We start from the raw sequence: 57,671 nt of genomic DNA on the forward strand, positions 1-57,671 counted from the left end.
GGAGACAGCGAGATTGTCGCTAATAATAATATCAATTTCAAAATAGATAAAGGGGAGCTCGTTATTATTTTAGGAGCATCAGGAGCTGGTAAATCAACTGTTTTAAATATTTTAGGTGGCATGGACAGTAATGATGAAGGAAAGGTCATTATCGATGGAAATGATATTTCTGATTATAGTGCGAAAGAATTGACGAATTATCGAAGAAAGGATGTCGGCTTTGTTTTTCAGTTTTACAATCTAGTTCCTAATTTAACAGCTAAGGAAAACGTTGAACTTGCTTCAGAGATTGTTGAAGATTCTATGGATGCTGAAGAAGCTTTGAGGAGTGTGGGGTTAGAAAAAAGAATGAATAATTTTCCAGCTCAGTTATCAGGAGGAGAGCAACAAAGGGTTTCAATAGCTAGAGCAGTTGCAAAAAATCCTAAATTATTGTTATGTGATGAGCCGACAGGAGCATTAGATTACAAGACAGGTAAGCAAGTGCTAAAAATTTTACAGGATATGTCTCGATATAAGAATTCAACCGTGATCATTGTCACTCATAATTCTGCACTTACTCCTATTGCGGATAAAGTAATTTACATGCATGATGCAAAAATTAGTTCAGTAGAAATTAATGACAATCCTAAGGATATTGAATCAATAGAATATTAAGGAGTATGAAAAGTGAAAAAAACGACATTTTGGAAAGATATAAGGAAATCTTTTGCCTTATCCAAGGGACGATTCATTTCGATTATGTTGTTAATGTTTCTTGGTTCATTTGCATTAACCGGTTTAAAAGCTACACCGCCAGATATGGAAAGAACGGCTAGAGCATATTTGGATAAACAAAAAACGATGGATTTAGCAGTCATATCAAATGCTGGTTTAGATAAGAAAGATAAAGCTGAATTGGACAGTATAAAGGATGTAATTATTGAATACGGGTATATGGTTGATACTTCCATAAAAGATAGTAACAAGTCAATGAGAGTTTTTTCAGATAGTAAGGATATCTCTTTATATGACTTAGTTTCTGGGAAATTCCCTCAAAATAGTAAGGAAATTGCTTTATCATCGAATTTAAAAGTTCGTTATAAAGTGGGAGACAAAATTGAATTTAAAGAGGAAAAAAATTCAATTTTAAAGGGGGATGAATATGAAATTGTCGGTTTTGTTAATTCTGCAGAAATCTGGTCAACAACTAACTTAGGGAACACAACTGCTGGTGATGGGACTTTATCGGCTTATGGAGTTGTCAGTTCAGATTCATTTTCAAGTGATGTATATACAATTGCACGATTAAAGTATGATGAAACTGATAGAGTAAATCCTTATTCAGACAAATATTCAGAAATCATTCAGAAAAAACAGGAACAACTAGATGACTTGCTTTCTGATAATGGAGAGCAGAGATTAGTTGATATAAAAAAGACTCAGCAATCGTCAATCAATTCAAAAAAAGCTCAACTTGAAGAAGCAAAATCGAATTTAGCTAAAAAAAGAGAAGCAGTTGCGAATTTGCCAGAAACCCAGTTAAACGGGATTAATAAGGAATTTTCTGAGGCACAGGATAAAATTAATAAAGCTGAAGAAGATATAAAGAATGGTCAAAATAAAATTGATTCTTTAGAGGCACCTAGTTATAACACATATACGCGTACAACTTTTCCAGGGGGAGAAGGCTATAGAACTTATGAGTCAATAAAAAACAATATTGGTAATATAGGTAACCTTTTTCCTGTAGTTTTATACCTTGTTGCTGCACTAGTCACTTTTACTACGATGACTCGCTTCGTCAACGAAGAGCGGATCAATTCAGGGATATTGAAGGCACTCGGTTATTCAGATTTTGATGTTTTGAAAAAGTTTATTTGTTATGGAACAGTAGCTGGTTTTACCGGAACACTATTAGGAATCGCTTTAGGTCAGTATGTTTTACCTAGCATCGTGACCCGAACTGTTTCAAATACGATGATTATAGGTGGTCCAAAGCTTTATTTCTATTGCTCCTTTTCACTCTTGTCATTGATTTTTACTCTAATAAGCGCTGTTATGCCTACTTTTCTGGTGGCTAGAAAAGAGTTGAATGAAAATACTGCTCAATTATTGTTGCCCAAGCCTCCAGTGAGTGGTTCAAAGATTCTTTTGGAGAGGATTGGCTTTATTTGGAATGGTTTGAATTTTACTCAAAAGGTAACAGCTAGAAATATTTTTAGATATAAGCAAAGAATGATGATGACGGTGCTGGGTGTTACTGGTTCTGTTGCCTTACTTTTTGCAGGATTAGGGATTCAGTCTTCTATTGGTAAGGTTGTAAATAATCAATTCAAAGAAATAACTCGTTTTGATATATTAGCTGTTAAAAAAAATAATATTAGTCAAGATGAGCAAAAAGAAATTGATAATCTTTTGAAGTCTGAGAGAGTGAATGAATTTAAAGAAATACATTATAAAAGTATTAGCGAGAAAATTTCAGGTCAGATTGATAAGAAGTCAATCTCTGTTATAAGTAGTGATGGAAAGCTAGATTCTTTCATTACATTAAGAAATACTGAATCAGGTAAAGAGTTAAAACTTTCTAATAAGGGAGCTTTGATTTCCCAAAAGCTGGCTGATTATTATAATGTAAAGAAAGGAGAATATTTTAATTTTAAAGATAATGACGGGAAAAATTACAAAATAAAAGTGGCTAATATTGTTGAGATGAATGTTGGGCATTATATTTTTATGAGTAATGATTACTATCATAAAACTTTTGGTGAAATCGCAGAAAACAATGCATACTTGATTAACTTAAAAAATAAGTCTGCTTCAAACATTTCTAGTAGTTCTAAAATTTTCTTGGATAAATCAGGAATATCCGCGCTATCTCAAAACTCTGCTTTAGTTAAAACTGTTAGAACAGCAGTAAATTCTTTGGGGACTTCAATGACGGTCTTGGTAGTTGTTTCTGTATTGTTAGCCATTGTAATATTATATAATCTAACGAATATAAATGTGGCTGAACGAATTAGAGAATTATCTACTATAAAAGTCCTTGGGTTCTTTGATAAGGAAGTAACGATGTATATCTACAGAGAGACAATGATACTTTCTGCCATAGGAATCTTATTGGGAATAGTAGGAGGTTATTACTTACATAATGCGATTATTACGATGATGAGCAAAGATACTGTATATCCCAAAGTAGTTGAGTTAACTGTATACTTTATACCAGTGACGACTATAATCTTGATTTTATCTATTCTAGGTTTTGTGGTAAATTTTCGTTTAAAAAATGTAAACATGTTAGAAGCATTAAAATCTGTAGATTGATTATATTTTGTTTTATATATATTATTTGAGTATAATTATATCCCTTTTTTCTTTATGGAAGAAGGGATTTTTCGAGCCACTGCCGGATTTTGTGGTAGAATGGAATTTATAAAAACTTATAACCTCTTAAACTTTTATTATTGGAAGTTTTTAGAGGGTTAGCTAATCAATAAAGCTGTAGAAGTAAGTTTCGATTGCTTCTATCTTAGGAACAATCTTGCCATGAACTGGAGGGTAAGAAAGCTTTATATCTATAAGTGGAATGGAAGTTGCTCGGAAATGATATGAGTACATCATCAATGAAAGAGGCTTTATAATATAGCTTCTAAAACGAAGGATAGTGTTCCGGCCTTTCTGATCCACTTTGTAAAAAGGAGGGTCATTTCCGTTTTGAATCAAGAACTCATCGATGCTGTTTTGGCATTAGTAGATAGCATTCCCTCTGGGCGCGTGGCGACCTATGGCCAGCTTGCCCGTTTAATTGGTCGGCCAAAAAATGCCCGCTTGGTCGGAAAGATACTCAGTCAGACTGAGCTTTATGGCAGCAAACATCCTTGCCACCGGGTAGTTAATGCAGCAGGGCGCCTCGCACCTGGTTGGGAAGCCCAGAGGCACTTGCTCTGGGCGGAGGGAGTGGACTTGAAGGCCAATGGCTGTGTTGATTTGAAAGTCTATTTGTGGGAGCGGTGATTTCCTTCTTTCCTTGTGAAAGAGGGAATTTTTGTTTCTAAACTCTTTTTTGTGGTAGAATGAAAGGTATGAAATCTTACAATTCTTTGAATGATTATTATCGAAAACTTTTTGGTGAAAAAACTTTTAAGGTGCCCATTGATGCGGGTTTTGACTGTCCCAATCGGGATGGTACCGTGGCGCATGGAGGCTGTACGTTCTGTACCGTTTCGGGTTCAGGTGATGCCATTGTGGCGCCGGATGCGCCCATTCGCGAGCAGTTCTATAAGGAAATTGATTTTATGCACCGCAAGTGGCCGGATGTTCGCAAGTATCTGGTCTATTTCCAGAACTTTACCAATACCCATGAGAAGCTTGAAGTGATTCGCGAGCGTTATGAGCAAGCCATTAACGAGCCAGGTGTCGTTGGACTCAATATCGGAACTCGGCCGGACTGTTTGCCTGATGAGACCATTGCCTACTTGGCTGACCTGTCTGAGCGTATGCATGTGACTGTAGAGCTGGGCCTTCAGACTACCTATGAGGAGACCTCGGACCTCATCAATCGTGCCCATTCTTATGAGCTCTATGTGGAGACGGTCCAGCGAGTTCGTAAGCTGGCTCCCAAGGCGGAGATTGTCTCTCACTTGATCAATGGTCTGCCGGGGGAAACCCATGAGATGATGCTGGAGAATGTCCGTCGCTGTGTGACGGACAATGACATTCAGGGAATTAAACTTCACTTGCTTCACTTGATGACTAATACCCGTATGCAGCGGGATTATCACGAAGGGCGGCTGCAGCTGCTCAGTCAGGAGGAATATGTCTCCATCATATGTGACCAACTAGAGATTATCCCCGAGCATATCGTCATCCACCGAATCACAGGCGATGCTCCGCGAGATATGTTGATTGGCCCTATGTGGAGCCTCAATAAATGGGAAGTTCTCAATGCCATCGAGGCAGAAATGCGTCGTCGTGGCAGCAAGCAAGGCTGTAAAGCAAAGGAGCAGAGATTCGTATGTTAAGACCCTTACAGATGGCCCATGCCTTTTTGGCAGAAGTCGTGACCAAGGAAGATATCGTGGTGGATGCTACTATGGGCAACGGACATGACACCCTCTTTCTGGCTAAGTTGGCCAAGCAGGTCTATGCTTTTGACATTCAGGAGCAGGCTGTGGAAAAGACCCGCCAGCGCTTGGCAGAAGCTGGCTTGGACAATGCTCAGCTAATCTTGGCTGGCCATGAGACTCTGGACCAATACACAGACCATTTCAAGGCAGCTATTTTTAATCTTGGCTACTTGCCTTCGGCGGACAAGTCTGTCATTACCCGACCCGCTACGACGTTGGAAGCTCTGGGAAAAGTCTGTCAAGGCTTAGAAAAAGGCGGCCGTGCAGCGATCATGATTTACTACGGGCATGAAGGTGGCGAAGTTGAAAAAGATGCGGTGCTAGACTTCGTCAGTCAGCTGCCTCAGCAGGACTTTACTGTTGCCCTCTATAAGACTATCAATCAGATTAACAACCCGCCTTTCTTAGTCATGATTGAGAAATTGAGAGAAGGAACTTGAGATACAATAAGGATACAGAGAGAAAAGCCAGACAATAGGAGCTTTCAGTACTGTATCCTTGTTTTTTATCGTGAAAATCGAATAATTAGGTCTAAAAGAAAAGAATTAAGGTGTGTGTAAATTTAAAGTCTTATATTTTCTTACATAGAAGATATAAGACTTTTGACATTTTTCAGTTTATATGATAATCTATGACTGTAAAAATAAAAACGTCACAGAGTTTTTAGGAGGAAGTTATGGCTACTGCTTTTACTAGCGAAGAAAAAGAAGTTATTAGAAAGAAATTACATAAAGTTGCAAAGGAATGCCTTCAAAGATATGGGGTTAAGAAAACCACAGTTGACCAAATGGCAGCAATGGCAGATATCTCCAAAGGTTCTTTTTATAATTTTTATTCCTCAAAAGAAATGTTATTTTTTACAGTCTTAGAAGAATATCAAATAGATGTTATGAATCGCCTGACAGAACAATTAGGTATGGAAACCAAGATAGATACAAATCGTCTGGTACAGTTACTTTATGATTTTTATCAAGATTTTCGCTATTCATTTATGTATACCATATTCAAAAATCATGAAATGGAATTACTCGTAAGAAAATTGCCAAAAGAGGCGATAACAAATCATCATCTGATAGATGATAGGATGGTAAAAAAAATTGTATCCCGAATCAACATTAAAGAAAATGTATCGGTAGAAATCGTCTCTGCTTTATTTAGAACAATTGCTATGACTATTCTACACATCGAGGAAATCGGCGAAAAACAATTTGATACCACATTGAAGTTAGTCATACAAGGAATTGTGGAGCAAATTACTAAGGAGGATAGGTAATGGTGAAAGAAGCAATTAGAACCGCAAACCTTTCTAAAAGATATGGAACAAAAAATGTTGTCAACAACTTGAATCTATCAATAAAAAGTGGTGAAATAGTAGGTTTTTTAGGACTGAATGGTGCAGGGAAAACAACAACGATGAGAATGATGTTAGGATTGATAAAATCTACATCAGGAGCATGTTATATCCAAGGAAAAAAGTTAGATCTGAGTAATTTAGAACTTCGAAATGAAATAGGTTATATTATTGAGACGCCTTATTCTTATCCAGACTTAACTGTGAGAGAAAATTTAGAAATCGTTGGTAAATTAAGAGGGGTTAATAAAGATAATATTGACTGGGTAATTGAGAAATTAAAACTAAAGCAATATGAACATAAACAGGAGAAGCATCTTTCTTTAGGAAATGTTGCGCGTTTAGGAATTGCAAAAGCGATTATTCATAAACCTAAAATCCTAATTCTTGATGAGCCAACAAATGGATTAGACCCTTTTGGAGTTATTGAAGTGAGAGAGCTGTTAAAGGAATTGGCAAATAATCTAGGTACAACTGTTCTTATTTCAAGTCATAATCTGGAAGAAATATCTAAAATTGCTACTAGAATAGTCATTATACATGAGGGCAGACTTATAAGAGAAGTTGAAAGCAATGAATTAGAGCAGTACTTAGAAAAGAAGTTACTAGTAAGTGGCTCTAATAATAAGGCAATGAAAGAAGTATTATCTAACCATGGCTATCAGGTGAACATTCAATCAGACACAGAAAATAATATCGATTTCTTAGAACTAATTGATACAAAACCTGTGGAATATCCGGAAGAAATTGCTACATTGCTAGTTAATGCAGGTTATCCTCCCAAATCGCTGGCTGTTGAAAAAGAAGATTTAGAGCATTATTTCTTAAGAATACTGAATGAGTATAATAGAGGTGTTTCGAATGAAAAAGCTTAGTTCCTGTATTTTAATTGAATGGAGAAAGTTAATAAAATCAAAACTTTCCATCGTAACTGCTTGTTCTATCTGTTTAGTTCCTTTTATTGTTGGCTTGTTTGCAACTATGATGAAATATCCAGAGAATTTCAAAAATCTTGGTTTGATTTCTGCAAAAATGGAAACGATGAGGATAACAGACTGGTCGTCGTACTTAATGACCATATCACAAGTCATTTCTGTTGGGGGATTGCTCATTTTTGGATTTACAGCATCTTGGGTTTTTGGTAGAGAATATTCTGATAAAACGATGATTGACCTATTAGCACTCCCGATAAGAAGAGATACAATCGTATTATCCAAGTTTATCGTTATCGCTCTATGGAGCTATATTCTATCAATTTTTGCTCTTTTATTAGGATTATTAGCTGGCAATCTGATTGGACTTGAGGGTGGGAGCTTAATGGTGATTTTCAAAGGTATACTTACTTTTGTTTTTTGTACTACTCTTACGATCGTACTCTCTACTCCAGTGGCCTTTTTTGCTTGTTTAGGCCGGGGATATTGTCTCCATTGGCATTTATCATTTTTACTATTATTTTTTCTCAGCTTGGTTCTGCTCTTAACTTTGGGAAATACATTCCATGGGCGATTCCTGCACTCGCAAGTGGTATTGCAGGAAAAGCACTATTGAATTTTGGGAGCATTGTCAGTTTATTTGGTGTAAGTATTCTAGGTCTTATCGTAACAATAGCTTGGTGGAGGTATGCTGATTACGATTAAAATGAAGTGATGAAAATGATAATAACACAAAACTAAGTCTTATTCATTTCCATTCAAAACACCCCCTCCTGTTCAGATTGAAAAACAAGAGGGGTTATATTATGGCAATCGAAAGTTTTAGGTGAAAAAATATTATGTAAGTGCCGTTGGTCTAAATGAAAAGGTAGTTTCTAAATATACAGGCGATTGGGAAAAAATGACCTTACCTTTGATAAGTTAAGTGTCAAAGCGTTCTCAGATGGCAGTTTTAGAACAAGGTAAAATCCCGTTTTTACGGGCATTAGTCAAACGAACATAGCATTGCCCGAACGAAGTTCAGTAAACGTCTTTAGACATCGCTAGAGGGGAACGGCTTATAGCCGATGTACATGTCACCCGTTTTCACGGGTGGTTATGATTTTTCAAAATGAGCAAAAAAACAGTAAACCTTTGTGATTTACTGTTTCTCAAATTGTTATATTCAATTATACAAACTGGGATTTTTAGATTTTAACCCTTACGGAAAATAAAACGGGCTATTATCCTTAAGCATGTTCTATAATATTATAGTTTAATGCAGAGTGTAGCTATATAGTCATTTCCATAACGTGATAATCTATGTCTTTTGTCACACGATTCATAAAAATCTATCATAGCGAGACCATTTTTAAGTTGTCCTCTAATCTGAGTTTCTAAGGTATGGCTAAATTCATATCCATATTCTGGATTGATGGTTATCTTGCCTTCCTCTTCAAGCTCTTTTGAATTAAAAGGTATTGAAAACTTTAAAAGTAATTCCTCATCGGGTTTGTCCCATACGGTGTCAGCATCATACATGTATATCCAAGGGTTCATAAATCCGACCATTAATAGTCCACCCTTTTTCAATACTCGAGAAGCTTCTTTATACATGTTTTTTAAATCTTCTATATATACATTTGAAACTGGATTAAAAATAATATCAAAGGTTTCATTTTCAAATGGAAATGATTTTGTCATATCGCCTTGAACTGTGTTGATTTTTAAGCCTTCTCTTTTAGCAACCAACTCATCTCTTTGTAATTGTGATTTAGAAAAATCCATTATGGTGACATCATAACCTTTTATAGCAAAAACTGGCCCCTGCTGTCCACCACCACAAGCTAAACCTAATATCTTTTTTCCGTTTGCTTTTTCAAACCATTCTTTTGGAACTTTTTTCCCAACAGTTAATGCAACAGAAATTGGATGTTTTCTAACTTCTTCTAATTCTTCATGTGTCAATGGCTCAGTATAGTCATTTTTTACATTATTCCATCTATCTTCATTTAATTTTATATAATTGTTCATCTTATAATCTCCTCGTAATTTTATACTATTTCGATTTAAGTTGGATGTGTTGCCATTATATTTTTCTCACCTCTACAAATTTCTTATTTCTTGAACTATTTTAATCTTGCTTTAATTTTTAATTTTTATTTTATTTGAAACTTTAATTTGTTATGTTTCAAATACAGCACTTTTATAAATTTACAATCTCTTTTCATGTATCAATTTATGTTCTTTGCTGTTCATATAATCTTTATGTTTATGATTATGCTTTTCCTCTAATATAAAATGACTATGCTCATGTTCATGCGTGATAATATGAGTATGTGTTTTCCCATCATGCGTGTGAACAATTATGTGAGAATGACTATGACTGTGACGTTTAACCATTGTATCATATACAACAATTACGCAGCCGATTATCATAAAAACAAGACCAATGAAATATACCAAAGTAAGTTTTTCTCCATTTACTATAAATGCTAAAAAAGTTCCTACAAACGGAGCTACAGCATAATATGCACTAGTTTTTGTAGCACCTAAATCTCTTTGTGCTCTGATATACATAAAAATACTGAGCCCATATGCCACAAATCCAAGTAGCAAAGCAGCCATTATATATTTCATTTCAGGAATTCTTTCTCCCAAAATAAGGGCGACTATAAATGCACCGCTACCTGAGAAAAAACCTTTTAGTAAAACAATCTCATAAGTACTTTTATCTGAAATTTTTCTAGTGCAGTTATTTTCAAGTCCCCAACAGCAAGTTGCCAGTATAACAAACAATGAACCTAATGAAAACTTGAAACTTTCAGCCCCTTCAAATGAAAGAACTATACTTGATATTGTGATAAATCCAATAGCAATCCACAACTTTGATGTTACTTTCTCCTTAAATATCAAAAGAGCAATAATTGTTGTTGCTACAATTTCAAAGTTACCTAGCAGTGAAGCATTTGAGGCTGAACCAATATTTATGCCAATCATAAGGGATATAGGTGCCGCAATATCAAGGACAATCATTCCAACAGTATAAGGTAAATCTGCCTTATTTAACTTTTCATACTTTTCTTCGACTTTCCTATGAAACAAGTACATAATACCTACACCTGTTCCAGCTCCCAAATATAGAAAAGATGCCATCAATGTCGGTGGAATCTTATTTAAAAGCACTTTAGAAAATGGTGTATTTATTGCATAAAAAATAGCCGCAAGCAATGCTAAAATTACCGCTATAAATTTTCTGCTTTTATCCATATTTAATAAATCAACTCCTTTTAGATAAATTCTCAATTTGACGCACTGTAGATGATTCTCGCTTAGATGCTACATCTGAAATGCTGTTATCCAAAAACATATTGCAGCTATAAGTGAAATCGGAGTCATAACATATTTCTCTTTCTTACTTTTTGAAATCATGTTCATAATTGTATTCAAGGATAGATAAGCGGCAAAGAAGAAACAAATATATTTAGTAACCTTAAAAGGCAGCCACAAGGGAAGCAAACCTCCAGCTTGCAAAATAATGATCATGGCAAAAATTTGGATAGCCACCGAAATGACTGCCACAATTCTAAATTTCTTAGGTAAGATTTTATGTTGTCCACCCATTGTATATTCGCCCAAAGGCAGACCGCAAGCAACAAGAACTGTCATAATTGCTATAACTCCAAATAATACTGCACCTAATATTGAAAACATAAATCTCTATTCTCCCTTCGTAAAGTACAAAAAATTTTAATTACAAATTCAACTTTGTTTTACTTAGTATTCCTAAAAAATTATAAGAAATTCTTATCAAGTGTTCAAGTTTTATAGGTTTTTCTCAAGCTAGTCTGTTGATTTCCCTTTTCCTTTGTTCTTCCACCAATCGCTCAGGTCGACTAAGGATTGAGCGGCGGAAGGGATGAGAAGGAGGACATAGATATAGACATACTGGCTCTTGGTTTCCCAGAAGAAGTGGAAGAGGCCGCCCCCCAAGAGAAAGATGAAGGGATAGAGGTCAAAAGGCGTCAGCTTTTCCTCGGCGACGAAAAATTTATGTAGAATAAAGAAACAGGAGAGCAGATAGATGCTGGCTAGCAGGGTTAAGAGCAGGAAATTAACAATCTGATAACCTTTTCTTTCCTCATAAATGCTGCGCAGGATAGCTGGCTTCATGTATTGCTGGCGCTCAATCTGAGGCCCAGTCCAAATAGACTGAAAAGTCGGCTCAGTCCAGGTAGACTTGACCTTTTCGTAGAAGAATTTCAACGCATAAGCAGGATGCTTGCTGAAGTGAATCAGGATATCCTTCAAATCCCGAGTGGCCATTTCTGTAGCCAAATTTTCATCGTACTTATTGCGCTTGAGAATTTTGGTATTGTAGGCATCGTACCAGCCTCCCAAGGTCTGCCGATTAGGATCATCCCGCAGGCCCATGGTGATATAAGCGATTTTTGGTGTCCCGACACCTATCTTGCCTCCGATCAGCTGCTCATAGTAGGCCGTCAGACCCTTGTTTGAAAGAACGATGCCGGCTAAAATCAGGATGATAGTCAGTGGTTTCTTCCAAGACCATTTATAAAAAACGGACAGGAAGTAGACGCCGATCAGCATAATGGCAAAGATAATGTAGTTGTTGCGCAGGAGGCAGGCCAGACTGATGCTGGCAGCTCCCAGCAAGGCATAGAGCAGGTTTCCTTTCTGATCCAGCTTGATAAAAGCATAGAGACTGAGCAGACAGAAGAAGAGACCGGGAATGGTACCGTAGACAAAGAGGATGAAAAAGAGCTGTGGTAAAAAGAGAAAAGTCAGCAGAATCGTGTATTTCTGAATCATTTCTCTGGCATTGAGCAGGGCTGTAATCTTGTAGATCAAGAAATGACTGAGTAAAGTCCAGACGACATTCATGCTAAAGGCAAACTGAGTTGTTGGAGAAATAAAAGCATAAAGTCGCTCCAGAGTCATCAGTCCTAGCTGATGGGGATTGCGATACATGTAGCTTCCGACGGTCGTCAATGAGCTGTAATCTCCTCGGTTAAAGGCTAGGGCTGCATTGAAAACGTGCTTGGCGTCAGCTCGGATGCGGCCATCGTAGCCCGTTATCAGAAAAATCGCTGCTGCTATAAAGATGAGGGACAGAATCCAAAAAAGATGCTTGGTCTGAAGCTTTTCCAACAGGGGCCGGATTAAAAAGAGTATGAGGAGAAAGAACAGAAGGATAGGGTAAAAATACCAAGGATTACTGACGAATTGGACCCCTTCAGCAATCCTCAAAGGGATGTAAGTGTGGGACAGCAGAATCTGCCCAGACAGGAAAAGCAAGGCAATCGCAGTCATGGTCAGAATCAGGAAGTAGCCCAGGTTGAAGATGGTATTAGAAAATTGCTTCATGAGGACCTGACCTCCACCTTGACGAAATAGCGATCTTCTCCCAGCTCAATCAGCTCGACTGGCTGGGGATAAAATCGATCCATGACCTCTTTTTGAAAAATGTCTTCTTTAGGACCTTGGGCTATGATTTCACCTTCTTTTAGGAGCAGGACATGATCCATAGCAGCAGTGATTTCCTCTACATGGTGGGTGACATAGAGGATAGTTGGAGCCTGGTCCATCTGCGTAATCTTACCAATCTGATCCAGCAGGCGCTCGCGGGCAAAGAGATCCAGACCGCTGGTCGCTTCGTCTAAGATAAGCAATTCCGGCTTTTCCATGAGACTGCGGGCAATCAACAAGAGCTGCTTTTCCCCTTGAGACAGACTGATGTAGCTTCGGCCAATCAATTCTTGCCCGCCAATGGAAGCCAGCATTTCCCTAGCTTGGTTTAGCTCAGTTTGCCCGTAAGGAGCGTAGAGAATACTGCTTTTATACTTGCCTGTCAGGACGATTTCTTCAGATGTGAGGCGGCTGGGCAGACGCTCAGCAATGAAGGAGCCAACTACTCCAATCCTAGTTCGCAGCTGAGGAATGTCGCCGGCGCCAAATTCCGTACCCAGAACCGTTACCTTGCCCTGAGTCTTCCAATGCTTAGCCATGAGCAAGCGCAGAAGAGTAGACTTTCCAGAACCGTTGAGACCGAGGATGGCCCAATGTTCTCCCTTTTTCACTTGCCAGTTGAGATCTTTTAAGATGGTTCGTCCTTGTTTAGCCAAGCTTACATTTTCCAGTTCGATAATCTTTTCCATTTTTACTCTTTCTTTCGTTAAATCCCCTTTATTATAACAAAATTTATGGTAAAATAACTGATAGGAGGAGTCAAATGTTTCATAAAAGTAAGCTGATGTTTTGGACCAGTGAGGTCCTTTTGCTAACGATTATCTTCTTTATCTGGCGCCAGATGGGGGATATGGTAACCCCGATTGTTAGCGTTGTGAATACCATCTTGATTCCCTTTCTTGTGGGAGGATTTCTTTACTATATTACGAATCCGCTGGTGAAATTTCTCCAGGACAAGCTCAAAATCAACCGAATGATTGGGATTCTGATCACGCTCAGCCTTTTGTTTGGCTTAATTGCTTTGGGCGTTATTTACCTCTTGCCGATTTTGATTAATCAGCTGAGCAGTTTGATTAATTCAACGCAAGGACTTTATTGGGAAATTCAAAGTTTTGTTAATCAATTATCTAAAAATCCGCTCTTTCGAAATCTGAATATCCAGTCCACCATCCAGCAGCTCAATCTGTCTTATGTGGATATTCTGCAGAATATTCTCAACAGTGTGACCAACAGTCTGGGTAGTGTTCTGTCAGCAGTTGTCAACACGCTGATGATTTTGATTATGACGCCGATTTTCTTGGTTTACTTCCTCATGGACGGCCATAAGCTTTTGCCCATGCTGGAGCGGACAGTCCTCAAGCGCGATAAGCTCAATATCTCCAGCTTGCTGACCAATCTCAATGCTACTGTTGCCCGCTATATCAGTGGAATTTCAATCGATGCCCTGATTATCGGTGCTCTGGCCTATATTGGCTATAGTGTCATTGGACTCAAGTACGCTTTGGTCTTTGCTATTTTTTCCAGTCTGGCTAACCTGATTCCTTATGTAGGACCGAGTATCGGCTTGATTCCCATGGTCATTACGTATGCTTTTACCGATCCTCAGAAGATGGTGGCGGCCTTGATTTACATGCTGATTATCCAGCAGGTCGATGGCAATATCCTCTATCCCCGTATCGTTGGTGGTGTGATGAAGGTCCATCCTATTACCATCATGGTGCTCCTGCTCTTATCCAGCAATATCTATGGTGTGCTGGGGATGATTGTGGCAATCCCGACCTATTCTATTCTCAAAGAAATTGCTAAGTTCCTAGCAAATCTCTATGACAATCACAAGGAAGCCCAGCAGCAGAAGAAGAACGAAGAATTTGGGATTATTAATAAATAATGATGTATTTGGAATTCGATTGATTCCAGAGTCTCAAGACCAGAAAATAAGACGGAAGAAGAGCCTCCCGTCTTATTTTCATTTCCTGTGCACTAAATTTAAAAATATGATATAATCAGATTTACTTATACATTTCGAGGAGAAAGAATCAATGGAAGACCCTGGCAGTCAGAATATTTTATGGCAAGCCTTACTACTGTTTATATTGACTTTGTTAAATGCCTTTTTCTCAGCCGCTGAGATGGCAATGGTATCGCTCAATCGGGCGCGTGTGGAGCAAAAGGCTGAAGAGGGCGACCTCAAGTATATCCGGCTCTTAGCTGTCTTAGAAAGCCCCAATAACTTCTTATCAACCATCCAGGTTGGGATTACTGTTATCAATATCCTGTCTGGGGCCAGCTTTGCGGATAATCTGGGAAAACTTTTCTCTTCTTGGATGGGAAATTCCGAGACTGCACACGCTATCGGAACTTTCTTGGCCCTGATTTTGCTGACGTATATTTCCATTGTTTTGGGTGAGCTTTATCCCAAGCGCATTGCCATGAACCTGAAAGACAATCTAGCTGTGCGGGCTGCACCAGTCATTATCTTTCTTGGCAAGATTGTCAGCCCCTTCGTCTGGTTGTTGTCAGCTTCAACCAACCTGCTGAGCCGAATAACGCCGATGAAGTTTGATGATGCAGACGAAAAGATGACCCGGGATGAGATTGAGTATATGCTGACCAAGAGCGAAGAGACCTTGGATGCGGACGAGATTGAGATGCTGCAGGGGATTTTCTCTCTGGATGAGCTGATGGCGCGTGAACTGATGGTGCCGCGGACGGATGCCTTTATGGTGGACATTCAGGACGATACCAAAGAAATTATCGAAAGCATTCTCAAACAGAGCTTCTCGCGAATTCCCGTCTATGATGGGGATAAGGACAATGTTATCGGTCTGATTCATACCAAGCGACTGCTCAATGAAGGATTCGTCAATGGTTTTGACAATATCGTTCTGCGCAAGATCCTGCAGGAGCCGCTCTTTGTACCGGAAACCATGTTTGTCGATGATTTGCTCAAGGAGCTGCGCAACACGCAAAATCAAATGGCGATTCTCTTGGATGAGTATGGAGGTATGGCTGGTCTGGTCACACTAGAAGACCTCTTGGAGGAGATTGTCGGTGAGATCGACGATGAGACAGACAAGGCTGAAATCGAAGTCCATGAAATCGGTGAGAATACCTACATCGTATTAGGAACCATGACTCTCAATGACTTTAATGAATACTTTGAAGTTGAGATTGAAAGCGACGATGTGGATACGATAGCTGGTTATTACTTGACTTGTGTGGGGACTATTCCAGACCCGAAAGAGCGCATTAGCTATGAAGTAGAGAGTCAGAATAAGCAGCTCATTTTGACCAATGACAAGGTTAAAAATGGCCGTGTCACGAAGGTGAAGGTTGAAATTTCGGAACAAGTGGAAATTGATGAGGAAGCTAATAAATAGTTGACTCTTTATAAATCAAACAGGCTTTCTTATAAAGAAGGTCTGTTTTTGATTATCCCAATAAGCCGGTTTGTTTCATTGAGTCAGAGATGATCCAATAGTAAAATTGCGGAAAAGGTTCTATTTTTATGGTAAACTATATATAGAAAGACTTGGTATTTTGTATGATGAAACGCGTGAAATCTATTCTTTTATCACTGATTTGCCTTTCTTTGCTTGTAATAGGAGGTAAATTTTATATGGAACGAATGAAAGTGGATAATCTCTACCGGCATGGTTTTCAGCTCTATGAAGAACAAATCGCGACCTACCTAAAAGAACATTACAGCGGTATCAGTAAAATCGAATTTTCTCCTATTTTTAAAAGTGGAGGAGGAGGAGAAGGTTTTGTAAATGCTCGTATAGTTCCAGTAGTTTATGATAATTATGGTAATAAAGTATATTTGCGCAATGATGGCGTTTTAAAGATGGGTGTGGCAGATTATGAAATGACAGCTGGAATTGATTTGGATTTTAATGCCAATGATGGTTCAGAAATAATTTATTTACATAATAAGAAGAATGAATCTGTTAGTGTGGAAGGTTACCAGAATTTGCCAGATGGATTAAAATTGAATAAGGATGAAATTACTGATGAAAAGATGGATGCTTTTTCTCGTGAAGGGTATCTAAAAGGTGTAGAAAAAAATAGCTTAGGTAGTCCCAAAGCTGAGATTGTCTATAATTTAGAAATTAGACGTGTACAGGGGAGGGAGTTTTATGAATGGAAGTAACCCACCAATTTGGTAAGTTGGACTAGAAAGAAAAGGAGGTTTGTATGACTATACGAGTAAAATCTATTCTTTTATCTCTGTTTTGCGTTTTTGTACTTGTAATAGGAGGTAAATTTTATATAGACAGAATGAAAGTGGACAACCTCTACCGGCATGGTTTTCAGCTCTATGAAGAACAAATCGCAACCTACCTAAAAGAGCATTACAGCGGTATCAGTAAAATCGAATTTTCTCCGATTTTTAAAAGTGGAGGAAGGGGGGAAGGTTTTGTCCACGCTCGTATAATTCCAGTAGTTTATGATACTTATGGTAATAAAGTCTATCTTCGAAATGATGGAACTATTGATACTTTAGTTCCTAATTATGTTTTGACTTCTGGAATTGAATTGGATTTTAATGTCAATGATGGTTCAGAAATTATATATTTATATAATGAAAAAAACGAATCTATTGAAGTAGGACAATATCAACATCTCCCGGAACACTTAAAATTGAAGACGTATAAGAGTACTGATGCTATAATTACTGCCTATTCACAAAAAGGATCGCTAAAAGGAGTAGAAAAAAATAGTTCAGGCAGTCCCAAGGCTAAGATCGTCTATAATTTGGAAATTAGACGAATTGATGAAAGAGAGTTGGATAAATGGCAATAAAACACTAATTTATTTAGGAAAAGATACATATGAAAAATTTTCCATATGATTAATTGAGTTCTTGTTATTTGTTCTTCTCTTTTTTGTGGTAAAATTAATATATAAAGAAAAGGAGGTTTGTATGTCTAAACGAACAAAATCTATTCTTTTATCTTTGCTTTGTTTTTTTGTACTTGTGATAGGAGGTAAGTTTTATATGGACAGAATGAAAGTGGATAATCTCTACCGGCATGGTTTTCAGCTCTATGAGGAACAAATCGCGACTTATCTAAAGGAGCATTATAGCGGTATCAGTAAAATCGAATTTTCTCCCATTTTTATTACTGGTGGAAAGGGAGAAAGTTTTTTACAAGGCCGTGTAGTTCCAGTAGTTTATGATAGTTATGGAAATAAAGTCTATCTCAGAAATGATGGTTTTGTTGAGAAGGTTCTTGTGGATTATAAGATGGTATTTGGGACTGATTTGGCTTTTAATGTTAATGATGGCTCGGAAATTATTAATCTAAGAGATGATAAAAGAAGACACAATAGTGTTATTTGGGGGCAACCTCTACCTGAAAATTTGAAATGGGTAGACCACGAGACAACAGATGAATCGATGGAAGCTTTTTCTCATGAGGGATATCTTAAAGGTGTAGAAAAGAATGACCAAGGTAGTCCCAAAGTTGAGATTAGTTATAATTTAGAAATTCAACGAATTGATGAAAGAGACTTGGATAAATGGAAGTAACACATAGGGATATTCAGATTCTTCAAGAAGATACTAAATATTATGCTACACACCCATCAAAGACGTTTATTGAGAATCCTGATACAGGCCAACAATTTCAAATCATTGACCGAGTGGAGGGGGTAACTCAGGCTATTGCAGTAGCTCCCTTGGATGCTAATGGGGAGCCCATTGTTTCCCAGACCATTGTGACAGTCGCAGGAACCCAGCCAGTTTTTGCCAACCTTATCAGTTCAGACCATTGGGCATCAACCAGCAATGCATTCGGGGGTGCTTATGGGGATGGAATGACAGCTCAGCATGAGGATATTGAAGCTTTTTATCAGCGTGTCCAGAAGATTACAGAAGTAGGTGACAAGAAGCTAAACCAGCCAGTCAGGATTTATGCCATGAGTGGTTTTAGTCAGTCAGCGACTCCAGTTGTCAAGGTAGCAGCGGACCATAATGTCCCTATGGTCGTCAATTATACAGACTGGGGTGCTCAGGCTGCTCTTGATAAGGGGAACTTTACTTCCAGTGATTTAGCCTATATCAATCGACATGTCACCACCTATGATGCTAATACGAAAGATACTACGATAATGGATAGCAATGGTGGACGGATTCCATATGCTAATATTATTTCACGTGAAGGAACGCAAGGACTGCATTCGCCTGCAGAAGATCACAACCCTGCGGCATTCTATATTATTGGCAATAAACTGGATACAGATAAGTATGCTAAGAGGGGTGAGTTTGTATCAGGAATGACCCCAGAGCAGGTGCGTAGAGTTGCTAAAATCAGAGCTGAACAGTCGCCTATCTGGGACAAGCATGATGAGGCTTACTATGTTCATGAATACTACGAAAAGTTCCCGCCTAAGATTGGCAATATGCTAGATTTGGACTGGTATGCCAAAAAGGGAGAGTTTTTTGTTGGTATGACGGAGAAGCAGGTACGCAAAGCCGCTAAAATTAAAGCGGAACAGTCACCATTCTGGGACAAGCATGATGAAGAATACTATGTTAAAGAGTATAAAAAGATATATGGTGAATTTATACCTGAGGCTAGATATAAGCGTTTATTGACCATTAATCGTGCGATTGAGACAATTTCTTTGGCTCAGTCTGGTTTTTCAAGTGCTAGTGGGAGCCAGCTGGTTTATCTACGAAAAGATCTTGTGACTGCAGTTGCGGATTTAGCTGAACAGCAAGGAGCAGAGTTTGAAGAGCTAATCAAGCAAAAATTGAGCGAATATAAGCAAAATATTGAAAACATGGTGACATCACTCCGATTGATAGCTTATGGTAGCAGAATCTATTTATCGGATGACGAGTTGGAATCGCTCTTGTCTCAATTTACATTGGAGACTTGTTGGGATAGTGGGGTTGAAGAAGCAACGCTAAGTGAGGCGGCTTCTTACAAACAAAAATTGGATATTTTTGGTTCTAATATACGCCAAGCAGCTGATAGACTCGAAGAAGTAGATCGTCAAGGAAGTATACAGTTTAGTAGCAAGTAGGAGGAACTATGGTAAATCTCAGAAGAATAGAATTAACAGCGAATAATAATCTTGTTGAACTAATGAAGGCTCAAGAACGGGAGATGATCGATGCTCTGATTCAATCGGAGAAATCTAAGGTTACAGCGCAGTCTAGTCTTTTAGCTGCTTGGTTGGCTGAGCAAAAGCTACAGATGTCTGATTTTGCTACTGCTACTCTCAATAACAGTCTAAAGGGTGGATTTTCTGGGAATGCTGCGACAGCTGCGACAAATTATCTAACAAATATCCCACAACCAAATCTGCAAAACCCTATTAAATGAGGTCTGCTATGGAACGGATATTCAGGCTAGAAGAGAAATATAAGCAAGAATTAAAGAAAATAGAGCAAGTTGAAGAAGTACTGGATTCTATGAGATTAGATGCTCGGAGAAAGACGGATTTATTGAGTGAACAATTGCTTTACTATTCTAGAAATCATTCAACTGATGAGATATATCGAGCAGTTAGTAAGATGAATGACAATATGGAACAATTTGATTTGTCTTTCAGAAAATTTTTTGACGCACTTAGTGAAGAGAGGGAAGAAATAACCGCTAAATATCGGAAAGACTTAGAACGATTGGAGGAGGAATATTATAAAAGAAGGAAAGCTGAGAATTCTCAAGTATAGACTGTAAAAATGCCATATATCAATGCAGTATAAAAAAGTGATATTTAATGTCAGCCTTTTAAGTTTCTTTCAAGTTTTTTATAAGTCTGTCTTAAGTTTCTGGGATTATACTAATACCATCAAAATAGAAATGAGGACAGTCCAATGACATCTAAAGTTACCCTATATGATAAGCAAGTATTGACATTCTCACAGGCGCAAAAGTAGGAAAGGAAGTAATACGAATCAGTAACGTTTAAAAAGCAGCAGAAGCCCTTAACTAATTTTTTCATATAAATCTCCTAAAACAAGTAAAAAAAATTTTGAGGCTCTTTGTTGATCCAAAACAAAGCAGACTTAGACTACTCATAAAAAGAAACCACCTCTGCCAGCTGGAAGACAGGGGTGGTTTTGTGGTCTGGATGGAACTCAAGGTTATTCTTTCTGACGCTTAGCAAAATCCACAAAGCGAAATTTGTCGAGCTTGTGGCGGCTCTCGGTATATTGAAACTGGCGGCCGTCTGCCAGATAGACCTGAGATTTGACAGAGACAACCTGCTGGTCCTTGCCTAGGTCCATGAGAATCTTGTCTCGGTCATTGGCGTGGTCAATGGTAAATTCCTTCTTGGCATAGGCAATGTTGAGCTTTAAATCATTTTCCAAATAGGCATAAATGGACTGCTCACCGATTTCCCTTGTCAAGTCAGGTACGATGCCTTTGTCTAAATAGTCAATATCTAAGACAGAGGCGACTTGGTCTACAACGCGCTGACGGACGATTCGCCAAACCAGTCGGTAGGGAGGGAAGCCAGTGATGTCGGACAATTTCTGGTCCACGGTAATTTTTTCCAAGCTGACAACATTGGTTTTGGACTGCATATTATTCTGCTTGACTACTTCTTGATAGCTGGTCAGCTTAGACACAGGAAAGTCGAACTGTTCCTGCTTGATGACTTTGGAACCCTGTCCGCGGACCTTTTCAATCAATCCTTCTTCCTGCAACAGAGCCAGAGCCTTGCGCACCGTGTCGCGGCTGACCTTGTAGTCTTCTGTCAGCTGATGCTCGCTGGGCAAGAAGTCTCCGACAGCATAACGCTCGTCTAAAATATCTTTCTCAATCTGTTTGAATAATTGTTTGTATTTCTTCATCATAAACTCCACTTGTTTTCTTTTTTACATACAACCTAGAAAATTTTATCAAAAATAAGGGCTTTTTTCAACAAACAACTTGCATACATCTTTGAAATCGATTACAATGATTTGTAGAGATGTGTTGAAAAACTAACTCGTAAAAAATATAAGGAGAGTGCTGGATTCTCATTCAGCCAGTAGTCAAATGGGAAAATTTGAGAAGGAAGCCAAAGATCTGCTTGATGCAATCGGCGGCAAAGAGAATGTCACAGCAGTTAGCCATTGTGCAACGCGGATGCGATTTGTACTTGGCGACGATAAAAAGGCCAACGTCAAGGCCATTGAGGCAATCCCAGTGGTCAAGGGAACTTTCACAAATGCTGGGCAATTCCAAGTCATCATTGGAAATGATGTGCCAATCTTTTACAATGACTTCACTGCTGTATCAGGTATTGAGGGAGTATCAAAAGAAGCAGCCAAGTCTGCTGCTAAGAGCAAGCAAAATCCCCTTCAGCGGGTTATGGCCACTCTGGCGGAAATTTTCACCCCTATCATTCCAGCCTTGATTGTCGGAGGGTTAATCCTTGGCTTCCGCAATGTCCTTGAAGGCGTTCATTGGTCTATGTTGGATGGGAAAACAATCACAGAGGTATCCAAATTCTGGTCTGGCATCAACCATTTCTTGTGGCTTCCAGGAGAAGCAATTTTCCAATTCCTGCCAGTTGGAATCACTTGGTCTGTTTCTCGTAAAATGGGAACTAGCCAAATTCTTGGTATTGTCTTGGGGATCTGTTTGGTGTCCCCACAATTGCTGAATGCTTATTCAGTAGCATCGACACCAGCAGCTGAAATCGCTAAGGACTGGGTTTGGGATTTCGGTTTCTTCACTGTCAATCGTGTTGGTTACCAAGCTCAGGTTATTCCGGCACTTTTAGCAGGTTTATCTCTATCTTATCTGGAAATCTTTTGGCGTAAACATATTCCAGAAGTAGTGTCTATGATTTTTGTGCCATTCTTATCATTGATTCCTGCTCTGATTCTGGCTCATACTGTCTTGGGTCCTATCGGTTGGACAATCGGTCAGGGACTTTCAACAGTTGTACTTGCAGGTTTAACTGGCCCTGTTAAATGGCTCTTTGGCGCAGTATTTGGTGCTCTTTATGCTCCATTTGTTATCACAGGTCTTCACCATATGACCAATGCCATTGATACTCAGTTGGTAGCGGATGCCGGTGGTACTGGTCTTTGGCCAATGATTGCTCTGTCCAATATTGCTCAAGGTTCAGCTGTATTTGCTTATTACCTTATGAAACGCCATGATGAGCGGGAAGCGCAAATTTCCCTGCCTGCAACCATTTCAGCTTACCTTGGTGTTACTGAGCCTGCTCTCTTCGGGGTCAACGTCAAGTACGTTTATCCATTTGTTGCGGGAATGATTGGTTCGTCTATTGCGGGTCTGCTTTCTGTAACCTTTAATATAACAGCAAATGCCATTGGTATTGGTGGTTTACCAGGTATCCTTTCTATCCAGGCAAAATATATGATTCCATTTGCAGGAGTTATGCTTGTAGCAATCCTTGTACCAATGTTCCTGACTTTCTTTTTCCACAAGACAGGCTTCTTGACGAAGACAGAGGAAGATCCAGAATTGCAGGCAGAGTTTGCAGCTCAGGAAGAGGCTGAATTTGCCGGGCCATCCAAAGCCGAGTCATCTCCAGAGGTGAAAGCAGCTGATTCATCAGCTCCTGTAACGATTACTAGTCCGCTGGCAGGAGAAGTCAAAGAATTGAGTCAGGCAACAGATCCTGTCTTTGCACAAGGTTTGATGGGGCGTGGAGTTGTCATTGTTCCTAGCCAAGGTGAGTTGGTTTCACCAGTCAATGGTAGAGTAACAGTCTTCTTCCCAACCAAGCATGCCATCGGCATCTTGTCAGATGAAGGTGTTGAAATCCTGATGCATATCGGAATGGACACTGTTAATCTGGAGGGCAAAGGATTTGAAGGTTATGTGTCTCAGGGAGATAAGGTCAAGGTTGGCGACAAGCTCATTTCCTTTGATATAGACATGATCAAGAAAGCGGGCTATGTAACGGAAACACCAGTCATCATTACGAACTCAGACAAGTATCAGGTGGAGGAGCTTGAACAACTTCCTCAGGCAGTTGAGCGAGGAAGTCAGTTGATGGCAGCTAATCCACTTTAAAGAAAAATGAAATGACTTATAGAAAGGGACGGTGCTTTAAAATCTGTCCCTTTTCTCAAAAAAGGAGAAAATATGACACTTGATAAAACAAAGGTTGTCTACCAAATTTATCCAAAATCTTTTAAAGACACAACTGGCAACGGTTTGGGAGATTTTCGCGGGATTATTGAAAAACTTCCTTACCTGAAAGAGCTGGGAGTGGATATGATCTGGCTCAATCCTTTCTATCCGAGTCCGCAACGGGACAATGGTTATGATATTTCTGACTATACTGCGGTTGATCCTATCTTTGGAGATATGGCGGATTTTGAAGAGATGGTCAAGGTCGGCCAGCAGCATGGTATTGACTTTATGCTGGATATGGTTCTCAATCATTGCTCGATTGAGCATGATTGGTTCCAAAAGGCACTGGCTGGGGATTCCTACTATCAGGACTTCTTTATCCTGCGGGATGAGCCGACGGACTGGCTGTCCAAGTTTGGTGGAAGTGCCTGGGCGCCATTTGGCGATACGGGCAAATATTATCTGCATCTCTATGATGTCACTCAAGCTGATCTTAACTGGCGCAATCCCAATGTTCGTCAAGAACTCTTCAAGGTGGTGAATTTTTGGCGGGACAAGGGCGTCAAAGGCTTCCGCTTTGATGTCATCAATGTGATCGGTAAAGATGAAGTGCTGACGGACTGTCCAGAGCAGGAGGGCAAGCCTGCCTATACTGATAAGCCAATCGTCCATGACTATCTGCGTATGATGAACGAAGCAACCTTTGGGCAGGACGATTCCTTTATGACGGTTGGTGAAATGAGTGCTACGACGATTGAAAACTGTATCCTTTACACCGCTCCAGACCGGCAGGAGCTATCCATGGCTTTTAATTTCCATCATCTCAAGGTGGACTATGAAGCTGGACAGAAATGGACGCTTAAGGCTTTTGACTTTGAAGAGTTAAAACGCCTCTTCCACACTTGGGGGAAGGAAATGAGCAATCATGATGGCTGGTCAGCTCTCTTTTGGAACAACCATGATCAGCCGCGAGCTCTCAACCGCTTCGTCGATGTAGAGAATTTCCGCAATGAAGGAGCGACCATGTTGGCAGCCAGTATTCATCTGTCTCGCGGGACGCCTTATATCTACATGGGTGAGGAGATTGGCATGGTGGATCCTGACTATGACTCCATGGAAGATTATGTGGATGTCGAGTCTCTCAATGCTTACCAGAGTCTGCTTGCTGAAGGTCAATCGCCAGAAGCAGCCTTCAGGATCATCAAGGCTAAATCTCGTGATAATTCTCGAACGCCTATGCAGTGGGATGATTCAGTCAATGCAGGTTTTACAACAGGAACTCCATGGCTGAAGGCGGGCAAATCCTATCCTCTCATCAATGTGGAAAATGAAATCAAGGGACCGATCTTTACCTTTTATCAGAAATTGATTGCCCTGCGTAAGGAACTGCCTATCATCGCAGAGGGCAGCTATCAGCCAGCCTATGAGGACAGTCCCCAGATCTATGCATTTGAGCGGGAGTGGCGAGGGCAAAAGCTTTTGGTCCTTAACAATTTTTATGCTGATCCGATTACGGTGGACATCCTACCAGACTATCAAAGCGGTCAGGTTCTCCTATCCAATTACGGCAAGACTCGGATTGACCATGTGATGACCCTGCAGCCTTACGAAACCGTGGCTATCTTAGTAGGTGAAAACTAAAGTCTCGAAAGAATCTGGAAATGTTTCTAGATTCTTTTTTTCTGTGTTGGGCAAGCCTAGACAAGTATTTTTCTGAAGTGAGAGAAACTAATACAGAATTTTAAGAAAGCCTTTGCAAAATTTGATTCTTTTCTTTATAATAAAAATTAAATAGGATAATATACATTTATACAGAAAAGGAGAAGTTCATGAAAAAACAAGTTTCTTACAGGCAGCTCTTTCCCACAGCGGTTTTGCTAGCTGCTTTTCTGTCCATGCTTTTTTCTGTCCAATTGGCCGGAGCAGAAGAAGCGGTAAGTTCGTCGACTTCAGAGGCGGCTGCTCTTACAGAGAATCCGGCCGTAAGCGGTGCGTCTGTTGCCAGTCAAGCGGAGAGTCCAGCTGCAGACCCCGGAGAGTCAAGGCCAGCTTCTACAGAGACAGTGGAAAAGGCAGACCAAGCCCCTGCTACAGCACAAGCCGCGGCTAGCGGACCAGAAGTTGTGTCCAATGTAGGAACCATTCAGGGAGAATCACAAGCCTCTCCCTATGAGGACAAAGAGGTTCAAGTTTCCAATGTAGTTGTGACGAAAACAGACCGTTATGGTTTTTATGTTCAAGATGTGATTCCTGATGGAAATAGCAGGACTTCTGATGCTCTTTATGTGGTTTCTAAAGAAAAAGTCGATGTCGGTGATAAACTTAGTCTTGAAGGACGCGTCAAAGAAGGCTACATGGAAGAGCTCAGCGTTCGTCAGGGGCAAACTTTCAACAAGCCCAGTGGTAGTTTGACAGTTACCATGCTGATGGCTTCCAAGGTGACCAAGGAAGGGAAAACTGACTTACCTGCTCCAGTAGACATCGTGGCTAATATGCCTCAGGATACGGTCGATAATGATATTAATAATTATCAGCCTCAAAGTGAAGCACTGGACTACTGGGAAAGTTTGGAAGGAATGTTGACGACGGTGAAGAGGCCCCGCGTTTTAGGCCCGCAGTACCGTGGAGACATTTATCTCTTACCTGAAGGCTACCAAGCCTTGCCATTAAACAATATCGGAGGTCTCAATCTTCGTCCAAACGCTCAAAATACAGCAACCATTCCAGTCTATGTTGGCAATAAATTTATTGCCAAGGCCAAGGATTATTTCAATGGTGATGTGGTCGGAGTTGTGACCTATCGTGGGAAGATTTATAAGTTGGAGCCGACTCAGCTGCCTGATTTAGTAGACGGGGGCTTGCAAAGACAGGTCTCTCCTATCTATCCAAGCGAGGACAAGCTGACTATCGCTTCCTACAATATCGAGAATTTTTCTGCTAATGCTAAAAAAGGTGAAACACCTGAGGAAAAAGTGACTAGAATCGCTAATTCCTTCATCAATGAAATCCATAGTCCAGATATCATCACGCTCATCGAGGTTCAAGATGAGAATGGCAGTGTCAATGACGGAACGACCAGCGGTGTCAAAAGCGGTGAGAAACTAGCGGCCCGCATCAAAGAACTGGGTGGAAAAACTTACAAGTACACTGAAGTTGCCCCACTTGACGGTCAAGATGGCGGCAAGCCTGGCTCCAATATCCGCGTGGCTTTTCTCTACGATCCAAATCGTGTAAAATTAGTTGAGAAAGATGCTGGTAATAGTGATGAAGCAGCTAGCTTCTCTGGTGGCCATTTGGTTAAGAATCCTGCCCGAATCGAACCGACCAATCCAGCCTTTACCAAGGTTCGTAAATCCTTGGCAGCTGAGTTTGAATTCAAGGGACAGCATATCGTCGTTATCGCCAATCATTTGAAGTCCAAGATTGGGGATGATGCCGTTTATGGCTCCGCTCAGCCAGCAGTTCAACATACGCAGGCAGCCCGGATAGAGCAGGCTAAAATTTTAAATAGCTTTGTTCAGGAAGGACTGAGACAAAATCCTAACCTTAAGTTTGTACTGACTGGTGATTTTAACGATTTTGAATTTTCCGAAACGGCTAAAGCACTGGCGGGTAATGAATTGATTAATCTCATGCAGGAGCATGATGCGGCTGACCGTTATTCTTATTTCTACCGCGGTAGCAACCAAAGCTTGGATAACATTTTTATTTCGAAGAACCTGGCAGGCAAGGCAGTCTTTGCGCCTGTCCATATCAATGCCTCTTTCATGGAGGAACATGGCAGAGCTTCAGACCATGATCCAGTAGTGGTGCAGCTGGACTTTTCTAAGGATGTTGCAGCTTCGTCTTCTGACAGCTCCCAACCGTCTCAATCAACTGGACAATCCTCTGTAGCAGCAGAACAAGGAGCTCCGTCTCAGACCAATTCTCCATCGTCCAATCAAACTGGACAAGGTCAGACTGCTGGCAGCAAGAAGAAGGGACTCCCGCAGACCGGCCAAAATAACAGTGGCTGGACAGTTTTGGGATTGACCATGCTAATGTTTGCTTTTACTCTCAAAAAGAGAAGCAGAAATTAACTAAAATCAATTTAAAAAGTGAAATCAGGGTGGAATAAAGATTTTGCCCTGATTTTTTTGCCTACTGCTTTCGCCCTAAAGTTTTATCTGTTGTAAAACACTGAAAATGAAACTGAAAAACAGTTTGTTTTCTAAAAAATAGGCAAATTAAGTCTATTTTTGCTTTAATCATGTTATAATGTAGTTAGTTATAAAACGTTTTCAGAGTTAAGAGGTTGCGTGATGGTTGAAGAGAAAATTGAAGAAGCAGTTGATTATGGAAAGGTAACGGGCATGGTCCACTCCACCGAAAGTTTTGGAGCTGTTGATGGACCGGGTATCCGTTTTATTGTTTTTTTGCAGGGCTGCCATATGCGTTGCCAGTATTGCCATAATCCGGATACTTGGGAGATGGAGACCAACAAATCTCAGTTGCGAACGGTGGATGATGTTTTACAAGAAGCTCTCCGTTATAAGGGTTTCTGGGGCAATAAAGGCGGCATCACCGTCAGTGGAGGAGAAGCCTTGCTGCAGATTGATTTTCTGATTGCCCTCTTTACCAAGGCTAAGGAGCTGGGCATCCACTGTACTTTGGATACCTGTGCCCTGCCTTTTAGAAATACGCCTCGCTATCTGAAAAAATTTGACAAGCTTATGGCAGTGACGGATTTAGTCTTGCTAGATATCAAAGAGATTAACGAAGAACAGCACAAAATTGTGACCAGCCAGACCAACAAGAATATCTTGGCTTGTGCCAAGTACTTGTCTGACATTGGAAAGCCAGTCTGGATTCGTCACGTCTTGGTTCCGGGATTGACCGACCGTGATGATGACCTGATTGAGCTAGGTAAATTTGTAAAGACGCTGAAGAATGTTGATAAGTTTGAAATTCTACCTTACCATACCATGGGAGAATTCAAATGGCGGGAGTTGGGTATCCCTTACAAGCTGGAAGGTGTTAAGCCTCCGACAGCTGATCGGGTCAAGAATGCTAAGGAACTCATGCAGACGGAGTCCTATACAGAGTATATGAATCGGGTGCATAATAGCTAATCTACTTTGAGTATGAATAAATGGGCTGGTGGGCTAACCAGTCCATTTTTCTTAAGAAAATGTCCTTCTGCTTTTGTGAAATGCCTGTAATTATGGTAAAATAAATGCAATAAGTTTATATAAAAGAAGAGGTTTATCATGTCTAAAATTTTAGTTTTCGGTCATCAAAATCCTGATTCAGATGCTATCGGTTCATCTTACGCTTTTGCTTATTTGGCTCGCGAAGCTTATGGCTTGGATACAGAAGCTGTTGCTCTGGGTGAGCCTAATGAAGAAACAGCCTTTGTATTGGATTATTTTGGCGTGGCTGCGCCGCGCGTGATTACATCTGCCAAGGCAGAAGGGGCTGAGCAAGTCATCTTGACAGACCACAATGAATTCCAGCAGTCTGTGGCAGATATTGCTGAAGTTGAAGTTTATGGCGTGGTGGACCACCACCGTGTTGCTAACTTTGAAACAGCTAGTCCGCTTTACATGCGCTTGGAGCCAGTGGGATCTGCTTCCTCTATTGTTTACCGTATGTTCAAGGAGCACGGCGTAGAAGTTCCAAAAGAAATTGCAGGATTGATGCTGTCTGGTTTGATCTCTGATACTCTCTTGCTTAAGTCACCAACAACTCATCCAACTGATAAGGTCATTGCACCAGAATTGGCTGAGCTGGCTGGTGTCAACTTGGAAGAGTATGGTTTGGCAATGCTTAAGGCAGGTACAAACTTGGCTAGCAAGTCTGCAGAAGAATTGATCGACATCGATGCTAAAACGTTTGAACTGAATGGAAATAATGTGCGTGTGGCACAGGTCAACACAGTTGATATTGCAGAAGTTTTGGAGCGTCAAGTAGAAATCGAAGCGGCTATTGAAAAAGCAATCGCTGATAATGGCTACTCTGACTTTGTCTTGATGATCACAGATATTATCAACTCAGACTCAGAGATTCTGGCTATCGGAAGCAATATGGATAAGGTCGAAGCAGCCTTTAACTTTGTTCTTGAAAACAACCATGCTTTCCTTGCAGGCGCTGTTTCTCGTAAGAAGCAAGTGGTGCCTCAACTAACAGAAAGTTTTAATGCTTAAAGAGCTCATTTGAGGAAATAAGTTACTAGAAGGGGCTATTCCCCTCATACCTAAAAGGAGTCTTGACTCCTTTTTTGATGGGTGAGAAAAATGAAGATTCAAGATTTACAAGATGGAGATTTGATTTTTACAGTCGGATCTTCAGAAATTGCAGCAGCCATCCGAGCAGCAACTGGTTCATATAGTCATGTGGCCATCTTTTTTAATGGTGAGATTTATCATGCAACCCATGAGAATGGTGTTGTCAATCAAGATTTGTCTGATTTTTTACAAGATGAGGATGTTTATGACGTGTACTGCTATCCAGCTATTGAAGCAGAAGCAGTCTTTAAAAGGGCCAAATTACATCTAGGAAAGCCATACAATTTCAGCTTCTATCCGCAGTCCGATGGTTTTTACTGTTCGGAGTATATTGCGGAAATTTTGCCGATTTTTGATACGATTCCCATGCAGTTTGGTGATGAGAAAAATCTGATTTCTGATTTTTGGCAGGAATATTATCGGGACTTGGGCTTAGTGGTTCTCCTAGGTCAGCCTGGAACGAATCCTAGCCAGTTGGCTCAGTCAAGAAAACTCATCTACAAAGGAGAACTCCATGATTAAAATCATCAATCCCAGCCGTTTGATGTGCCAGCCTTTTTTTAAGGAGCTGATTGATTATTTGGATCAGCATGAGGCAGTGATTCTGCGGGAGATTAAGAGAGACTTTGAGAGTGTGGCCAACATTGACCGCTCGATAGAGGAGTTTATCAAGGCTGGCTACATCAAGCGAGAGAACAAGCGATATTATCTGACCTTGCCACTTTTGGAAAGTTTGGAGACTGTGAGTTTGGATCAGGAAATCTTTATCCGTGATGATAGTCCGCTCTATCAGGAACTGTTAGAGCTGCGCTTTGAGACTCAGCTTTCCAATCAGACCAATGCGGCTGTTTTGCTGGAAGAGACAGATTTTCAGCGGGATAAGCTGACCTTGGCAAATTATTTTTACAAGATGCAGCGCCAATATCCGCTGTCTGAGGCACAAAAGCCCCTCTATGCTGTCTTAGGCGATGTCAATCCAGAGTATGCACTCAAGTATATGACGACCTTTCTTCTCAAGTATGTCCGCAAGGATGAGCTCATGCAGAAGCGGCGGGACATTTTTGTCGATAGCCTAGTAATCTTGGGCTATATCCGGCAAAACGAAGCAGGCAAGTATGAGTTACAGGCCAGCTTTGATAAGGAGAGATTGACTTTCCAGCTGGACTGATTTTCTCATAGAATGAGCAGAATATTTGACCTTTGAAAAGAAAAAACTTATACTACTGTAAACGGTATCAGAAACCGTAAAAAAGAATGGAGGCAAAATTATGTCACTAGAAAATAAATTCGATCAAGCTAAAGGCGCTGTTAAAGAAGGCGTGGGCAAAGTTACAGGCGATAACAAGACTGAAGCAGAAGGCTTTGTAGAAAAAACAGTTGCTAAAGCCAAAGAAGTTGCAGAAGATGCTAAAGGAGCTGTAGAAGGTGCCGTTGAAGGTATCAAAAACAGCTTGGATAAATAAAAAACAATCAGTCGATTATTCGGCTGATTATTTTTTTTTGCTGATACATAAGGTAGAGGAAGTAGGGGGCTCCAATAATGGAAATCAAAATGCCTGTCGGGACGGAGCTTCCGATGAGGAAGGTTCTTGTGATCGTATCTGCTCCTGTCATGATAAAGGCACCTAGTAGCATAGCGGCTGGAAAGAGTAAGCGATGATCGCTAGGCAGGAATCGTTTGCTGATATGGCTAGCCAACATACCGATGAATACAATATTTCCAGCTAGAGATAGGCTAAAGGCGACGAGAGCACTGGCCAATAGTAGGGTTATCTGCCGCTCTCTTTTTAGATGAAGCCCCAGGCCTAGAGCTGTTTCATCATTTAGACTGAGGATATTGAGCTTGTGGGAATGCAGATAGGTCAGCAGCCAGAATAAAAGCAAAAAGGGGCCAGCAATAGCTAGACTTTCCCAGTTATTACCCGTAATCTTACCAGCTAGCCAGCTAACCACATAGGTCAGTTTGTTCTGATTGACACGGCCGGTGATGGCAATCATACTAGAAGACAGGATGGTTGACAAGGTCACGCCAGCGATAATGAGCTTGACGGGGCTTATAGCATGGCCTTTTTGATGTGAGATCAGGTAAATAAGAGCTACAGTCAGCATACCGCCAAAGGTTGCGATAAAGGGAAGATAGCGAATATAGAAAGGATTGGTCACTTCTAGCTTGCTGATAGCAAGAGTAATAATAACACCAGCTCCGGCATTGATTCCCAAGGTTCCTGAATCAGCAAGTGGGTTTCGGGTAAAGGTCTGCAGCAGTACACCGCTCATCCCTAGCGAAGCTCCTGCTAGAAGGCAGACCAGAATTCGAGGCAAGCGGATCTGCTCCATGATAAAGGCGCTGCCATCATCTCCCTGCCCCAGCAGATATCGAAAAGCTTCTCCGACATTAAATTCCTGATCGCCTGATGATAGAGACAGTAGGAAAATTAGGGAAGTCAGGAGGCTGAGGCTTACTAGAACCAAAAGAATCCGTTTTTTATCTCTCATAGAAGGCCCCCTTTCTCATCAGCCACAGGAAGATTGGCAGTGTAACGAGACTGATAATAGAGCTAAGAGGCAAACCGACCATATAACTCGCAGAAAAATCACAAATCAGTAGAAATAGCGCTCCTGTTAGCATCGTCAGTGGCAAGATTTTCTGGTAGTTCTTTCCGCTGATGGTTTTGACAAAGTGTGGAATAATCAGTCCGACGAGGGCTAGGCTTCCTACTAGGGCAACAGCTGCCGCTGATAACAGTAGAACAAGGCTTAGAAAGATTAGGGTCATATGAGTCGTTCGCTGGCCTAAGCCCTTGGCTACTGTTTCATTGAGGCTGAGAATGGTTAGTTGGTGAGAAAATAGCTGAGCCAGTAAGAGGCCTAATAAGATAAAGGGAGCAATGATTTGCAGCATTTTCCAATTGGTTCCTAGAAGCCCTCCAGCCTGCCAACCGATGACAGCATTCGTCAGGTTGAGGTAAATGGTCAAGCCTTGTCCGATAGCAGTCAGGAGTGTTGTTACCATGGCACCGGATAAGACGAGACGTAGTTGCTCAAAACCTTTTCTAGGATGGTAGGAGAGGCTAAAAACCAGAATACTGGCTAGACAGGCTCCTGCAAGTGAGAGCAGGAGGATGCTACTGTAGTGTATACTCTTAGAAAAGGCATAACCGCAGATGAGCGCTAGGCCAGCTCCAGAGTTGATTCCCAAAAGTCCCGGATCAGCAATAGCATTGCGGGTTATCCCCTGCATGATGGCTCCTGAAACGGCCAAGCTAGCTCCGACTAGCAGAGCTGCAATTCCTCTAGGTAAGCGCAGATCTATGATGATGTTCTGGGCTGGACTTTCCTTGAAAGGATGGCTCAGTGTTTCTATCAGTTGCTGATGGGAGTAGCTGGGAATGCCAAAGCGCAGGTAGAGATAGAGTCCGCTAATCAGCAGGAGAATGAGGGCGAAAAAAACAAGCCAAAAAATATTTGGCCTATTTTTTTGAGTGAAGAGTGAATGAAGCGTCATCTGGTATCCTTTATATTGTCGAAAATAAAATAGCTGTCATGAGATATATCGCTTACTAGCAATGTTTTTTCACTAGTCTGAGTTCCTGCAAGGAATGCCCTAGTTCATTTTTTCAAGGCCATCTTGAATGGTTTTGAGTTCGTATTCAAGTGTCAATGGATCGTTGAAATAAAAGGCATTGGCATCCACTTTTAAGATATGGTTCTGTTGGACAGCGGGAATGGATTTCCAAACATCGCTTTCGTAAAGAGCACTGCCCGTTTTATCATCTTCAGCTGCAACCAGGACATAATCGCCAATGTACTCACTCACTGTTTCTTGGCTGACTTGCAAGTAGCCACTTGGGAATACTTCATCCTTCACCTTTTGTGGAGCCTCAAATCCTAGAGATTTGTAAATAACTTCTCCGCCTCGTCCCCAGTTGTTACCGAAGAGATAGATTTCCTTTTCATATAGCCCGACAACGGTGAAAGTGACATTTTGTCCCAGCTTTTCTTTTAACTGTTTGCCAATATCAGCTGTTTTGCTCTTCCAATCGGCAATCCATTGATCAGCTTCTTTTTCCTTACCAAAGATTTGGCCAAAGCGATTCAGGATTTCTAAATAGTCATTTTTTCCATAATCAATGGCAATAGTTGGAGCGATTTTCTTTAGTTCATCGATATTTTTGTCACTAGCATCTACCACGATAAGGTCTGGCTTTTGCTTGGCGATAGACTCTAAATCTTCTGGCATCAGGACCTTGGCATTTTTGACTTTTTCCTTGAGGACAGGATTTTTAGCATCATAGGATGTTACAGTGACAGGGTCGAAGCCTAGTTGCAGCAGATAGCCGGTGTAGGTTGAGGAGAGACTGGCGATGCGTTTTGGATTTTTAGGAATATCACCGTAGTAGTGGAATCCGTCAATCTTGGGCTTGCTGGATAGCTCTACCTTGTCTGAAGAGGCAGAGTTTTCAGATTTAGATGAGCTGCCGCAGGCGACTAAAAGGAAGATGGTGACAGTAAGGGTAGCAAATGATAAAAACTTTTTCATTTTTTCCTCCAATTCTATAAAAAGTTTAGAAGCTGTATCCACGAAGAAGATATGGGAAACTTATCTATGAAGGCATTGCTTATTTAAGGAGTTGATAGCTGAGGCAGAGCGGCTTATCCTGAATAGGATCCCGAATAATCTGGGCTTCAATCTGAAAAATGTCTCTCAGAATATCCGAAGTCATGACCTGCTCAACACTTCCTTGATATCGGATATGCCCATTTTTCATAGCGATCAGCTGATGGGAGAAGCGGGCAGCCAAGTTGATGTCATGCAGAACCATGATAATGGTTTTTCCGCTGAGTCGGTTGAGGTCATTCAGCAACTCCAAGATTTCCAGCTGATGATTCATATCCAGATAGGTGGTCGGCTCGTCCAGAAAAATAGTCTCTGTATCTTGAGCTAAGGCCATAGCAATCCAGACGCGCTGGCGCTGACCTCCAGACAAATCATCCACTTGCCAGTCCGAAAATTCGCTGACTTGAGTTGCTTCCATAGCCCAGCAGATTTTTTCCCGATCTTCTATACTGATTCGCCCCAAGCCAGTTTGATGCGGAAAGCGGCCATAAGAGACCAGATCATAGACGGTGATGCCATCGGTCGCCTCCATGGTTTGGGGCAGCAAGGCAATCTTTTGCGCCACCTCCTTGGTCGGCAGTAGGGCGATGGACTGTCCATCCAGAGTTATGCTGCCAGCTTTTGTCGGCAAAATACGGGTAAAAGCCTTGAGAAGCGTGGATTTACCGCAGCCATTGCTACCGATAATAGTTGTAATCTTTCCCTCGGCGAGTTGGCAGTCCAGTCCGTCAATAATAACCTTTTGATCGTAGGCGACCTGGATACTTGCTGCAGAGATAGTGGACATAGACTTCCTTTCTGTCTGATTCTTCTATCAGAATTTCAATTTTTATTATATCATAAAATTTTTTCTAAAAAATAGTTTTCTGACAATTTAATAAAAATAAAATAAAAAAGTTTTATAAAATTGTAAATAATAAAAATTTAAGCTTTTCATGCTAAGATAGAAATATTAAAAAGGACCTGCAATGATGATATGAATTTACAGGTGGTGAAAGGAAAAATGATGAAATTATTGACAAACCTACGCCCCTCTAAGCCTTTGAAAGAGCTGAGGTGGTTTGATATTGTTGTGATTACTCTGCTCATGTTTGGGCAGTTTATTTACCGCTCAACGGAGCTTTATTTAGCTAGCTTTGCGCCAGCTTCCAGCTCAGGAGCGACTGAAACGGTGACCAATACAGCCAGCGAGGGAGCAGCTTTTTCTAGCAATTTCAATTTTCAGCTACTGATGCTGGTCTTGACCATTCTTTATCTATTGCTTCGGCGCTTTGACTTTAAGCAGCTTCCCATCCGTATGAGCTGGTCGGTTCTCCTCTGGACTCCACTTATTTTTGTAGCAGTAGGGTTCTTTGGTGACATTGTGACGACACTGAGCGGCGAGTATAATTACTTTGATCCAACTCTCTGGTCTTATGTAGATGTTCTGGAAATCTTCCGGAAATTTGCTGAACTGACACCTATGGCCATCCTCTACGGACTTCTCAATGGTTTCTATGAGGAATTCTTCTTTCTGGGGCTTATGACCTCTGTTAGGGATAAGTATAAGTGGTGGGCTCTGGCCTACTCTACTATCATTCGGATTTCTTTCCACACCTATCAGGGCATGCTGTGGGCCTTGGTTATCGGAGTGGTGTACGGTCTCTTTTACTATTTCCTTTACAAGTACAAGGTCAAGAACCTCTTGCCTTTCTTTCTCATGCACGCCTTGGCGGATATGTTTGGCTCCAGCTTGATGTACGTTCTGATTAAATGGCGGTGATTTTTACAAAACGACAATAAAAAGGCGATATGCTCGCCTTTTTTCTTATAAATACTTTTCTGCAAGTGCATAGTCTCCTAGATAGGCTACTTTTTCTCCTTCTACGATTTGGTAAGCATCCGCTCCTTTACCGGCCAGAATGACGGCATCTCCCTCTCGGTCTGTCAGGCTGAGAGCTTTTTTGATGGCTTCCTCTCGGTCGGCTATTTTTTCCACTGGATAGGAGATGTAAGATGCGATTTCCTCCGCAATGGCTAGAGGGTCTTCATAGTTGGGGTCGTCCGCGGTTAAGATAACGGTCAGCTCAGGATGCTGATTAAGTAGGCGACCGAAGTCTTTGCGCCGGCTTTCACCCTTGTTGCCTGTAGCACCTAAGAGAAGAATAATCTTGCCCTTTTGGTGTTCCTCTACGACAGACAGCAGGTTGCTTAGGCTGACGCCATTGTGAGCATAGTCAACGAAGATCTTGGCGCCATTTTTCTGAGTCAGAACTTCCATACGGCCTGGGACTCGGGTTGCGGCAATTCCTTTTTTGATGTCTTTGAGGCTAGCACCCAGACGCAGACAGGCAAGACCAGCCGCTACTGCATTTTCTTGATTGAAGCGGCCGATGAGCTGGATATCGTAGTGGCCAGCTAACTTACCAGTCGCTTCAAAGCTGAAAGCCTGAGAATCCGTGATAGTGTTACTAGAGCCTGCTCCATAGAAATCATGTTCCAAACAGGCGACTTGCTCTTTCACTATTTGGAAATGGTCCATGCCGCTATTCACGATAACTGCTCGGCTATTATCCATCAAAAGCCGTTTATTGTAGAAGTAATCTTCAAAGGTTGGATGCTCAATAGGGCCGATATGGTCTGGGCTGATATTAAGAAAGACACCGACATCAAAGGTTAGGCCATAGACCCTTTTCTTGAGATAAGCCTGACTGGAAACTTCCATGATGAGATGAGTCCGATCATTAGCAAGGGCTTGGGCCATCATTGTAATAAGGTCCAGACTCTCTGGTGTAGTCAGAGTTGACTTGAAGAAAGTCTCGCCATCCAAAGTGGTATTCATAGTTGAGAGCAGGGCAGGGTGATGACTTTGGGAAAGGATTTGATAGGCAAAATAAGCTGTAGTTGTCTTACCCTTGGTGCCAGTAAAGGCCAGCAGTTTGAGCTTTTTCTCAGGATGGCCGTAAAATTCCATGGCTAAGAGACTCATGGCTTGCTTGACATCGTTGACCAAAAGGACCGGAATGCCCACTTGAAAGTCTGTCTCGCTGATATAAAAGCGTAGGCCAGCTGAGACGGCTTTTTCTAGAAATTCTTTCTTAAAAGCCTCACCCTTGACAAAAAAGAGGGTAGAGGCATCTGCTTCCCTGCTGTCATAACTGATACTATCGAAAGTCAAGCCGCTATAGGAGAAGAAGTATTCTCCGTCTTTAACAATATCACGAAAATTATGGTCTTCTTTTAAAATATCTAATACGGTTTCAATTTTAATCATAAATCTATTGTAAACCTTATGGCTGGGTTTTACAAGAGGCAAGGAAAAGTTTATAATAAAAGAAGAATAAATAGAAGAGGTTTTCTATGAGCCAAGAAACAACAAGCCAGCAGCAGCAGATGCTGCGGGGAACTGCCTGGCTAACTGCCAGCAATTTTATCAGTCGTCTTCTGGGTGCCATCTATATCATACCTTGGTATATCTGGATGGGCAAACACGGCGCCGAGGCCAACGGCCTTTTTACTATGGGTTATAATATCTATGCCTGGTTTTTACTGATTTCTACAGCCGGCGTGCCAGTGGCAGTAGCCAAGCAGGTAGCTAAGTACAATACCATTGACAAGGAAGAGCACAGTTTCACTCTCATCCGAGAGTTTCTCAAGTTTATGCTGCTTTTGGGAGCTGTCTTTGCAGTGATTATGTACCTGCTCTCACCAGTTTTCGCTTCTATGTCTGGCGGTGGTTCAGACTTGGTGCCAGTCATGCAGAGTCTGTCTTTGGCTGTTTTGATATTCCCATCGATGAGTGTTATCCGAGGTTTTTTCCAAGGTTTTAACAATCTCAAGCCTTATGCCATCAGTCAGATTGCGGAGCAGGTCATTCGGGTTATCTGGATGCTGCTGACAGCCTTTTTCATCATGAAAATCGGTTCTGGCAACTATGTAGAAGCGGTTACCCAGTCTACCTTCGCCGCCTTTATCGGCATGTTGGCTAGCATGGCTGTCTTAGCCTTCTATCTCTGGAAGACAGGTATGCTGACTTCTATCCTTCATAAGCCTGCTAATGCAGGGGAGATTAATGGCCGTGCCCTCCTCTGGGATACCATTCGTGAAGCCATTCCTTTCATTATCACAGGATCTGCCATTCAGCTTTTTCAGATTATTGACCAAGCTACCTTTATCCATGTCATGGGTTGGATTAGCAAGTACAGCAAGTCCGAGCTCTTGGTTCAGTTTGCCTACTTCTCAGCCAATCCTAATAAAATTACCATGATTTTAATTGCAGTGGCTACTTCTATCGGTGGTGTCGGGATTCCTCTCTTGACCGAGAACTATGTCAAAGGTGATTTTCGCTCGGCTGCCCGCTTGGTGCAGGATAATCTTAGTATGCTAATTTTCTTTATCTTGCCAGCAACCATTGGTGCTGTTTTGGTAGCGGAACCTCTGTATACTTTTTTCTATGGCAAGCCAGACGGCTTAGCGCTGGGACTTTTCATCTTTGCTATGCTGCAGACCATTATCCTCAGTCTATATACGGTGTTGGCTCCGATGATTCAGGCCCTCTTCCAAAATCGAAAAGCTATTATTTACTTCCTCTATGGAGTGGGAGTCAAGTTGGTGCTGCAAGTACCCTTGATTTATATTTTTAAAGCTTATGGTCCTCTTCTTGCGACGACAGTTGGCTTGATTATCCCAATCCTGCTCATGTATCAGGAAATTCGCAAGGTAACTGGTCTGAATCCTAAGAACCTCTTTAAGCGGAGTCTCCTGTCAGTGATTCTGACGGTTCTGATGACCATCTTTGTCTTGGTGGCAGAACTTCTCATTGGCCTCTTCCTCCATCCTAGTGGACGGATTTCCAGTTTTGTCTATATAGCTCTGATTGGCGGTATCGGCCTCGCTGTTTATGGCGGACTGGCACTCAAAGTTCGTCTTATGGATCGCTTTATCGGTTCAAAAGCGGCTAGTCTGCGACGACGCTTTCATATCTATTAAAAAGCCGCAGGGCTTTTTAATTTTTATCTTTACTATGTCTAAAACATTAACATTATAGTTTCAAACTATAGCTAGCTCTTGAAAAGAAAAAAGAAAAATGTTTTCAAAAGATGTTACAATAGAGGGTGAAATATTAGCGAAGGATTGGAAGGTTAATATGAGTAAGGACGTAAAATTAAATACACTACTGGCTCAGGCTGGGGTAAAAAAAGATGAAACAACTGGTGCTTTAACAACACCCCTGCATTTTTCAACAACCTACCAGCACCCTGAGTTTGGTCAGTCAACAGGTTATGACTATACTCGAACCAAGAATCCAACGCGGGTTAGCTTGGAAGAGACTCTGGCTGCTATCGAAAGTGCAAATTATGCTCTAGCGACTAGCTCTGGTATGTCGGCTATTGTGCTGGCCTTTAGTGCCTTTCCAGTTGGCAGCAAGGTTTTGGCTGTTCGGGATCTCTATGGTGGCTCTTTCCGCTGGTTTGCTCAGGCTGAAGCAGAAGGGCGCTTTGCCTTTACCTATGCCAATACAGAAGAAGAACTACTCAATAATCTGACAGAGGATATAGATATTGTCTATATCGAGACACCGACCAATCCTCTTATGGTAGAGTTTGACATTGCCCGCATTTCCCAAGCAGCTCATGAGCGAGGAGCAGCTGTCATTGTGGACAATACCTTCTACAGTCCTATTTACCAAAGACCGCTGGAGGATGGAGCTGATATAGTTCTGCACTCTGCGACCAAGTATCTGGGTGGGCACAATGATGTCTTGGCTGGAGCTATCATGACCAATGACGCTGCTATTTATGACAAGCTATTCTATAACCTCAATACAACTGGGCCTGTCCTGTCTCCTTTTGACAGCTATCTGCTTTTGCGCGGTCTCAAGACACTTGCTCTCCGCATGGAACGTTCTACTCAGAATGCGCAAGAAGTAGTCGCTTTTCTGAAGCAATCTCCTGCGGTAAAAGAGGTTCTCTATCCAGGAAAGGGTGGTATGATTTCCTTTAAAGTTGTGGACGAAGGGAAGATTCCTCATCTCTTAAATAGCCTGAAAGTCTTTACCTTTGCGGAAAGTTTGGGTGGAGTGGAGAGTTTAATTACCTATCCGACGACCCAGACTCACGCAGACATTCCGGTGGAAGTGCGTCATTCTTATGGCTTAACTGATGATTTGCTACGCCTGTCAATTGGAATTGAGGATAGTCGAGATTTGGTAGACGATTTACGTGCAGCCTTGGAGAATGAATAATATGGGAAGATATAATTTTGAAAAAGCACCCTGTCGTGTAGGGCATCATACTTATAAATGGAAAGAAGCGGAGAAGGACAAAGAAGTTCTGCCAGCTTGGATTGCAGATATGGATTTTGAAGTCCTGCCTGAAATCCAGCAAGCCGTTCATGACTATGCTAATCAGTTGGTCTATGGCTATACCTATGCCAGTGAAGAGCTAATCAATGCTGTTCTAGATTGGGAGCGGGATGAGCACGACTATACCTTTGATCGGGATGCTTTGGTATTTATCGAGGGGGTTGTTCCTGCTATTTCGACGGCTATCCAAGCCTTTACCAAGGAAGGGGATGCTGTTCTAATCAATACTCCTGTATACCCTCCTTTTGCCCGCAGTGTCAAGCTCAATAATCGTCAGCTTATTACCAATTCTTTGATAGAGCAGGATGGTCTCTTTCAGATTGACTTTGAGCAGTTGGAGCGGGACATTGCAGACAATGAAGTCAAGATTTATGTTTTATGTAATCCTCATAATCCCGGAGGTCGAGTTTGGGAACGGGAAGTGTTAGAGAAAATTGGCCGCCTCTGCCAAAAGTACGGCGTCCTCCTGGTCTCAGACGAAATCCACCAAGACTTGACGCTGTTTGGCCATGAACATCAGTCTTTCAATACTGTTTCGCCTGACTTTAAGGACTTTAGCTTGATTTTAGCCAGTGCAACTAAGACCTTTAATATTGCTGGGACTAAAAATTCCTATGCTGTGATTGAGAATCCAAGCTTACGACATCAGTTTAAAAAACGCCAGCTGGCCAACAACCAGCATGAAATTCCTGGCCTTGGTTTTTTAGCGACAGAAGCAGCCTATCGTTACGGTTGGACTTGGTTGATGGAGCTCAAGGAAGTTCTTGAGAAGAATGTGAATTTTGTAGTTGCTTATTTTGCCAAAGAGGCACCGCGCCTGCGGGTCATGAAGCCTCAAGGGACTTATCTGATTTGGCTGGACTTTTCAGATTATGGCCTAACAGATGACCAGCTCTTCCAGCTTCTGCGAGAAGAGGCTAAGGTTGTCCTGAATAGAGGAAGTGATTTTGGTCAAGAAGGCAAGGGCCATGCCCGCCTAAATGTTGCTGCTCCAGAGACGATGATTGAAGAAATCTGCTCCCGTATTGCAGAGGTATTGCCAAAATAAATCAAGAATTTTTTGAAATTTGTCTCAAGCGAGAAAAAATGATTGACAATCCTTTGAAAGAGGAGTATAGTAATAGTGGAAAATCGGTAGGTGAGGCTACCATAAGGATACGGATGACTACCGCAAAGCAGTGGAGACACTACTCGTTGGTTAACAGTCCTGATCGCCAAGGTCAAGACTAAGCTCATTTCATCGCCTTATGGAGTTAAAGCTTGAACGGTGAATGCTTGCTTTATCTGTGCTTAAAACAATGAAGCGAATAACCTGACATGCAAACAACCCTGCTGAGAAATTGGCAGGGTATTCTTTTTTGTTGAAAATATTTCAAGAGTGCAAATATTTGATTGGCCTGCCTCTTAAGGAAAAAGAAGGAGGAATAGTGATGAAATTTTGGTATTCTAGTACCAGTCCTTTTGCGCGTAAGGTATATGTTACAATTTTACACCATCATTTAGAGGAGCAAGTGGATATTCAGAAAGTTCAGGTGGCTTTTGATAGAAATTCACCACACAATCAAGATAATCCTTTAGGTAGAATTCCTGCTTTTCAAGCTTCCAGTGGAGAATGGTTATATGGTAGTGATTTAATTTCTCAATATTTAGACGAACTAGGTCAGGAAATCTCACTTTTCCCCAATGGAATGGATAAATGGCATGTTTTAAATATACTGTCCATTGCTGAAGGAATTTTGGAAAATACAATGCCGATTGTTGCGGAAAAATTTTTCCATGAAAAAGAACATTGGTGGAAAGACAGACATCAGCAAATTGAAGAGAGAAATATACGGAGTTTGTCTTTGTTAGAGAAACTGGCTACTGAGCAAGGGCTCTCTTTAAATATTGCAACAATCCAAGTAGTTGCTCTTGTAGATTGGTGGAATTTACGTGAAGAAGTTATTGGATTATCTTTAAAAGAAAATTTTCCAGAATTGCAAGATTGGACACAGAAGATGAATGCCACTTTTGAGGTCTTGCAGGCATCTTGGGACTTTTAATTGTTTTTATAAATTAAGAAAGGAGACATGCGATGCAAATTGACGATTATCCGGAACCGCACATACACAGCCAATCGCTGATTTGTGTCGTTCTGTCCTCATAAAGTGATTGGTCCCTGTGTATGAAATTTAACAATCATACATCAAGGAGAAACCAATGAAAACAGTAAAAGAAAGATTAGTTGCTGCTCTGCAGCTTCCTGTAAAAGAAACTCTGGCATTTTACAAGAGTTCCTTTCGCGGCCTGACAGAAGAGCAGGTCGAAGAAAATCGTGACCTTTATGGTGAGAATATCATCACAAAGGGTCAGGAAGACTCTATTCTAAAGAAAATTTACGAGTCTATCATTAACCCCTTTACAGTCATCCTATTGGTGATTGCCCTAGTGTCCTTAGTAACAAATGTCTGGCTGGCTAAGCCTGGTGAGGAAGATCCGACAACTTCCATCATCATTGTTGTTCTGGTGCTGATTTCTGGAGGCATTCGTTTTGTTCAGGAATTGCGGAGCGACCGCGCTGCTAGCAATCTGTCTCGGCTGATTGTCAACACGGCTACGGTTATCCGTGAAGGAGCAGAGCAGGAACTTCCGATTGATGAGCTTGTTGTAGGAGACATCATCAAACTTAGTGCTGGAGACATGATTCCTGCAGATGTACTGCTGCTGGATTCGCGTGATTTCTTTGTTCAGCAGTCCGGCCTGACAGGGGAAAGTGATGCAGTAGAAAAGGTCTGTTTGGCCAAGTCAGATGAACAAAATCTCGATAGCCTTTTAGAAACAGAGTCGCTAGCCTTTATGGGAACCAATGTTATTTCCGGAAGAGCTACAGCTCTGGTATTAGTGGTTGGTGATGAGACCATGATGGGAGCCATTGAGCAGACACTGAACACCTACGATGAGCCGACCTCTTTTGAGCGCGAGATGAATAGCATTTCCTGGCTCTTGATTCGTCTGATGCTCGTCATGGTTCCAGTCGTGTTCTTCATAAACGGTCTGACAGACGGCGACTGGCTGGAAGCAGGTGTCTTTGCCCTCAGCGTTGGGGTCGGCCTGACTCCAGAAATGCTGCCTATGATTATCACAGCGAGCCTGGCTAAAGGTTCTATTATCATGGCTCAGGAAAAGGTCGTGATTAAGAAGCTGAATGCCATCCAAGACCTAGGAGCTATTGATATCCTTTGTACGGATAAGACGGGCACACTGACCCAAGACGAGATTGTGTTAGAATACCCGCTGGATATTCATGGAGATTTGGACTTAGCAGTGCTCCGTCGTGCTTTTCTCAATTCCTACTATCAAACTGGTCTCAAAAATCTCATGGATCGGGCTATTATCAATCGGACGGAGAAAGAAGCAGAAAAGCATGAGATTGTCCGTAATCTAGACCAAACCTTTAAGAAAATTGATGAACTGCCCTTTGATTTCGAGCGTCGTCGTATGAGCGTTATCGTCAAGGATGATGAGGATGTTATCAGCATGGTGACCAAGGGGGCCTTGGAGGAAATGCTGGCTATCTCTAGCCATGTAGAATACAAGAATCGCATTACAGTACTGACTGAGGAGATTCGTCAGGAAATCCTTGCGGAAGTGTCCCAACTCAATGAGCAAGGTCTGCGCGTGCTTGGTGTTAGCTACAAGTCAGACTTAGAAGAAGATTACAACTATGAAGTGAAGGATGAGTCCGACATGATTTTGACGGGCTATCTGGCTTTCCTAGATCCTCCTAAGTCATCTGCGGCTCCAGCTATTGAAACCTTGGCTGAGTACGGAGTTGCTACTAAGATTTTGACCGGTGATAATGATAAGGTGACCCAGGCAGTTTGTGAAAAGGTTGGGTTAGATGTAGATAATATCTTACTAGGCGTAGAGGTAGATGCTTTATCAGATGAGGAATTGAGCCAAGCAGTAGAGCATACAACGGTTTTTGCCAAGCTCTCACCTGACCAAAAAGCTCGGATCATTCTCCAACTCAAGGCCAATGGTCACAAGGTTGGCTACATGGGTGATGGTATCAATGATGCACCTTCTATGAAGGTAGCAGATGTGGGTATTTCTGTTGATACAGCTGTCGATATTGCCAAGGAAACGGCAGATGTCATTCTGCTGGACAAGGACCTCATGGTTCTGGAGAAGGGGTTGGTAGAGGGACGCAAGGTCTATGCCAACATGACCAAGTACATTAAGATGACGGTCAGTTCCAATTTTGGGAATATCTTTTCTCTCCTCTTTGCCAGTATCTTTTTGCCATTTCTTCCTATGGCACCAGTTCATCTGATTGTCCTCAATCTGGTTTATGACTTGTCCTGTATCGCTCTGCCCTTTGATAACGTAGACAGTGAATTTCTCAAGAAACCACGGATTTGGTCTGCTAACTCTATTACCCGCTTTATGGCTTGGATTGGGCCTATCTCATCCATTTTTGATGTTTTGACCTATTTGTTGCTCTACTTTATTATCGTGCCTATGATAACAGGAGGTAGCTATCAAGCAGGTAGTGGACAGGCAGAGACCTTTATCACTCTTTTTCAAACAGGCTGGTTCATTGAGTCTATGTGGACCCAGACCATGGTCATCTACATGCTGCGCTCACCTAAGCTGCCATTTGTGCAGAGCCGTCCTGCTTTATCCGTTATTGTGACGACCATGGCAGCAGCTCTCTTTGTTACTTCCTTGCCATACAGCCTCTTTGCGTCAGTTCTGAAGACGGCTCCGCTGAACGGCACTTATTTCCTTTTCCTTTTCTTGATTATTGCGCTTTATATGGTTAGTGTAACCCTTGTTAAACACCTTTATATCAAGCGCTATAGAGAATGGCTGTAAGGTGAAGAAAATCTTTGAAAAGGCTTGCTTATGGCAAGCCTTTTCACTCTTTTTTTGATATAATAAGAAGAATAAATTGAAAGAAGGAAATCCAATCATGGGAAAACTTGAAGTTATCGCTCATCCACTAATTCAGCATAAATTGTCAATCTTGCGTCGTACAGATACCTCTACCAAGGCTTTTCGTGAATTAGTTGATGAAATCGCAATGCTCATGGGATATGAAGTTTTGCGCGATTTACCACTTGAAGATGTAGAAATTGAAACACCGATTACGAAAACAGTTCAAAAGCAGATTGCAGGGAAAAAATTGGCTATTGTACCAATCCTGCGGGCTGGTATTGGCATGGTGGATGGACTTCTGAGCTTGGTTCCAGCAGCTAAAGTTGGGCATATCGGAATGTACCGTGATGAAGAAACCCTGAAGCCGGTTGAATATTTGGTAAAGCTGCCAGAAGATATCGACCGACGTCAGATTTTCGTTGTAGATCCAATGTTGGCTACGGGTGGTTCTGCTATCTTGGCTGTGGATTCTCTGAAGAAACGTGGTGCTAGCCATATTACATTTGTCTGCTTGGTTTCAGCGCCTGAAGGAGTAAAAGCCTTGCAGGAAGCTCATCCAGATGTTGATATTTTCACAGCTGCTCTGGATGATCATCTCAATGATCATGGTTATATCGTACCAGGACTAGGAGATGCAGGAGATCGTCTTTTCGGGACCAAGTAAAAGTTTCTATTTGACCTTTTTTGACCAAAAGGATATAATAGTCTCGTAATTTGAAATTCTATTCCCCTAGTTTGATAGAAAAATTTAAAAAGAGAAAGAGAGAAAACTATGATTCCTGTAGTTATTGAACAAACCAGCCGAGGAGAACGCTCCTATGATATTTACTCCCGGCTATTAAAAGACCGCATTATCATGCTGACTGGCCCAGTAGAGGATAATATGGCTAATTCAGTCATTGCCCAGCTCCTTTTCTTGGATGCACAGGACAATACTAAAGATATTTATCTCTATGTGAATACGCCGGGCGGATCCGTTTCAGCAGGTCTGGCTATTGTGGATACTATGAACTTCATCAAGTCTGATGTTCAGACCATTGTTATGGGTGTAGCTGCCAGCATGGGAACAATCATTGCTTCCAGTGGTGCTAAGGGCAAACGCTTCATGCTTCCAAATGCAGAATATCTGATTCACCAGCCGATGGGCGGAGCTGGAAGCGGCACTCAGCAAACGGATATGGCCATTGTAGCTGAACACTTGCTTAGAACTCGTAATACCTTGGAAAAAATCTTAGCTGAAAACTCTGGCAAGTCCGTTGAGCAAATCCACAAAGATGCAGAACGCGATTACTGGATGAGCGCTCAAGAAACCTTGGAATACGGCTTTATTGACGAAATCATGGAAAATAGCAACTTGAACTAACATAGGAGGAGCCAAAACCGGCTCCTTTTTTTTTGCTTTGAGTCTGACAAGTTACCAAGTTCAGGTGATTTAAGCAGGCCATAAAGCTTTTCAGGGCTAGTTTTTTTGCCCTATCTTTGCTATAATCATCTAAGAACTACATGGACCGGAAAGGAGTTTTATGATAGAGAGAGAAGAAAGAGTGGGCTTGATTGTCTATCTTTACTATAATCGAGATGCCAAAAAACTGGCGAACTTCGGTGATATTATTTATCATTCTAAGAAGCATCGCTATCTGCATCTCTATGTCAATCAAGAGGACGCCCAGAACTTACAGGAGAATCTGCCCAAAGAGCGCTATGTTAAGCAAGTCCGAATTTCTCATATAAAAGAACTAGATCAAAACTTTGTTGGAAGCCTGTATAGAGAGCAAGAAAACGTTATCATTTGATAAAATTTCTATAAGGGGTTGACAATTGTCAGATAATTCGATATATTCTTACTATATCATCAATCAAATCACTTAAGGAGATTTCCTAATGAAGAAAAAATTTGCACTATCCCTAGTAGCTTTTGCTAGTGTGGCCCTTCTCGCAGCTTGTGGAGAAGTATCCAATAACAACTCAACAGCAACTGGTACAGAAATTGGCGATACGATTAAATTTGGTTTTAACTTTGAAGAATCAGGTGAAGTAGCAGCCTACGGTACAGCTGAACAACATGGTGCTCAGTTGGCCGTTGATGAAATCAACGCTGCTGGTGGCGTAGATGGCAAGAAGATTGAAGTTACTGATAAGGATAACAAATCAGAAACAGCTGAAGCATCTACCATCACTACTAGCTTGGTTACCCAAAGTAAGGTAAATGCAATCATTGGCCCTGCGACTTCTGGAGCGACAGCTTCAGCTACTGCAAATGCTGCTAAAGCAGGTGTGCCAATCATTACACCAAGTGCGACACAGGATGATCTGACCAACAAGCAAGATTATCTTTTCCGTGCTACCTTTATTGATAGCTACCAAGGTAAAATCATTTCTAAGTATGTCACTGACAACTTGAAAGCTAAGAAAGTCGTTCTTTACTACGACCAATCTAGTGACTACGCTAAAGGAATGGCGGATGCCTTCAAGAAGGAGTTCAAGGGTGAGATTGTAGCAACGGAAACTTTCCAATCCAAGGATACAGACTTCCAGGCTGCTTTGACAAAGATTAAGGGCAAAGAATTTGACGCTCTGGTTGTTCCAGGTTACTATACAGAAGCTGGTAAAATTGTCAATCAAGCGCGTGGTTTGGGTATTGACCAAACAATCGTTGGTCCTGATGGCTTTGGTGATGCTAAGTTCGTTGAGCAAGCAACTCCTGCTGCAGCTACAAATGTTTACTATGTATCTGGCTTTACAACTTCTGGTGAAATGTCAGAAAAAGCTAAGAAGTTTATTGAAGCATACAAAGCTAAGTACAAAGAAGAGCCTTCTATGTTTGCAGCTCTGGCATATGACTCTGTTTATATGGCAGCAGAAGCAGCTAAAGGTGCTAAAACTTCAGTAGATATCAAAGACAACTTGGCTAAGCTTAAAGATTTCGATGGAGTAACTGGTTCAATCACTATTGATAAAGATCACAATCCAGTGAAAACAGCTCTGATGATTGGCTTGAAGGACGGTCAAGTAGATACTGTAGAAACAGTTAAAGCGGAATAAGAGTTATGAGGCTGGGGCTATCCCAGTCTTTGACTTGTTTTCTATTTTTAGTTGCTTGAGCAAGTTTGTAGATGATTTCTTTCTTTATAAATCTACGGATTTGAAAGAGTATTGTTTTATAATCTATTCTTCTTCGTTTCTCAATCAACTATTATTCGTATTTTGGGAGTGGGATGATAAAATCACGACCTGGTCTGCTGATTTTTGTCCCATTCCTTATTTTATTATAGAAAGAGTGGTGTCTAATGCTCCAACAATTAGTCAACGGTCTAATCCTGGGTAGTGTTTATGCGCTTCTGGCTTTGGGTTATACCATGGTTTATGGGATTATTAAGCTGATTAACTTTGCCCACGGCGATATCTATATGATTGGTGCCTTTATGGGTTATTACTTGATTAATATCCTGAAGTTTAATTTCTTCCTTTCTCTCATTTTAGCGATGATTGGGACAGCGATTCTCGGTGTGCTTATTGAGTTTTTAGCCTATCGTCCTCTGCGAAATTCGACTCGGATTGCGGCTTTGATTACAGCCATTGGGGTTTCTTTTCTTCTTGAGTATGGCATGATTTTCTTTGTCGGTGCCAATACCCGTTCCTTCCCGCAGGTTATTAAAACAGTACGCTTTAACTTAGGACCGATTTCTATCTCAAATATTCAGTTGCTGATTTTGGGAATTTCGATTTTCCTCATGGTGGCTTTGCAGTTCATCGTGCAGAAGACAAAGATGGGTAAGGCTATGCGCGCTGTATCTGTAGATAGTGATGCTGCCCAGCTCATGGGAATCAATGTCAATCGGACAATCAGCTTCACCTTTGCTTTGGGATCAGCTCTTGCAGGAGCTGCTGGCGTCCTAATTGCCCTTTACTATAATTCATTAGAGCCTTTGATGGGGATGACTCCAGGTATTAAGTCCTTTGTAGCGGCCGTTCTAGGTGGTATTGGAATTATTCCTGGTGCTGCGCTTGGTGGCTTTGTTATCGGTCTTTTGGAAACTTTTGCGACAGCGCTTGGACTATCTGATTTCCGTGATGCCATTGTCTATGCGATTTTGATTGTCATTCTTCTGATTCGTCCAGCTGGTATCCTCGGTAAAAATGTGAAAGAGAAGGTGTAAGGTATGAAAAAGAATTTAAAGATAAATATTTTTTGGCTTGGCCTTGTCTTAATCGGCTACCTGCTGATGACAGTATTGGTTAGTGCCGGTGTTCTCAATGCTTTTTACATTCAAATCTTAGAGCAGATTGGGATTAATATTATTCTGGCTGTGGGGCTTAATCTCATCGTCGGATTCTCAGGCCAATTCTCTCTTGGCCATGCTGGCTTTATGGCTATCGGTGCCTACGCTGTAGCGATTATTGGCTCTAAATCGCCAACATATGGAGCTTTCTTCATTGCTATGCTGGCTGGAGCTATCATTGCTGGTATTGTGGCTTTAGTAGTTGGTTTGCCGACCCTGCGACTTAAAGGGGACTATCTCGCGATTGCAACTCTTGGTGTCTCAGAGATTATCCGTATTCTGATTATTAATGGCGGTACTTTGACTAATGGCGCAGCTGGTATCCTATCCATTCCGCCCTTTACTTCTTGGCAGATGGTCTATGTCTTTGTTGTTATCACAACTATTTTGACCTTGAATTTCCTGCGCAGTCCTATTGGCCGCAGTACTCTGTCTGTCCGTGAGGATGAGATTGCTGCCGAGTCTGTTGGTGTTAATACTACTAGAATCAAAGTGACAGCCTTTGTCTTGGGAGCTATCACGGCTTCTATTGCTGGTTCTCTTCAAGCTGGCTTTGTTGGATCAGTTGTTCCTAAGGACTATTCCTTTACCAACACTATCAATATCTTGATTATTGTCGTTTTTGGTGGTCTAGGATCGATGACTGGAACCATTGTGGCTGCAGTAGTATTGGGAGTTCTCAATATGTTGCTGCAGGATGTATCCAGCATTCGGATGATTGTCTATTCTTTGGCCCTGATCTTGGTCATGATTTTCCGTCCAGGCGGACTTTTAGGAACTTGGGAGCTCAGCCTGTCTAAGCTCTTCAAAAAGAATAAGGAGGTCAAAGAATAATGGCACTTCTTGATGTGAAAAATCTAACTAAAAACTTTGGTGGTTTGACTGCTGTCAGCGATGTGACCTTGGAACTCAACGAGGGCGAGCTGGTTGGTCTGATTGGCCCTAATGGTGCAGGAAAAACGACCCTTTTTAACCTCTTGACTGGTGTTTATGAGCCTAGTGAAGGAACAGTGACACTAGATGGTCATTTGCTCAATGGTAAGGTACCTTACAAGATTGCTTCTTTAGGTCTAGGGCGGACTTTCCAGAACATCCGGCTCTTTAAGGACCTTAGTGTTTTGGATAATGTTTTGATTGCCTTTGGTAATCATCATAAGGCTCATGTGTTAGCTTCTTTCCTCCGCCTGCCAGCTTACTACAAAAACGAAGAAGAACTCAAAGCTAAGGCTTTGGAGTTGCTGAAAATTTTTGACTTGGACAAGGAAGCAGAAACCTTGGCTAAGAACTTAGCTTATGGTCAGCAGCGCCGCTTGGAGATTGTTCGGGCCTTGGCAACGGAGCCGAAGATCCTCTTCTTGGATGAGCCGGCTGCAGGGATGAACCCTCAGGAGACAGCAGAGCTGACTGCATTGATTCGACGGATTAAAAACGAATTTAACATTACCATCATGCTAATTGAGCATGATATGAGTCTGGTAATGGAAGTCACTGAGCGCATCTATGTGCTGGAGTACGGCCGCTTGATTGCGCACGGAACACCTGATGAAATCAAGAATGACAAACGCGTTATTGAAGCTTATCTAGGAGGTGAAGCCTAATGTCCATGCTTAAAGTTGAGAATCTCTCTGTCCATTATGGCATGATTCAGGCTGTCCGTGATGTCAGCTTTGAAGTAAATGAAGGAGAAGTTGTTTCCCTGATTGGTGCAAATGGCGCTGGGAAAACGACCATTCTCCGGACTATTTCAGGCTTGGTTCGTCCAAGTGCTGGTAAAATTGAATTTGTCGGCAATGAAATTCAAAAAGTTCCTGCTCAAAAAATCGTAGCAGCTGGACTTTCGCAAGTACCAGAAGGCCGCCATGTCTTTCCAGGTTTGACCGTTTTGGAGAATTTGGAAATGGGCGCCTTTCTCAAAACAAACCGTGAAGAAAATCAAGCCAATCTCAAAAAAGTCTTCTCTCGTTTCCCACGCTTGGAAGAGCGTAAAAACCAAGATGCTGCTACCCTTTCAGGTGGTGAGCAGCAGATGCTGGCCATGGGACGGGCTCTGATGTCTACACCTAAGCTTTTGCTCTTAGATGAGCCTTCTATGGGCTTGGCGCCAATCTTTATTCAGGAAATCTTTGATATTATCCAAGATATTCAGCGACAAGGGACTACAGTTCTTTTGATTGAGCAAAATGCAAATAAGGCACTCTCTATCGCTGACCGTGGCTATGTCCTTGAAACAGGTAAAATTGTTTTGTCCGGAACAGGCCAAGAGCTCCTCGCTTCTGACGAAGTCCGCAAAGCATATCTAGGTGGCTAAAAATGTCTGGGAGACATTTTTAGGTTGTTGATAGAAAGTTACGATATTAACTTAACAGTTAGAAAAGGTCCATTGGACCTTTTTTCTTCTCTTAGATGCTTAAAATAGTATATCTAGCCATTGTCCATCTTCAATTTTTCCAATCGCGGGATTTTTCTAAATTTTGAAAACTTAGGCAAAGGCCTTGGAAGCGTTTGAAATCAGCTTCAAAATAAAGTATAATAAGTATAAGAATTATGGATAGGAAGTAGAGGGAACTTTTATGGCAGTTAAAGATTTTATGACGCGTAAGGTGGTTTATATCAGCCCAAATACAACGATTGCTCATGCGGCAGATATGATGCGTGAGCAGAAACTCCACCGTCTGCCGGTGATTGAGAATGACCAACTAGTGGGACTGGTGACAGAAGGAACGATTGCAGAAGCTAGTCCATCTAAGGCAACGAGTCTGTCCATTTACGAGATGAATTATCTTCTCAACAAAACAAAAGTTGGTGATGTTATGATTCGTGATGTTGTCACGATTTCTCAGTTTGCCAGTCTGGAAGATGCGACCTATCTGATGCTGAAAAATAAGATTGGTATCCTGCCTGTCGTGGACAATGAGCAACTTTACGGGGTTATTACTGACCGTGATATTTTCAAGGCTTTCTTAGAAGTATCTGGCTATGGTGAAGAGGGAGTCCGTCTGCGCTTTGTCACTGAGAATAAGGTGGGGGTTCTTGAGCAGATTATCCGTCTTCTGGTGGAAGAAAATCTCAACATCTCCAATACCGTCAATATCTCACGCAAGGATGGCAAAGTCGTCATTGAAGTACAGTTAGACGGTAATATAGATACGGCGCTTCTCAAGAAAAAATTTGAGGAGCATGCTATTGAGTTGGCTGAGATTACACATACTGCTGCAAAAGCTTTATAAGCGATAAAAAAGCCTCATCGTTAGATGAGGTTTTTAACGTACAATAGGCTGTTTGTTGGCATCTAAAGTAAAGCCTTCGCCCAAAATCTCATGGGCTTCGGTAATAGTTGTAAAGGCAAATGGATCGACTTGGTTAATGAGTTTCTTCATCTGTTGCATTTCGTTACGGGAAACAACACAGTAGACAATCTGGAGATCCTGCTTGCTATAGAAGCCTTGCCCCTTGATGAAGGTCACTCCACGATCCAGCTTGTTATTGATAGCTTCAGCAAGTTCTGCCGGTTTGCTGGTAACGATAAGGAATCCCTTGCCGGCAAAACCTCCTTCTGCGATCAGGTCAATGACGCGCGAGGTGATAAAGACAAACATCAGGGTATAAGACACCATGCGTAGGTCTTTGAAAACAAGGAGAACCAAGGTAATGACTACAAAATCAACAGTCAGCATGAGTTTGCCCATGGAAATGCTAGTGTATTTATTAAAGATGCGGGCTACAATGTCAGTACCGCCCGTCGTTCCGCCAGCATTGAAGATGATGCCTAGTCCAATCCCCAAAACAATCCCTGTTCCAAGGCAGGCCAGTAAAACATCCCCGTCCAGAGCTGAAAGAAAATAGTCTTGCAAGTGTTTGGAGGCAGGTAGGATTTCAAAAATTTTGAGCCAAGCAGACACGGAGAAGGTCCCTAGAATGCTGAGATAGAGGGTTCGCGAGCCTAACAGCTTCCAAGCAATAATAAAGAGAGGAATGTTAATAATCAGGTTGGTCGTCGAGACAGGGATTTTAAACAGATAGTAGGCAATCAAGGTCAAACCCGTCGCGCCACCTTCATATAAATGAAAAGGAATGACCAAATAATGAATCCCAAAAGAAAAAATTCCAGCCCCAAAAATGATGGCCAGTACGTTTTTTAATTTAAACATAACATCCTCCTAAATCTATTTCCAGAAAGTTATTCTGAATATATTTTACCAAAAATTTAGCCTTTGTGAAACACTTTGAAAAAATTTTTAAAGTCTTTTCTTATGATGGGCTTTTAGCTTTTTTTTTGGTAAAATAAACAATAGATAAAAAAGAGTGGGATGAAAATAATGAGTTGACGGAATCGGCTCTTATCAGCCTGCACAGTAATGTGGACGGACTCTGCAAAGTAGATTATATCAAGCTTTAGGGCAAGTCTTATCTGCATTTTCTTATAAAGAACAAAAAATAGAAGTTAGAGATTAAAAGTAAAGATGAAAAATGGTATTTTGATTTCGCTGGAAGGTCCAGAAGGGGCTGGAAAGTCGAGTGTGTTGGAAGCCTTGCTTCCTTTTTTGAAAAATTATGGCACTGGTCTTATTACGACGCGGGAGCCGGGTGGCGTCCAGATTGCGGAGGCTATCCGCGAAGTGATTTTGGAGCCTAGTCATACGGCTATGGATGCAAAGACTGAGCTCTTGCTGTACATTGCCAGCCGCCGTCAGCACTTGGCTGAGCAGGTTTTGCCAGCTTTGTCGCAAGGAAAGCTTGTCTTGATGGACCGTTTTATCGATAGTTCAGTGGCCTATCAGGGCTACGGACGGGGTCTGGATGTGGCAGATATTGAATGGCTCAATCAGTTTGCAACAGATGGACTCAAGCCTGATTTGACCCTCTATTTTGATATTGATGTGGAAGAAGGGCTGGCGCGGATTGCTAGGAGCGAGAGTCGAGAGGTGAATCGGCTTGATCTGGAAGGTTTGGACTTGCACCAGCGGGTTCGGCAGGGCTATTTGGCGATTCTTGATAAGGAGCCCGAGCGCTTTGTCAAGGTGGATGCTAGCCAACCTTTGGATAAGGTGGTGGCTGATAGTTTGGCCATCATTCAGGAACGATTTGGGAATCCGTCATGAAGATAAAAGAGTTACAGCAAAGCCAGCCCAGCTTGTTTGAGCAGTTTCAGCATATTCTGGAACAGGGGCGGCTTAGTCACGCCTATTTGTTTACCGGAGCTTTTGGCAGTTTTGAAATGGCCCAAATCCTGTCTCAGAGTCTTTTTTGCGAGAATAAGCAAGGCGTCTGGCCTTGTCAGTCCTGTCGTTCTTGTCGTTTGATTGCAGCAGAAGATTTTTCTGATGTAACTGTGGTGCGACCGGTTAATAACATTATTAAAACAGACCGAGTTCGGGAGTTGGTCCGAAACTTCTCTCAAAGTGGCTTAGAAGGCAGTCGGCAGGTTTTCATTATCTGCGATGCGGATCGGATGCACATCAATGCAGCCAATTCCTTGCTCAAAGTCATTGAGGAACCACAGAGCGAGATTTATATCTTTCTTCTGACTGCTGATGAACAGCTGATTCTGCCGACGATTCGAAGTCGGACTCAGGTTTATCATTTCTTGAAAAATACAGCTGCTCTGCAGCACAGTTTGGAACAGGATGGCTTGATTAAAAGTCGAGCGGAGCTACTAGCTGCTTATAGTCAGACTCAGTCAGAAGCGGCTAGCTTGGCTCATAATAATGCCTTTTTTGAATTAGTCAGCGAATGCGAGCGCTTTGTCAAGGATTTTCAAACTCGTCCAAGTCAGGCATTTCTGCAGGTTTCGCGTCTGGCAAAGCTGGCTGATGATAAGGAGAAGCAGGAACAGGTCTTCAAGCTCTTGGAAGTGTTATTTTATAAGGACATAGCAACAGAAAGCGGTCGACAGGCCTTGGAGCAGCTTTTGCTGGCTCGGAAGATGTGGCGGGCCAATGTATCTTTTCAAAACGCTTTAGAATATATGACTTTGAAGGTAAAGTAAAAAGAGGCAGCACAGGAGTATAAAATGGATAAAAAAGACTTATTTGACGCCTTGGATGATTTTTCACAGACGCTTTTAGTGACCCTTGCTGAGGTGGAGGCTGTCAAGAAAAATCTCAAGAGTGTGGTAGAGGAAAATATTGCTCTGCATCTGGAAAATGACAAGCTGAGGGAGCGCTTGGGAGAGGTGGAAAAGGAAGCTCCGACCAAGACCAAGAAAAACCGGGATAATCTGCGTAAACTTTACTATGACGGCTTTCATGTATGTACAGATTTCTACGGTCAGCGCCGGGAGAATGACGCAGAGTGCATGTTCTGCGATGAATTGTTATTTAGGGAGTAGCGATGCAGGTTCAAAAAAGTTTTAAGGGCGAAACTGCCTACGGCAAGCTTTATCTGGTCGCGACTCCTATCGGTAATCTGGATGATATGAGTATCCGGATGGTCAATACCCTGAAAGAGGTCGACAGGATTGCGGCTGAAGATACGAGAAATACGGGCCTGCTGCTTAAGCATTTTGGGATTGAGACTAAGCAGATCAGTTTTCACGAGCACAACGCCAAGGAGAAAATTCCAGTTCTCTTGGACATGCTTCAAAGCGGAAATGATATAGCCCAGGTTTCGGATGCTGGTCTGCCCAGCATTTCTGATCCTGGACATGATTTGGTTCAGGCAGCGCTAGAAGCTGGAATTACTGTAGTGCCGATTCCTGGTCCTAGTGCTGGAATTACAGCCTTGATTGCCAGCGGATTGGCTCCCCAACCGCATATTTTCTATGGCTTTCTGCCTAGAAAGGCAGGCCAGCAGAAGGAATTTTTCACTAGCAAAAAATCCTATCCTGAGACTCAGATTTTCTACGAATCCCCTCATCGGGTTCGGGCTACGCTGGAAAATATGCTGGCAGTTTATGGTGACCGTCAAGTCGTTTTGGTGCGTGAGTTGACTAAGATTCACGAGGAGTATCAGCGAGGGCTGATTTCAGAGCTGTTGGCCTATACAGCAGAACATCCGCCTAAAGGAGAGTGTCTCTTGATTGTAGCTGGGGCGGCAGAAGATGCTCCGCAAGACATATCTCAAGAGCAGATCCTAGCTGAGATTGATCTTTTAGTTGAAGCCGGCAGCAAAAAAAATCATGCCATCAAGGAAGTGGCCAAGAAATACGGCAGGAACAAGAGCGAGCTCTATGCGGTTTATCATGAACTAAGAGAAAGTTGAAATCTTATTTCAACTTTTCTTTTTAGCGGATTCTTTGTATTTTATAACATAAAAGCAAATTCTTAGTTTGGTATGTGTTATAATAATTTCATTACACTTAAAAGGAATAATCATGTCT

Annotated in this window: 54 protein-coding genes, 2 pseudogenes and 1 riboswitch (2 of these 57 cut by a window edge); of the genes and pseudogenes, 44 read left to right on the forward strand and 12 right to left on the reverse strand. The window is 41.6% G+C overall.

Annotated features, from left to right (window positions below; genetic code table 11):
- From J1C81_RS03230 to J1C81_RS03265, 8 genes and pseudogenes are all read left to right on the forward strand, one after another.
- Positions 1–657 carry the 3' portion of an ABC transporter ATP-binding protein gene (locus tag J1C81_RS03230; protein ID WP_002905129.1) on the forward strand. It extends 45 nt beyond the left edge of the window, so the window shows 657 of its 702 coding nt (coding positions 46–702); the start codon falls outside the window, past its left edge; the stop codon is at positions 655–657.
- A gap of 12 nt (positions 658–669) precedes the next feature.
- Positions 670–3,303 carry an FtsX-like permease family protein gene (locus J1C81_RS03235; RefSeq protein ID WP_002914558.1) on the forward strand — a complete coding sequence of 878 codons (2,634 nt, stop codon included), beginning with the start codon at positions 670–672 and terminating at the stop codon, positions 3,301–3,303.
- A 390-nt stretch (positions 3,304–3,693) separates the two neighbouring features.
- Complete coding sequence (locus J1C81_RS03240; RefSeq protein WP_002914560.1) at positions 3,694–3,993, forward strand: MGMT family protein; 300 nt, start codon at positions 3,694–3,696, stop codon at positions 3,991–3,993.
- Between the two features lie 59 nt (positions 3,994–4,052).
- Positions 4,053–5,000 carry a TIGR01212 family radical SAM protein gene (locus J1C81_RS03245; RefSeq protein ID WP_002905125.1) on the forward strand — a complete coding sequence of 316 codons (948 nt, stop codon included), beginning with the start codon at positions 4,053–4,055 and terminating at the stop codon, positions 4,998–5,000.
- Positions 4,994–5,545: a tRNA (mnm(5)s(2)U34)-methyltransferase gene (locus tag J1C81_RS03250; protein ID WP_002914561.1), complete on the forward strand. Its 552-nt coding sequence runs from the start codon at positions 4,994–4,996 to the stop codon at positions 5,543–5,545. The genes J1C81_RS03245 and J1C81_RS03250 overlap by 7 nt, the downstream gene beginning before the upstream one ends.
- A gap of 236 nt (positions 5,546–5,781) precedes the next feature.
- A complete protein-coding gene (locus J1C81_RS03255) occupies positions 5,782–6,378 on the forward strand; it encodes a TetR/AcrR family transcriptional regulator (RefSeq protein WP_002914563.1) in 597 nt (198 codons plus the stop codon).
- Positions 6,378–7,331: an ABC transporter ATP-binding protein gene (locus J1C81_RS03260; protein ID WP_002914564.1), complete on the forward strand. Its 954-nt coding sequence runs from the start codon at positions 6,378–6,380 to the stop codon at positions 7,329–7,331. Before J1C81_RS03255 ends, J1C81_RS03260 begins: the two co-directional genes overlap by 1 nt.
- Positions 7,318–8,093, forward strand: a pseudogene (locus J1C81_RS03265) (ABC transporter permease). Before J1C81_RS03260 ends, J1C81_RS03265 begins: the two are co-directional and overlap by 14 nt.
- 543 nt (positions 8,094–8,636) lie before the next feature.
- Here J1C81_RS03265 and J1C81_RS03270 read toward each other — a convergent pair.
- The 5 genes from J1C81_RS03270 to J1C81_RS03290 form a co-directional block, all read right to left on the reverse strand.
- Positions 8,637–9,401, reverse strand: coding sequence for a class I SAM-dependent methyltransferase (locus J1C81_RS03270; protein WP_002914566.1), 765 nt, complete (start codon positions 9,399–9,401; stop codon positions 8,637–8,639).
- A 180-nt stretch (positions 9,402–9,581) separates the two neighbouring features.
- Positions 9,582–10,637: a DMT family transporter gene (locus tag J1C81_RS03275; protein WP_002914567.1), complete on the reverse strand. Its 1,056-nt coding sequence runs from the start codon at positions 10,635–10,637 to the stop codon at positions 9,582–9,584.
- Between the two features lie 69 nt (positions 10,638–10,706).
- The gene (locus J1C81_RS03280; protein WP_002914568.1) at positions 10,707–11,081 is read right to left on the reverse strand and encodes a hypothetical protein; all 375 of its coding nucleotides are present in this window, start codon (positions 11,079–11,081) and stop codon (positions 10,707–10,709) included.
- A 129-nt stretch (positions 11,082–11,210) separates the two neighbouring features.
- Positions 11,211–12,755, reverse strand: coding sequence for a hypothetical protein (locus tag J1C81_RS03285; RefSeq protein ID WP_002914570.1), 1,545 nt, complete (start codon positions 12,753–12,755; stop codon positions 11,211–11,213).
- Complete coding sequence (locus tag J1C81_RS03290; RefSeq protein WP_002914571.1) at positions 12,752–13,546, reverse strand: ABC transporter ATP-binding protein; 795 nt, start codon at positions 13,544–13,546, stop codon at positions 12,752–12,754. Before J1C81_RS03290 ends, J1C81_RS03285 begins: the two co-directional genes overlap by 4 nt.
- A gap of 74 nt (positions 13,547–13,620) precedes the next feature.
- Between J1C81_RS03290 and J1C81_RS03295 the strand changes: the two genes are divergently transcribed.
- From J1C81_RS03295 to J1C81_RS03330, 8 genes are all read left to right on the forward strand, one after another.
- A complete protein-coding gene (locus J1C81_RS03295) occupies positions 13,621–14,745 on the forward strand; it encodes an AI-2E family transporter (RefSeq protein ID WP_002914572.1) in 1,125 nt (374 codons plus the stop codon).
- 151 nt (positions 14,746–14,896) lie between these two features.
- Positions 14,897–16,237 (forward strand): hemolysin family protein, encoded by a 1,341-nt coding sequence (locus tag J1C81_RS03300; RefSeq protein WP_002914573.1) that lies wholly within the window; start codon positions 14,897–14,899, stop codon positions 16,235–16,237.
- A gap of 164 nt (positions 16,238–16,401) precedes the next feature.
- Positions 16,402–17,010 carry a hypothetical protein gene (locus J1C81_RS03305; RefSeq protein WP_002914574.1) on the forward strand — a complete coding sequence of 203 codons (609 nt, stop codon included), beginning with the start codon at positions 16,402–16,404 and terminating at the stop codon, positions 17,008–17,010.
- 44 nt (positions 17,011–17,054) lie between these two features.
- Positions 17,055–17,663: a hypothetical protein gene (locus J1C81_RS03310; protein WP_002914575.1), complete on the forward strand. Its 609-nt coding sequence runs from the start codon at positions 17,055–17,057 to the stop codon at positions 17,661–17,663.
- A 121-nt stretch (positions 17,664–17,784) separates the two neighbouring features.
- Positions 17,785–18,393, forward strand: coding sequence for a hypothetical protein (locus J1C81_RS03315; RefSeq protein WP_032909671.1), 609 nt, complete (start codon positions 17,785–17,787; stop codon positions 18,391–18,393).
- Positions 18,384–19,895, forward strand: coding sequence for a hypothetical protein (locus J1C81_RS03320; protein WP_002914578.1), 1,512 nt, complete (start codon positions 18,384–18,386; stop codon positions 19,893–19,895). Before J1C81_RS03315 ends, J1C81_RS03320 begins: the two co-directional genes overlap by 10 nt.
- Positions 19,896–19,903: 8 nt before the next feature.
- Complete coding sequence (locus J1C81_RS03325) at positions 19,904–20,197, forward strand: hypothetical protein (RefSeq protein WP_002914579.1); 294 nt, start codon at positions 19,904–19,906, stop codon at positions 20,195–20,197.
- Between the two features lie 8 nt (positions 20,198–20,205).
- Positions 20,206–20,547 (forward strand): hypothetical protein, encoded by a 342-nt coding sequence (locus J1C81_RS03330; RefSeq protein ID WP_235787733.1) that lies wholly within the window; start codon positions 20,206–20,208, stop codon positions 20,545–20,547.
- A gap of 414 nt (positions 20,548–20,961) precedes the next feature.
- Here the strand turns inward: J1C81_RS03330 and treR are convergent, their stop codons facing one another.
- Positions 20,962–21,675, reverse strand: a complete 714-nt coding sequence (gene treR / locus J1C81_RS03335; protein WP_032909672.1) for a trehalose operon repressor — start codon at positions 21,673–21,675, stop codon at positions 20,962–20,964.
- Between the two features lie 187 nt (positions 21,676–21,862).
- Here treR and treP point away from each other — a divergent pair, with 187 nt between their 5' ends.
- The 8 genes from treP (at position 21,863) to J1C81_RS03375 (ending at position 31,652) form a co-directional block, all read left to right on the forward strand.
- Entirely contained in the window at positions 21,863–23,860 is a 1,998-nt protein-coding gene (gene treP / locus J1C81_RS03340; RefSeq protein ID WP_002914582.1) for a PTS system trehalose-specific EIIBC component, read from the forward strand.
- A 72-nt stretch (positions 23,861–23,932) separates the two neighbouring features.
- Positions 23,933–25,564 carry an alpha,alpha-phosphotrehalase gene (gene treC / locus J1C81_RS03345; protein WP_002914583.1) on the forward strand — a complete coding sequence of 544 codons (1,632 nt, stop codon included), beginning with the start codon at positions 23,933–23,935 and terminating at the stop codon, positions 25,562–25,564.
- A gap of 188 nt (positions 25,565–25,752) precedes the next feature.
- A complete protein-coding gene (locus J1C81_RS03350; protein WP_002914584.1) occupies positions 25,753–28,002 on the forward strand; it encodes an endonuclease/exonuclease/phosphatase family protein in 2,250 nt (749 codons plus the stop codon).
- Positions 28,003–28,224: 222 nt separating this feature from the next.
- Positions 28,225–29,034: a pyruvate formate-lyase-activating protein gene (gene pflA, locus J1C81_RS03355; RefSeq protein ID WP_002905907.1), complete on the forward strand. Its 810-nt coding sequence runs from the start codon at positions 28,225–28,227 to the stop codon at positions 29,032–29,034.
- Between the two features lie 138 nt (positions 29,035–29,172).
- On the forward strand, positions 29,173–30,108 hold the full coding sequence (locus tag J1C81_RS03360) for a manganese-dependent inorganic pyrophosphatase (RefSeq protein WP_002914586.1): 936 nt from the start codon (positions 29,173–29,175) through the stop codon (positions 30,106–30,108).
- A 90-nt stretch (positions 30,109–30,198) separates the two neighbouring features.
- The gene (locus J1C81_RS03365; protein WP_002914587.1) at positions 30,199–30,711 is read left to right on the forward strand and encodes a YiiX/YebB-like N1pC/P60 family cysteine hydrolase; all 513 of its coding nucleotides are present in this window, start codon (positions 30,199–30,201) and stop codon (positions 30,709–30,711) included.
- Positions 30,704–31,357, forward strand: a complete 654-nt coding sequence (locus J1C81_RS03370; RefSeq protein ID WP_002914588.1) for a DUF1803 domain-containing protein — start codon at positions 30,704–30,706, stop codon at positions 31,355–31,357. Before J1C81_RS03365 ends, J1C81_RS03370 begins: the two co-directional genes overlap by 8 nt.
- Before the next feature lie 100 nt (positions 31,358–31,457).
- Positions 31,458–31,652, forward strand: a complete 195-nt coding sequence (locus J1C81_RS03375; RefSeq protein WP_002914590.1) for a CsbD family protein — start codon at positions 31,458–31,460, stop codon at positions 31,650–31,652.
- Between the two features lie 7 nt (positions 31,653–31,659).
- Here J1C81_RS03375 and J1C81_RS03380 read toward each other — a convergent pair whose 3' ends face one another.
- From J1C81_RS03380 to J1C81_RS03395, 4 genes are all read right to left on the reverse strand, one after another.
- Entirely contained in the window at positions 31,660–32,685 is a 1,026-nt protein-coding gene (locus J1C81_RS03380; protein ID WP_002914591.1) for a FecCD family ABC transporter permease, read from the reverse strand.
- Entirely contained in the window at positions 32,675–33,694 is a 1,020-nt protein-coding gene (locus J1C81_RS03385) for a FecCD family ABC transporter permease (RefSeq protein ID WP_002914592.1), read from the reverse strand. The genes J1C81_RS03380 and J1C81_RS03385 overlap by 11 nt, the downstream gene beginning before the upstream one ends.
- 99 nt (positions 33,695–33,793) lie before the next feature.
- Positions 33,794–34,729: an iron-hydroxamate ABC transporter substrate-binding protein gene (locus J1C81_RS03390; protein ID WP_032909673.1), complete on the reverse strand. Its 936-nt coding sequence runs from the start codon at positions 34,727–34,729 to the stop codon at positions 33,794–33,796.
- 79 nt (positions 34,730–34,808) lie between these two features.
- The gene (locus tag J1C81_RS03395) at positions 34,809–35,594 is read right to left on the reverse strand and encodes an ABC transporter ATP-binding protein (RefSeq protein WP_002914596.1); all 786 of its coding nucleotides are present in this window, start codon (positions 35,592–35,594) and stop codon (positions 34,809–34,811) included.
- 219 nt (positions 35,595–35,813) lie between these two features.
- Here J1C81_RS03395 and J1C81_RS03400 point away from each other — a divergent pair, with 219 nt between their 5' ends.
- Positions 35,814–36,569 (forward strand): CPBP family intramembrane glutamic endopeptidase, encoded by a 756-nt coding sequence (locus J1C81_RS03400; RefSeq protein WP_032909674.1) that lies wholly within the window; start codon positions 35,814–35,816, stop codon positions 36,567–36,569.
- 45 nt (positions 36,570–36,614) lie between these two features.
- Here the strand turns inward: J1C81_RS03400 and J1C81_RS03405 are convergent, their stop codons facing one another.
- Positions 36,615–38,060, reverse strand: a complete 1,446-nt coding sequence (locus J1C81_RS03405) for a UDP-N-acetylmuramoyl-L-alanyl-D-glutamate--L-lysine ligase (protein ID WP_002914598.1) — start codon at positions 38,058–38,060, stop codon at positions 36,615–36,617.
- Positions 38,061–38,146: 86 nt separating this feature from the next.
- Here J1C81_RS03405 and J1C81_RS03410 point away from each other — a divergent pair, with 86 nt between their 5' ends.
- The 14 genes and pseudogenes from J1C81_RS03410 to J1C81_RS03475 all read left to right on the forward strand — a co-directional run bounded on the left by J1C81_RS03410 (position 38,147) and on the right by J1C81_RS03475 (position 53,580).
- Entirely contained in the window at positions 38,147–39,775 is a 1,629-nt protein-coding gene (locus J1C81_RS03410) for a putative polysaccharide biosynthesis protein (RefSeq protein ID WP_002914599.1), read from the forward strand.
- Between the two features lie 97 nt (positions 39,776–39,872).
- On the forward strand, positions 39,873–41,030 hold the full coding sequence (locus J1C81_RS03415; RefSeq protein WP_002914600.1) for a cystathionine gamma-synthase: 1,158 nt from the start codon (positions 39,873–39,875) through the stop codon (positions 41,028–41,030).
- Positions 41,023–42,198, forward strand: a complete 1,176-nt coding sequence (locus J1C81_RS03420; protein WP_002914601.1) for a MalY/PatB family protein — start codon at positions 41,023–41,025, stop codon at positions 42,196–42,198. The genes J1C81_RS03415 and J1C81_RS03420 overlap by 8 nt, the downstream gene beginning before the upstream one ends.
- 75 nt (positions 42,199–42,273) lie before the next feature.
- Positions 42,274–42,430: riboswitch (M-box (ykoK) riboswitch) on the forward strand.
- 150 nt (positions 42,431–42,580) lie between these two features.
- Entirely contained in the window at positions 42,581–43,192 is a 612-nt protein-coding gene (locus J1C81_RS03425) for a glutathione S-transferase family protein (protein ID WP_032909677.1), read from the forward strand.
- Between the two features lie 157 nt (positions 43,193–43,349).
- Entirely contained in the window at positions 43,350–46,010 is a 2,661-nt protein-coding gene (gene mgtA / locus J1C81_RS03430) for a magnesium-translocating P-type ATPase (protein ID WP_002914603.1), read from the forward strand.
- Positions 46,011–46,107: 97 nt separating this feature from the next.
- Positions 46,108–46,737: a uracil phosphoribosyltransferase gene (gene upp, locus J1C81_RS03435; RefSeq protein WP_032905340.1), complete on the forward strand. Its 630-nt coding sequence runs from the start codon at positions 46,108–46,110 to the stop codon at positions 46,735–46,737.
- A 99-nt stretch (positions 46,738–46,836) separates the two neighbouring features.
- Positions 46,837–47,436: pseudogene (locus J1C81_RS03440) on the forward strand (ATP-dependent Clp protease proteolytic subunit); the annotation flags it as partial.
- 160 nt (positions 47,437–47,596) lie between these two features.
- On the forward strand, positions 47,597–47,866 hold the full coding sequence (locus J1C81_RS03445) for a YlbG family protein (RefSeq protein WP_002894676.1): 270 nt from the start codon (positions 47,597–47,599) through the stop codon (positions 47,864–47,866).
- An 88-nt stretch (positions 47,867–47,954) separates the two neighbouring features.
- Entirely contained in the window at positions 47,955–49,115 is a 1,161-nt protein-coding gene (locus J1C81_RS03450) for an ABC transporter substrate-binding protein (RefSeq protein WP_002914604.1), read from the forward strand.
- A 245-nt stretch (positions 49,116–49,360) separates the two neighbouring features.
- Positions 49,361–50,230 carry a branched-chain amino acid ABC transporter permease gene (locus J1C81_RS03455; protein WP_002894678.1) on the forward strand — a complete coding sequence of 290 codons (870 nt, stop codon included), beginning with the start codon at positions 49,361–49,363 and terminating at the stop codon, positions 50,228–50,230.
- Between the two features lie 3 nt (positions 50,231–50,233).
- Positions 50,234–51,187: a branched-chain amino acid ABC transporter permease gene (locus tag J1C81_RS03460; RefSeq protein WP_002914606.1), complete on the forward strand. Its 954-nt coding sequence runs from the start codon at positions 50,234–50,236 to the stop codon at positions 51,185–51,187.
- Positions 51,187–51,951 (forward strand): ABC transporter ATP-binding protein, encoded by a 765-nt coding sequence (locus J1C81_RS03465; protein WP_002913262.1) that lies wholly within the window; start codon positions 51,187–51,189, stop codon positions 51,949–51,951. Before J1C81_RS03460 ends, J1C81_RS03465 begins: the two co-directional genes overlap by 1 nt.
- Positions 51,951–52,661: an ABC transporter ATP-binding protein gene (locus tag J1C81_RS03470; RefSeq protein WP_002894681.1), complete on the forward strand. Its 711-nt coding sequence runs from the start codon at positions 51,951–51,953 to the stop codon at positions 52,659–52,661. Before J1C81_RS03465 ends, J1C81_RS03470 begins: the two co-directional genes overlap by 1 nt.
- Before the next feature lie 262 nt (positions 52,662–52,923).
- Positions 52,924–53,580 carry a CBS and ACT domain-containing protein gene (locus tag J1C81_RS03475; RefSeq protein ID WP_002914607.1) on the forward strand — a complete coding sequence of 219 codons (657 nt, stop codon included), beginning with the start codon at positions 52,924–52,926 and terminating at the stop codon, positions 53,578–53,580.
- A gap of 33 nt (positions 53,581–53,613) precedes the next feature.
- On the opposite strand, the gene J1C81_RS03480 is transcribed toward J1C81_RS03475, so the two are convergent.
- A complete protein-coding gene (locus tag J1C81_RS03480) occupies positions 53,614–54,501 on the reverse strand; it encodes a YitT family protein (protein WP_002914608.1) in 888 nt (295 codons plus the stop codon).
- 312 nt (positions 54,502–54,813) lie between these two features.
- Between J1C81_RS03480 and tmk the strand changes: the two genes are divergently transcribed.
- The 5 genes from tmk to J1C81_RS03505 all read left to right on the forward strand — a co-directional run.
- Positions 54,814–55,452 (forward strand): dTMP kinase, encoded by a 639-nt coding sequence (tmk, locus tag J1C81_RS03485; protein ID WP_002914609.1) that lies wholly within the window; start codon positions 54,814–54,816, stop codon positions 55,450–55,452.
- The gene (locus J1C81_RS03490) at positions 55,449–56,339 is read left to right on the forward strand and encodes a DNA polymerase III subunit delta' (RefSeq protein ID WP_002914610.1); all 891 of its coding nucleotides are present in this window, start codon (positions 55,449–55,451) and stop codon (positions 56,337–56,339) included. Before tmk ends, J1C81_RS03490 begins: the two co-directional genes overlap by 4 nt.
- A gap of 24 nt (positions 56,340–56,363) precedes the next feature.
- Positions 56,364–56,681 carry a DNA replication initiation control protein YabA gene (gene yabA, locus J1C81_RS03495; protein ID WP_002894690.1) on the forward strand — a complete coding sequence of 106 codons (318 nt, stop codon included), beginning with the start codon at positions 56,364–56,366 and terminating at the stop codon, positions 56,679–56,681.
- A 2-nt stretch (positions 56,682–56,683) separates the two neighbouring features.
- Complete coding sequence (gene rsmI, locus J1C81_RS03500; protein ID WP_002914611.1) at positions 56,684–57,553, forward strand: 16S rRNA (cytidine(1402)-2'-O)-methyltransferase; 870 nt, start codon at positions 56,684–56,686, stop codon at positions 57,551–57,553.
- 112 nt (positions 57,554–57,665) lie between these two features.
- Positions 57,666–57,671, forward strand: the start of a protein-coding gene (locus J1C81_RS03505; RefSeq protein ID WP_002914612.1) for a DNA adenine methylase. It continues 855 nt past the right edge of the window; only the first 6 of its 861 coding nucleotides appear in the window; the start codon lies at positions 57,666–57,668; the stop codon falls past the right edge of the window.

The sequence above is a fragment of the Streptococcus sanguinis genome (assembly GCF_050225395.1).
Classification (GTDB): Bacteria; Bacillota; Bacilli; order Lactobacillales; family Streptococcaceae; genus Streptococcus.

Bases quoted from the DNA above. Each gene is read 5' to 3' on its own strand.
- J1C81_RS03245 (WP_002905125.1), top strand. From the start codon at position 4,053: ATGAAAGGTATGAAATCTTACAATTCTTTGAATGATTATTATCGAAAA.
- J1C81_RS03250 (WP_002914561.1), top strand. From the start codon at position 4,994: ATGTTAAGACCCTTACAGATGGCCCATGCCTTTTTGGCAGAAGTCGTG.
- J1C81_RS03255 (WP_002914563.1), top strand. From the start codon at position 5,782: ATGGCTACTGCTTTTACTAGCGAAGAAAAAGAAGTTATTAGAAAGAAA.
- J1C81_RS03260 (WP_002914564.1), top strand. From the start codon at position 6,378: ATGGTGAAAGAAGCAATTAGAACCGCAAACCTTTCTAAAAGATATGGA.
- J1C81_RS03270 (WP_002914566.1), bottom strand. From the start codon at position 9,401: ATGAACAATTATATAAAATTAAATGAAGATAGATGGAATAATGTAAAA.
- J1C81_RS03275 (WP_002914567.1), bottom strand. From the start codon at position 10,637: ATGGATAAAAGCAGAAAATTTATAGCGGTAATTTTAGCATTGCTTGCG.
- J1C81_RS03280 (WP_002914568.1), bottom strand. From the start codon at position 11,081: ATGTTTTCAATATTAGGTGCAGTATTATTTGGAGTTATAGCAATTATG.
- J1C81_RS03285 (WP_002914570.1), bottom strand. From the start codon at position 12,755: ATGAAGCAATTTTCTAATACCATCTTCAACCTGGGCTACTTCCTGATT.
- J1C81_RS03290 (WP_002914571.1), bottom strand. From the start codon at position 13,546: ATGGAAAAGATTATCGAACTGGAAAATGTAAGCTTGGCTAAACAAGGA.
- J1C81_RS03295 (WP_002914572.1), top strand. From the start codon at position 13,621: ATGTTTCATAAAAGTAAGCTGATGTTTTGGACCAGTGAGGTCCTTTTG.
- J1C81_RS03300 (WP_002914573.1), top strand. From the start codon at position 14,897: ATGGAAGACCCTGGCAGTCAGAATATTTTATGGCAAGCCTTACTACTG.
- J1C81_RS03305 (WP_002914574.1), top strand. From the start codon at position 16,402: ATGATGAAACGCGTGAAATCTATTCTTTTATCACTGATTTGCCTTTCT.
- J1C81_RS03310 (WP_002914575.1), top strand. From the start codon at position 17,055: ATGACTATACGAGTAAAATCTATTCTTTTATCTCTGTTTTGCGTTTTT.
- J1C81_RS03315 (WP_032909671.1), top strand. From the start codon at position 17,785: ATGTCTAAACGAACAAAATCTATTCTTTTATCTTTGCTTTGTTTTTTT.
- J1C81_RS03320 (WP_002914578.1), top strand. From the start codon at position 18,384: ATGGAAGTAACACATAGGGATATTCAGATTCTTCAAGAAGATACTAAA.
- J1C81_RS03325 (WP_002914579.1), top strand. From the start codon at position 19,904: ATGGTAAATCTCAGAAGAATAGAATTAACAGCGAATAATAATCTTGTT.
- J1C81_RS03330 (WP_235787733.1), top strand. From the start codon at position 20,206: ATGGAACGGATATTCAGGCTAGAAGAGAAATATAAGCAAGAATTAAAG.
- treR (WP_032909672.1), bottom strand. From the start codon at position 21,675: ATGAAGAAATACAAACAATTATTCAAACAGATTGAGAAAGATATTTTA.
- treP (WP_002914582.1), top strand. From the start codon at position 21,863: ATGGGAAAATTTGAGAAGGAAGCCAAAGATCTGCTTGATGCAATCGGC.
- treC (WP_002914583.1), top strand. From the start codon at position 23,933: ATGACACTTGATAAAACAAAGGTTGTCTACCAAATTTATCCAAAATCT.
- J1C81_RS03350 (WP_002914584.1), top strand. From the start codon at position 25,753: ATGAAAAAACAAGTTTCTTACAGGCAGCTCTTTCCCACAGCGGTTTTG.
- pflA (WP_002905907.1), top strand. From the start codon at position 28,225: ATGGTTGAAGAGAAAATTGAAGAAGCAGTTGATTATGGAAAGGTAACG.
- J1C81_RS03360 (WP_002914586.1), top strand. From the start codon at position 29,173: ATGTCTAAAATTTTAGTTTTCGGTCATCAAAATCCTGATTCAGATGCT.
- J1C81_RS03365 (WP_002914587.1), top strand. From the start codon at position 30,199: ATGAAGATTCAAGATTTACAAGATGGAGATTTGATTTTTACAGTCGGA.
- J1C81_RS03370 (WP_002914588.1), top strand. From the start codon at position 30,704: ATGATTAAAATCATCAATCCCAGCCGTTTGATGTGCCAGCCTTTTTTT.
- J1C81_RS03375 (WP_002914590.1), top strand. From the start codon at position 31,458: ATGTCACTAGAAAATAAATTCGATCAAGCTAAAGGCGCTGTTAAAGAA.
- J1C81_RS03380 (WP_002914591.1), bottom strand. From the start codon at position 32,685: ATGAGAGATAAAAAACGGATTCTTTTGGTTCTAGTAAGCCTCAGCCTC.
- J1C81_RS03385 (WP_002914592.1), bottom strand. From the start codon at position 33,694: ATGACGCTTCATTCACTCTTCACTCAAAAAAATAGGCCAAATATTTTT.
- J1C81_RS03390 (WP_032909673.1), bottom strand. From the start codon at position 34,729: ATGAAAAAGTTTTTATCATTTGCTACCCTTACTGTCACCATCTTCCTT.
- J1C81_RS03395 (WP_002914596.1), bottom strand. From the start codon at position 35,594: ATGTCCACTATCTCTGCAGCAAGTATCCAGGTCGCCTACGATCAAAAG.
- J1C81_RS03400 (WP_032909674.1), top strand. From the start codon at position 35,814: ATGAAATTATTGACAAACCTACGCCCCTCTAAGCCTTTGAAAGAGCTG.
- J1C81_RS03405 (WP_002914598.1), bottom strand. From the start codon at position 38,060: ATGATTAAAATTGAAACCGTATTAGATATTTTAAAAGAAGACCATAAT.
- J1C81_RS03410 (WP_002914599.1), top strand. From the start codon at position 38,147: ATGAGCCAAGAAACAACAAGCCAGCAGCAGCAGATGCTGCGGGGAACT.
- J1C81_RS03415 (WP_002914600.1), top strand. From the start codon at position 39,873: ATGTTTTCAAAAGATGTTACAATAGAGGGTGAAATATTAGCGAAGGAT.
- J1C81_RS03420 (WP_002914601.1), top strand. From the start codon at position 41,023: ATGAATAATATGGGAAGATATAATTTTGAAAAAGCACCCTGTCGTGTA.
- J1C81_RS03425 (WP_032909677.1), top strand. From the start codon at position 42,581: ATGAAATTTTGGTATTCTAGTACCAGTCCTTTTGCGCGTAAGGTATAT.
- mgtA (WP_002914603.1), top strand. From the start codon at position 43,350: ATGAAAACAGTAAAAGAAAGATTAGTTGCTGCTCTGCAGCTTCCTGTA.
- upp (WP_032905340.1), top strand. From the start codon at position 46,108: ATGGGAAAACTTGAAGTTATCGCTCATCCACTAATTCAGCATAAATTG.
- J1C81_RS03445 (WP_002894676.1), top strand. From the start codon at position 47,597: ATGATAGAGAGAGAAGAAAGAGTGGGCTTGATTGTCTATCTTTACTAT.
- J1C81_RS03450 (WP_002914604.1), top strand. From the start codon at position 47,955: ATGAAGAAAAAATTTGCACTATCCCTAGTAGCTTTTGCTAGTGTGGCC.
- J1C81_RS03455 (WP_002894678.1), top strand. From the start codon at position 49,361: ATGCTCCAACAATTAGTCAACGGTCTAATCCTGGGTAGTGTTTATGCG.
- J1C81_RS03460 (WP_002914606.1), top strand. From the start codon at position 50,234: ATGAAAAAGAATTTAAAGATAAATATTTTTTGGCTTGGCCTTGTCTTA.
- J1C81_RS03465 (WP_002913262.1), top strand. From the start codon at position 51,187: ATGGCACTTCTTGATGTGAAAAATCTAACTAAAAACTTTGGTGGTTTG.
- J1C81_RS03470 (WP_002894681.1), top strand. From the start codon at position 51,951: ATGTCCATGCTTAAAGTTGAGAATCTCTCTGTCCATTATGGCATGATT.
- J1C81_RS03475 (WP_002914607.1), top strand. From the start codon at position 52,924: ATGGCAGTTAAAGATTTTATGACGCGTAAGGTGGTTTATATCAGCCCA.
- J1C81_RS03480 (WP_002914608.1), bottom strand. From the start codon at position 54,501: ATGTTTAAATTAAAAAACGTACTGGCCATCATTTTTGGGGCTGGAATT.
- tmk (WP_002914609.1), top strand. From the start codon at position 54,814: ATGAAAAATGGTATTTTGATTTCGCTGGAAGGTCCAGAAGGGGCTGGA.
- J1C81_RS03490 (WP_002914610.1), top strand. From the start codon at position 55,449: ATGAAGATAAAAGAGTTACAGCAAAGCCAGCCCAGCTTGTTTGAGCAG.
- yabA (WP_002894690.1), top strand. From the start codon at position 56,364: ATGGATAAAAAAGACTTATTTGACGCCTTGGATGATTTTTCACAGACG.
- rsmI (WP_002914611.1), top strand. From the start codon at position 56,684: ATGCAGGTTCAAAAAAGTTTTAAGGGCGAAACTGCCTACGGCAAGCTT.